At 30.6% G+C, this 41,376-nt stretch carries 35 protein-coding genes, 1 pseudogene and 2 riboswitches; of the genes and pseudogenes, 30 read left to right on the forward strand and 6 right to left on the reverse strand.

What is annotated here, in order from left to right:
• The first annotated feature begins 186 nt into the window (after positions 1 to 186).
• The 5 genes from lon (at position 187) to KIB46_RS13310 (ending at position 4,648) form a co-directional block, all read left to right on the forward strand.
• Complete coding sequence (gene lon, locus KIB46_RS13290; RefSeq protein WP_291672492.1) at positions 187 to 2,514, forward strand: endopeptidase La; 2,328 nt, start codon at positions 187 to 189, stop codon at positions 2,512 to 2,514.
• Positions 2,504 to 3,097, forward strand: coding sequence for a ribosome biogenesis GTP-binding protein YihA/YsxC (yihA, locus tag KIB46_RS13295; RefSeq protein WP_027096812.1), 594 nt, complete (start codon positions 2,504 to 2,506; stop codon positions 3,095 to 3,097). The genes lon and yihA overlap by 11 nt, the downstream gene beginning before the upstream one ends.
• A gap of 358 nt (positions 3,098 to 3,455) precedes the next feature.
• On the forward strand, positions 3,456 to 3,635 hold the full coding sequence (locus tag KIB46_RS13300; RefSeq protein WP_291672494.1) for a hypothetical protein: 180 nt from the start codon (positions 3,456 to 3,458) through the stop codon (positions 3,633 to 3,635).
• Positions 3,636 to 3,752: 117 nt separating this feature from the next.
• A complete protein-coding gene (locus KIB46_RS13305; RefSeq protein ID WP_291672496.1) occupies positions 3,753 to 4,028 on the forward strand; it encodes a hypothetical protein in 276 nt (91 codons plus the stop codon).
• Between the two features lie 113 nt (positions 4,029 to 4,141).
• Positions 4,142 to 4,648 carry a hypothetical protein gene (locus KIB46_RS13310; protein ID WP_291672498.1) on the forward strand — a complete coding sequence of 169 codons (507 nt, stop codon included), beginning with the start codon at positions 4,142 to 4,144 and terminating at the stop codon, positions 4,646 to 4,648.
• 142 nt (positions 4,649 to 4,790) lie between these two features.
• Here the strand turns inward: KIB46_RS13310 and KIB46_RS13315 are convergent, their stop codons facing one another.
• From KIB46_RS13315 to KIB46_RS13325, 3 genes are all read right to left on the reverse strand, one after another.
• Positions 4,791 to 5,711, reverse strand: a complete 921-nt coding sequence (locus KIB46_RS13315) for a hypothetical protein (RefSeq protein ID WP_291672500.1) — start codon at positions 5,709 to 5,711, stop codon at positions 4,791 to 4,793.
• A 79-nt stretch (positions 5,712 to 5,790) separates the two neighbouring features.
• Positions 5,791 to 6,201, reverse strand: a complete 411-nt coding sequence (locus tag KIB46_RS13320) for a Fur family transcriptional regulator (protein WP_049177101.1) — start codon at positions 6,199 to 6,201, stop codon at positions 5,791 to 5,793.
• A gap of 358 nt (positions 6,202 to 6,559) precedes the next feature.
• Complete coding sequence (locus KIB46_RS13325; RefSeq protein WP_291672503.1) at positions 6,560 to 7,849, reverse strand: IS110 family transposase; 1,290 nt, start codon at positions 7,847 to 7,849, stop codon at positions 6,560 to 6,562.
• 566 nt (positions 7,850 to 8,415) lie between these two features.
• Between KIB46_RS13325 and KIB46_RS13330 the strand changes: the two genes are divergently transcribed.
• From KIB46_RS13330 to KIB46_RS13340, 3 genes are all read left to right on the forward strand, one after another.
• Positions 8,416 to 8,739, forward strand: a complete 324-nt coding sequence (locus KIB46_RS13330) for a hypothetical protein (RefSeq protein WP_156560619.1) — start codon at positions 8,416 to 8,418, stop codon at positions 8,737 to 8,739.
• Positions 8,740 to 8,977: 238 nt separating this feature from the next.
• Positions 8,978 to 10,192: an HDOD domain-containing protein gene (locus tag KIB46_RS13335; protein WP_291672506.1), complete on the forward strand. Its 1,215-nt coding sequence runs from the start codon at positions 8,978 to 8,980 to the stop codon at positions 10,190 to 10,192.
• A 100-nt stretch (positions 10,193 to 10,292) separates the two neighbouring features.
• Complete coding sequence (locus tag KIB46_RS13340; protein ID WP_291672508.1) at positions 10,293 to 10,520, forward strand: hypothetical protein; 228 nt, start codon at positions 10,293 to 10,295, stop codon at positions 10,518 to 10,520.
• Between the two features lie 102 nt (positions 10,521 to 10,622).
• On the opposite strand, the gene KIB46_RS13345 is transcribed toward KIB46_RS13340, so the two are convergent.
• The gene (locus KIB46_RS13345; protein WP_156560612.1) at positions 10,623 to 12,098 is read right to left on the reverse strand and encodes a nicotinate phosphoribosyltransferase; all 1,476 of its coding nucleotides are present in this window, start codon (positions 12,096 to 12,098) and stop codon (positions 10,623 to 10,625) included.
• A 127-nt stretch (positions 12,099 to 12,225) separates the two neighbouring features.
• Here KIB46_RS13345 and KIB46_RS13350 point away from each other — a divergent pair, with 127 nt between their 5' ends.
• The 5 genes and pseudogenes from KIB46_RS13350 to KIB46_RS13370 all read left to right on the forward strand — a co-directional run bounded on the left by KIB46_RS13350 (position 12,226) and on the right by KIB46_RS13370 (position 20,175).
• Entirely contained in the window at positions 12,226 to 14,232 is a 2,007-nt protein-coding gene (locus tag KIB46_RS13350) for an ATP-dependent helicase (RefSeq protein WP_156560610.1), read from the forward strand.
• 115 nt (positions 14,233 to 14,347) lie between these two features.
• Positions 14,348 to 16,312 (forward strand): annotated as a pseudogene (locus tag KIB46_RS13355) (cell division protein FtsA).
• Positions 16,313 to 16,333: 21 nt separating this feature from the next.
• Entirely contained in the window at positions 16,334 to 17,518 is a 1,185-nt protein-coding gene (locus KIB46_RS13360; protein ID WP_156560606.1) for a M20 family metallopeptidase, read from the forward strand.
• Between the two features lie 64 nt (positions 17,519 to 17,582).
• Positions 17,583 to 18,551 carry an RluA family pseudouridine synthase gene (locus tag KIB46_RS13365; protein WP_156560604.1) on the forward strand — a complete coding sequence of 323 codons (969 nt, stop codon included), beginning with the start codon at positions 17,583 to 17,585 and terminating at the stop codon, positions 18,549 to 18,551.
• A gap of 10 nt (positions 18,552 to 18,561) precedes the next feature.
• Positions 18,562 to 20,175, forward strand: a complete 1,614-nt coding sequence (locus tag KIB46_RS13370) for a polysaccharide biosynthesis protein (RefSeq protein ID WP_156560602.1) — start codon at positions 18,562 to 18,564, stop codon at positions 20,173 to 20,175.
• Positions 20,176 to 20,688: 513 nt separating this feature from the next.
• Here KIB46_RS13370 and spoVB read toward each other — a convergent pair.
• Both spoVB and KIB46_RS13380 read right to left on the reverse strand, forming a co-directional pair.
• Positions 20,689 to 22,188 carry a stage V sporulation protein B gene (gene spoVB / locus KIB46_RS13375; protein WP_291672511.1) on the reverse strand — a complete coding sequence of 500 codons (1,500 nt, stop codon included), beginning with the start codon at positions 22,186 to 22,188 and terminating at the stop codon, positions 20,689 to 20,691.
• A 487-nt stretch (positions 22,189 to 22,675) separates the two neighbouring features.
• Positions 22,676 to 23,791, reverse strand: coding sequence for an aminopeptidase (locus KIB46_RS13380; protein ID WP_291672513.1), 1,116 nt, complete (start codon positions 23,789 to 23,791; stop codon positions 22,676 to 22,678).
• A gap of 125 nt (positions 23,792 to 23,916) precedes the next feature.
• Between KIB46_RS13380 and KIB46_RS13385 the strand changes: the two genes are divergently transcribed.
• The 17 genes from KIB46_RS13385 to KIB46_RS13465 all read left to right on the forward strand — a co-directional run bounded on the left by KIB46_RS13385 (position 23,917) and on the right by KIB46_RS13465 (position 41,037).
• Complete coding sequence (locus KIB46_RS13385) at positions 23,917 to 25,182, forward strand: hypothetical protein (protein WP_291672515.1); 1,266 nt, start codon at positions 23,917 to 23,919, stop codon at positions 25,180 to 25,182.
• Positions 25,183 to 25,313: 131 nt separating this feature from the next.
• Positions 25,314 to 25,817, forward strand: a complete 504-nt coding sequence (locus KIB46_RS13390; RefSeq protein WP_291672538.1) for a hypothetical protein — start codon at positions 25,314 to 25,316, stop codon at positions 25,815 to 25,817.
• Positions 25,818 to 25,834: 17 nt separating this feature from the next.
• Positions 25,835 to 27,490 carry a B12-binding domain-containing radical SAM protein gene (locus KIB46_RS13395; RefSeq protein WP_291672540.1) on the forward strand — a complete coding sequence of 552 codons (1,656 nt, stop codon included), beginning with the start codon at positions 25,835 to 25,837 and terminating at the stop codon, positions 27,488 to 27,490.
• A 221-nt stretch (positions 27,491 to 27,711) separates the two neighbouring features.
• Entirely contained in the window at positions 27,712 to 28,038 is a 327-nt protein-coding gene (locus KIB46_RS13400; RefSeq protein WP_156558684.1) for an ATPase, read from the forward strand.
• On the forward strand, positions 28,025 to 29,977 hold the full coding sequence (locus KIB46_RS13405) for a V-type ATP synthase subunit I (protein WP_291672542.1): 1,953 nt from the start codon (positions 28,025 to 28,027) through the stop codon (positions 29,975 to 29,977). Before KIB46_RS13400 ends, KIB46_RS13405 begins: the two co-directional genes overlap by 14 nt.
• 13 nt (positions 29,978 to 29,990) lie before the next feature.
• Positions 29,991 to 30,476 (forward strand): V-type ATP synthase subunit K, encoded by a 486-nt coding sequence (locus tag KIB46_RS13410; RefSeq protein ID WP_049177045.1) that lies wholly within the window; start codon positions 29,991 to 29,993, stop codon positions 30,474 to 30,476.
• 18 nt (positions 30,477 to 30,494) lie between these two features.
• Entirely contained in the window at positions 30,495 to 31,094 is a 600-nt protein-coding gene (locus KIB46_RS13415) for a V-type ATP synthase subunit E family protein (protein WP_291672545.1), read from the forward strand.
• A 12-nt stretch (positions 31,095 to 31,106) separates the two neighbouring features.
• Positions 31,107 to 32,108, forward strand: a complete 1,002-nt coding sequence (locus tag KIB46_RS13420; protein ID WP_156558681.1) for a V-type ATP synthase subunit C — start codon at positions 31,107 to 31,109, stop codon at positions 32,106 to 32,108.
• Positions 32,101 to 32,412: a V-type ATP synthase subunit F gene (locus tag KIB46_RS13425; RefSeq protein WP_156558680.1), complete on the forward strand. Its 312-nt coding sequence runs from the start codon at positions 32,101 to 32,103 to the stop codon at positions 32,410 to 32,412. Before KIB46_RS13420 ends, KIB46_RS13425 begins: the two co-directional genes overlap by 8 nt.
• Before the next feature lie 18 nt (positions 32,413 to 32,430).
• Positions 32,431 to 34,209, forward strand: a complete 1,779-nt coding sequence (locus tag KIB46_RS13430) for a V-type ATP synthase subunit A (RefSeq protein WP_156558679.1) — start codon at positions 32,431 to 32,433, stop codon at positions 34,207 to 34,209.
• On the forward strand, positions 34,202 to 35,581 hold the full coding sequence (locus KIB46_RS13435; protein ID WP_291672549.1) for a V-type ATP synthase subunit B: 1,380 nt from the start codon (positions 34,202 to 34,204) through the stop codon (positions 35,579 to 35,581). Before KIB46_RS13430 ends, KIB46_RS13435 begins: the two co-directional genes overlap by 8 nt.
• A gap of 3 nt (positions 35,582 to 35,584) precedes the next feature.
• Entirely contained in the window at positions 35,585 to 36,226 is a 642-nt protein-coding gene (locus tag KIB46_RS13440) for a V-type ATP synthase subunit D (RefSeq protein ID WP_027096784.1), read from the forward strand.
• Between the two features lie 202 nt (positions 36,227 to 36,428).
• On the forward strand, positions 36,429 to 37,403 hold the full coding sequence (locus KIB46_RS13445) for an MraY family glycosyltransferase (protein WP_156562963.1): 975 nt from the start codon (positions 36,429 to 36,431) through the stop codon (positions 37,401 to 37,403).
• Between the two features lie 114 nt (positions 37,404 to 37,517).
• Complete coding sequence (locus KIB46_RS13450) at positions 37,518 to 38,276, forward strand: TatD family hydrolase (RefSeq protein WP_291672554.1); 759 nt, start codon at positions 37,518 to 37,520, stop codon at positions 38,274 to 38,276.
• A gap of 55 nt (positions 38,277 to 38,331) precedes the next feature.
• Positions 38,332 to 38,436: riboswitch (TPP riboswitch) on the forward strand.
• 109 nt (positions 38,437 to 38,545) lie between these two features.
• Positions 38,546 to 39,322: an ABC transporter permease gene (locus KIB46_RS13455; protein ID WP_156562960.1), complete on the forward strand. Its 777-nt coding sequence runs from the start codon at positions 38,546 to 38,548 to the stop codon at positions 39,320 to 39,322.
• 1 nt (position 39,323) lies between these two features.
• On the forward strand, positions 39,324 to 40,328 hold the full coding sequence (locus KIB46_RS13460) for an ABC transporter substrate-binding protein (RefSeq protein WP_156562958.1): 1,005 nt from the start codon (positions 39,324 to 39,326) through the stop codon (positions 40,326 to 40,328).
• A complete protein-coding gene (locus KIB46_RS13465) occupies positions 40,309 to 41,037 on the forward strand; it encodes an ABC transporter ATP-binding protein (RefSeq protein ID WP_291672558.1) in 729 nt (242 codons plus the stop codon). The genes KIB46_RS13460 and KIB46_RS13465 overlap by 20 nt, the downstream gene beginning before the upstream one ends.
• Positions 41,038 to 41,106: 69 nt before the next feature.
• Positions 41,107 to 41,214, forward strand: a riboswitch (SAM riboswitch).
• The last annotated feature ends 162 nt before the right edge of the window (positions 41,215 to 41,376 follow it).

Raw genomic sequence — 41,376 nt, forward strand, 5'->3', positions numbered from 1 at the left:
ATTAAAAGTAGGTTTGGGTAGGGAAATTATAAAAGTCAACTGTAGAATAATGGATATAAAAATAAGTGAAATTATTGCCAACTTTTACTTGACTCAAACTTTAAAGTCTAATTATTGAAAAAAATATATATTATGTGTATACTAATTAAGTCTAAATAATTATAACATGGATGGAGGGAGAGTATTATGAAAGAGTATATTAGACTTCCTTTGATTCCTTTAAGGGGACTAACTATTTTTCCTAATATGGTATTACATTTTGATGTGGGACGTGAGAAATCAGTTGCTGCTATTGAAGAAGCAATGTTAAATGATGAAAATATATTTTTAGCATCACAAAGAGATCCAGAGATAGAAGAACCTACTTCTGAGAATATAAGTAAGATAGGAACTTTATGTAAAATAAAGCAAATAATAAAGATGCCTGGCGATACTATGAGAGTATTAGTAGAAGGTAAGGTAAGATGCGAAATAAAGGAATATTTTAATAACGAAAACTACTTTGAGGTTTCTATAAGTGAGATTAATGAAACATTAGAAGAAAGTCCGGAGATAGAGGCGTACTTTAATTCTTTAAAGAAAACTCTTGCAAAATTTTTAAAACAAGCAGGCGAAAATACTAGTGAATTTGCTAAAGAAATAAAACTTGTAGATAACGTACTAGAGTATGTGGATATGGTTTCTGGATATTTACCAATATCTGAGGAAAAGAAACAAGAAATACTTGAAACTTTAGATATAAAGAAGAGAATAGAAGCTATCATAGTATTTATAGAAAATGAGATAAAAGTTATTCAAGTGCAAAAAAAGCTTGCTAAAAAGATGAAGAAGAGTGTTGATGATTCTCAAAAAGAATTCTATTTAAGAGAGCAGCTTAAGTTTATTCAACAAGAATTAGGACAAGATGATGAAGAGTCTAAAATAATAAAAGAATATGAAGAAAAGCTTGAGACTATGAAACTTCCTAAGGAGGTTAAGGAGAAAGCTTCATATGAACTAAAAAAGCTAAAGGGAATGAATATCTCTTCATCTGAAGGAAATGCAATTCAAAGCTATTTAGATTGGGTGTTCGATTTACCATGGGGTAAAAATACAAAGGAACGATTAGATATAAATAGGGCTGAAGAAGTTTTAAATGAAGAGCATTATGGATTAGAGGATGTAAAAGAAAGAATATTAGAGTATCTTTCTGTTAAGAAGATGAGTGGAACTTTAAAAGGACCAATTTTATGTTTAGTAGGACCTCCAGGTGTTGGTAAAACATCTATTGCAAGATCTATTGCAAAGGCTATAAATAGAAAGTATGTAAGAATGTCTTTAGGTGGAATGAGAGATGAAGCTGAAATTAGGGGACATAGAAGAACTTATGTTGGAGCTATTCCAGGTAGAATAGTTTATTCCTTAAAAGAAGCTAAATCAATGAATCCTCTAATATTACTAGATGAAATTGATAAATTGAGCTCAGATTATAAGGGCAATCCAGGGGATGCTCTATTGGAGGTATTGGATAGCGAACAAAATAAAACATTTAGGGATAACTACATGGAGCTTCCAATAGATTTATCTAAGGTTTTATTTATTACAACTGCAAATAGCTTGGATACAATACCAAGACCATTGTTAGATAGAATGGAAGTTGTAGAAGTGTCGGGATATACTTATGAAGAAAAATTTAATATAGCAAGAAATCACCTAATTCCTAAAATATTTAAAGAATACAAATTAAATAATGAAGTTATTACTATAAATGATGAAGCTATTAGGTTTGTTATAGATGGTTATACTAGGGAATCTGGTGTAAGAAGCCTTGAAAGAGTTATTTCTTCTTTAATTAGAAAGTCAATGGCATCTATATTAAAGAAAAATTTAAAGTCTATGAATATAGATAAGGCTAAGGTAGAAGAGTTACTTGGAACTAAGAGATATAGCTTTGATGAAAAGATGAAGGAAGACAAGGTTGGTGTAGTTACAGGAATGGCTTGGACTGCATATGGTGGAGATACTTTACCAGTAGAAGCTATGGTTATGAGTGGTAGTGGTAAACTTCAGCTTACAGGACAGCTTGGTGATGTAATGCAAGAATCAGCAAAGGCAGCCTATACATATGTAAGGGCAAATACATCTAAGTACAATATAGAAGAAGACTTCTATAAGACTAAGGACATACATATTCATGTTCCAGAAGGAGCTGTTCCTAAGGATGGACCTTCTGCTGGTGTTACTATGGTAACTGCCCTTGTATCAGCGTTATCGTGTAATAAGGTTAAGTGTAATGTGGCTATGACAGGTGAAGTTACTTTAACAGGAAGAGTTTTAGCTATAGGTGGATTAAAGGAAAAATCTTTAGCTGCGTATAGAATGGGAATAGACACAATAATAATTCCAAAAGAAAATGAAAAAGATATAGAAAAGATACCTTCTTCAGTAAAGGAAAACCTTACTATTATAACAGTGGAGGAAGTTGGAGAGGTATTAAATAATGCTATAGTTGGAGATGAAGCCAATGAGAATTAAACAAAGTGAATTTATAATTTCAGCAGTAAAAAGAGATCAGTATCCTAAGGATGATAGGGTGGAGGTAGCTTTTGTTGGAAGATCAAACGTAGGTAAGAGTTCAATTATAAATGCTCTTACTAACAGAAGAAAGTTAGCTAAAGTAAGTGGTACTCCAGGAAAAACAAGGTTAATTAACTTCTTTCTTATAAATAATGATTTTTATTTAGTTGATTTACCTGGGTATGGATATGCAAAGGTATCAAAGAAAGAAAAGGAGAGCTGGGGGAAGACAATAGAAACTTACTTAAATGGAAGAGAAGAACTTAAGAGAGTTGTTCTTCTAGTGGATTCAAGACATAAGCCAACTGCTGATGATATAATGATGCATGAATGGATAAAGCATTATGGATATGATGTTATAGTAGTTGCAACAAAGAGTGATAAGTTATCTAATAATGAATTAGGTAAAAGTAAAAAGATAATAAAAGAAACTTTAAAGTTAAGTCCAGAGGATAAATTATATTACTTCTCATCCTTAAATAAAAAAGGAAAAGATGAGTTAATAGATAATTTATTTGGAGATTTAGCTTCAGAAGAGTAGTAAATAGAGCAATTTAGAGTTTTTTCTAAGTTGCTCTATTTCTTTTTTTGTAGTAAATAAGAAATTTTATATGAAAATTGTGTCAAATAATTCTTTATAGAATAAGATATACTATAAAAATTAAATATTAAATCCCAAGGAGGAAATGATATGGAAATCAATGACATTATTAATGGATTAAACTGCAATAATGGCGCAAACAACAATAATAATTGTGGAACTAACAATAATAATTGTGGTTGTGGTGGAAATTGTGGTGGAAATTGTGGATTTGGTAACTGCGGCGGATTCGGCGGCGGATTCGGCGGTTGGTGGATTTGGATAATCTTATTATTCTTCTTCTTCGGTTGGGGCGGAAATGGCTTTGGCGGAGGATTTGGTGGTAACAATAGTAGAAATAATTGTTGCTGCTGCTGCGAAAAGAAGAAAAGGAAAGATGATTGCTGCTGCTGCTGTGGAGGAAATAACTACAACAATGGATGCGGATGCGGAAACAATAATGGATTCTTTGGTGGATCTTGGTGGTTATTCTTACTAGTTCTATTATTTATATGCTCTGGTGATTGCGGTGGTTGTGGCAACTTCATAGGTGATGGTTGCGGTTGCGGATGCTAATAAAATAGCTATCTGACTAATCTAGAAGGGAGCGATAGTTATGTCAAAGAAGAAGCGTAGAAAAGATAATTACTGCTGTTGTGAATGTTGTGATCCATGTAATTGCTGTAATTGCTGTGATTGTTGCTATGATGATTGCTGCTGTGGAAGCAATAACAACAATGGAATGGGCTGTGGTATCCTAGAAGCTATTATATTCTGGTTAATAGCTTGCGGAGCAGGATTATTAAACACTAATTCAATCTTAATAATATTACTATTTTTACTTTATGGTTGGAGCTGTGGTAGCTGCGGATCCGACGGATTTAGTTGGTAGTAAAGTTAGGTGGAGGGCAGGAATGCCCTCCAAAAAATTTGCCTTAATTTATAACCAAAATATACATTGGTACATATAATATCATAAATAATACTCATTTTAGGAGGATCATTATGTCAAAACGTAGGCATAGGGATAGATCAAGAGAGAGTAATAATATGGGTAGGAATCAAGGCTTTGGTGCAAACTCAAATAATAGATTTCCATTTGGAATTAATCCACAACAGCTTTTTGGGATGTTAGGTGGAAACATTGATATGAATAGACTAGGAAGTATGTTAAATTCAATGAATATGGAAGGCTTTGATTTAAACTCAATGAATCAGCAGATGAATAACAATAATAACGGAAATACTAATATGAATGGTAACAATAATAATTTTAACTTTGAAAGTATGATGAATGCAATGAGTGGAATGAATATGATGGGGAATCATATGGACAATAAAGTAAATACCGAAAATATATCTAAATTCGATGAAAATTCATATCCTGAAGAAGTTGATGATGAAAACATACAGATATTATTATCCTTAAGAAAGATAGTTGATCCTAATAAAGTACAATTTGTAGATAAAATAATAGAACTATATAATAATGGTGCATTTAATGAAAAATAAAACTGTATAATTCCAATGAATATAGTCAATAATATTAATGTACCGGAGAAAGTATTCTCCTATAGCTACATGAAGTTATTCTTCATAAAGCTAAAACCCCCCATCCCCCTTTTAGGCCGCAGTTGATGCGGCCTTTTCATTTTTATTTCTTGTATATTGAGGATATTTTGTATGAATTATCCCCACTCTTTATTGTATTTACATAGAATGTAGTTTCAGTTTTTGATGAATCATCCTTTTCACGTATATATTTTTCAAAAGATAATATCCATTTCATTGATGTTATATTGCCTTCATTATCAACAGATTCATCATAAAAGAAAGCGTTTTGAAAGCTATATTGATTATGTTCTTTATCAAGGTTCCACAATAACCCTAGTTCGCTTTCTGAGATGTTTTCAGAGAATATATCTGGCACTTCATCTAATTCATAATCTTTTTGTAACAGGTCAATTAAAGATAGGATATTGCCAAGGTCCGGAATTTTAATGCTATCTGTAGTTATATTCATTGTAGCATTATCTATTATCATAAATGAATCTAAAGATGAGTTGCCAGAATATGAGTTTAATGAGTAACATTGTGGAGTTTTATTTCCGCTTGAATCTAATATACCAAAAATATTTTTATTAGATGTAAAAATTTTTTTAAAGTCGCCATCTATCCATTTGAATATATAAGAGATACTTTTATCTTGTGATGTTTGTACTATTATCTCTGGTGTTGAGCTTCTTGAAAGATTTTTTAGAAATACTTTTGTAGGCCAATGGGACTTTGTTTTTCCTAAGTTATTGTTGTCACATAATTTACTTAGGAGGTAGTTTTTATTTCCTATAGTAATTTTAATATCATCAAAGCCATCATTAGATATTATTTCAATAGCATCTTCTATATTGTCTCCATTTAAATCAATTGATGTTGATTTTCCATACTCTATTGGAGCTATAACATTAATATCAGTTTCCTTTTTAGGGATTCGTAACAAAATTAATGTAGAGATTATTAGTATTATAAAAAATGAGAATATTAAAATTTGTTTTTTCTTTATAATTAGTACATTCAATTTATTCACCTCATATACATTATATGAAGAGTTGAATAAGAATATAAATAAAAAAGATCACTTGATATAAAGTGATCCTTTATTTGTCGCAATCAGGACATATTCCATAGAAATATATTTGGTTTGATAAAATCTTGTACTTTGAAACCTTACTTGCTTCAGCATTTAAGTTATCTAAGCATAGAGAATCTAAATCTTCTACTTTACTACAATTTATACATTGAAGATGTGGATGTGGATAAGTAGTTCCATCATATCTGAAATTACCTTCACCAACATTTATTTCTTGTATTAACCCGACTTCAGCTAATGTTTTAAGTGCTTTATAAACCGTAGCTAAACTCATAGTAGGATATTCTGTTTGAATAGCCTTATAAATTGCTTCTGCAGATGGATGTTCCTTTGTGCTCATAAGATACTTATATACTGCAAGTCTTTGTGGAGTAAGCTTTAACTTCTTTTCTTTAAAAACAGCAGTTATATTTTCCATAAGAGTCATCCTTTCCAGTTTGTTAAAAATATTATAATAAATTATTAAATAAGTGTCAATGATTATTCGTAGAAGTTAGTGAGTATTTAATAATAATTATTGTTTATTTAAATAAAAAGGAGTTGCTTAACTTTTGAAAGTATGTTAAAATATAAACAAATATGTTAAATATTTAACATCAGTTCATGTTCAATTTCATTTTTAGGAGTATATAAATACTCCTATATTTTTTGTTCTTTTAGACCAGTTATAAAAAGTCAATACTTTTTTTAAAATAGAATTTATTTAAAAAAGGGTATAGTAAACACACCATAATTATAATAAGAATTATGGACAAGTAAATCTATACTATTGTTCGTTAAACAATGGCCTTTAAGTTACTATCGATGTAGAGTTTCTGGTGAGTTTCAGGTAACCTTAGTTCAAAAGGTTTCTGATCCCTAAGAATAGCAAAAAAATGATTGATTAATTTATGCATTACTGCACAAATAGAAACTTTTTTAGGTTTTTTCTCACACAATTTTTTATAATAACTTAATAAAACAGGATTGGCAGCAACTCCGTTACGGCGTGTTTTTATAGATGCTATTGCCAAATTAAAAAGTATCTTTCTGCAATAATTAGATCCCCGTTTACTTAATTTATTGTGAGTACTATTGAAGTTCCCAGATTGGCAAACGGTAGAATCAACGCCTACAAAAGCTACTAGCTTTTTAGCGTTTTTAAAGTTGTTTATATTGCCTATTTCTGCAAGTAATGATACAGCACTAATAAATCCAACTTCAGGGTGACTGCAAAGCAAATTAATATTATGCTCTAGTAAAGGGATCTCTTTACAAAATTCTTTAATGTGATTTAATAAAGATTCACTAGTTAATGAAAGGTTATCAATTATATTAACAAAACACAGTATTTCTATATTTAAAGCTGTAGAACTTATCTTAAGTTCTTTGCACTCTAAAGCAACTTGAAGAATTGCGTTGTACTTTGCTTCAGCCCATTCTTTAGAATGATTTACGGTAGATATAATTAAATTTACAATCTCTTGCTTAGACGTTGATAGGAAAATATCATATGATGGGCATCTTTTTAAAATAGCAAGAGGTATAGGACTAAAAGGGTCACTGAATAATGAACTGAAATTAGGAAATACTATATTTAATGATGAAATTAATTTCTTTTTATATTGAGCACGTTGAGATATGAGAGAGGAGTACTCTCTACATAATTTCTTTAATATGAAGAAATTTTCATCAAAAATAGAATCATTTATAAAAGTTGGGGATTGTGCTAATTGTGCAATCCTCAATGAATCTATCTTATCGTTTTTTACCTTTCGTATACTTTGCTTTGCAAAGTTCTTTGTTTTAATTGGATTAATTACAAAACATTCATATCCACACTTACTAAAATAATTAAAAAGAAGAATATGATATAATCCAGTTGATTCCATGAAAATCTTAGTTTTTATATTGTGCTCAGAGTATATTTTTACTAAAATATCATGCAATTTTTTAAAGCCAGATAAATTGTTAGTAATAGTTAGTTTTTTACCATAAATCTCACCATTAGGTGATAATATAGTTACAACTGAAGACTTTGAAGAAATATCAATTCCAGCAACAAAATAATTGGTATGGTTAATCATATAAATTCTCCTTTTGTTAGAATAGGACTTCCATTATATTTCAATGAATTATATCCTCGTTTGTTATTCGGGTAATTCTAAAAGATAGAAACCCAACCAGTTACTCATAAATATCATTGAATGGAATAACAGTCTATACGACGGGTAAGCGTAAGCACCCAGGAAATTAACGTCAATAACCTATTCATATATTATTTTCACTGATTAGACTGTACCTATAAAAGTAATAATATTCGTATTTACTTTTATGATTTTATTATACGAGGAAAATATAAAATTTTAATTAGCTATAAATTAAAGTTATTATTACAATTTTATATTAAAAATATAAAATCAAGGATAATAATTTTATATTTTCCTTACCTTTAGTAGGAGTGGGGGAGGGATATTTGTTTTGATGTGACTTGGAGATTGCAACGGAACGAGCAAAATAAATATACCCCGCCTTTTTGTAAAAGAACTTGTTTACAATATATTCATTATCTTTCTTATTATTGCAATAGAAAGTAATCAGTGATACACTAAGTTATGTTAGGAGATATTGGAATCTATAGGAGGTCTTAAATATGGCAAAATATAAAGTTGGAGACAAATTAATAATTGTAAATGATCCAAGTGAAGAGAAAGGAAAACTTCAAGAGTTAAGTAAGTTAACTGTAGAGGGTGATTATGCACAGTTTTCTTGGGGAGTTAAAATATTAAATGTTGAGTATGATAAACCTTATGTTACCCTAACATATAGAAATGTTAGAGGAGAAAAACATAAAGTTTTTGCTGAATGTAAGGATATAGAAAATTTTGATCAACAAAAGGTTTTAGAAAAAGCTTTATTAAAAGCATTCCAAAATGAGATCATAGATATATCAGTAGTTAAAAATTCGGGATTATAAGATTTAAAAGAGAAATTGCAAATGTAATTTCTCTTTTTTTTGCTGTTTCCAAACTATTAATTTTTATCTTAATTAACGGGATTAGGTTTTATATATACATGGCTTTATAAATGGGAAGATTACTGCGTTAGTAATAAAAAGTAAAAAGAGGACTAAGGTCATAAAATGTTAAAAAATATAGGAAAAATGTTATAAAATGTTATATAATGTTATTAACGAAGTAATAGAGGTGCTAGTTATGAATATTTATTTAGCAAGGCAAGCAATATATGATAGAAATTTTAAAGTACAAGCATATGAGTTATTATTTAGGAATTCTAAAGAAAATAGATTTGTAGGAAATATAGATGAGGATAGTGCTACTATAAAATTAATTTCTAATTGTGCAACAATCGGATTAAATGAACTGACAAATAATAAAAAAGCCTATATTAATTTTTCTCAAGGAGTATTATTAAATGATGTGGCAAGCCTTTTATCTAAAGAGAAGGTAGTAGTAGAAATTTTAGAAAATGTTATTCCCACAGAAGATGTAGTGAGTTATTTGAAGGAACTAAAATCAAAAGGATACGTATTAGCTCTAGATGACGTATCCTTTAGTACAAATTATAAAAATTTTGGGACAATGATAGATATATATAAGATAGACTTTAAAATTACATCGCCAAATCAACGAAAGTTTCTTGTAAATGTATTGAAGAATTATAATCCTGAAGCAAAGCTATTAGCAGAGAAGATAGAGACAGAAGAAGAGTATATAGAAGCTATGGACAGTGGTTATTCTTATTTTCAAGGATATTATTTTAGCAAGCCTATAATGATAGAAGAAAAAGATATACCAGTAAGAAATGTAACTTGCTTTAACTTAATGAGTGAATTGTTAAGAGATGATTTTGATGTAGATAAAATTGAATCAATAATAAAGACGGATGTTTCTATAAGTTATAAGTTAATGAAGTTTTTAAATTCTGCAGCATTTTCTTTTGTTCAAAAAATTTCATCTATAAGACAAGCGATAATGCTTTTAGGACGAAGGGAATTAAAAAAGTGGCTTGCTATGATTGTAATGAGTGAAATGAGAGGGGGGAATAGTGAAGAAGTTACCAATGGTACAATAATAAGAGGAAGATTTTGCGAGTTAGTTCAAGCGAGAATAGAAGAAAAAAATCAATCATTAGCATTTATGGTAGGCTTATTTTCAAATTTAGATAGTTATATGCAAAGAGATATGGCTGAAATTATACAGGAGTTACCTGTTAATGAAGAAATAAAAGATGCATTACTAGGAAAAGAGAATGATTTAAGAAAGGTGCTAGAGTTAGTTCTTTCTTATGAGAATATGAATATTAATAGAATGGAAGAATATTGTGAAATGCTAAATTTAGATAAAAAAATCCTTATTGATTTATATATGGAGTCAATAGAGTGGTCTAATAGGTTGGCAATTATATAAAAATATACTAAATTGTAAAAAAAACCTTTATTTTTGCTGGAAATTATAATATAATGTGGGCATATGGTGGATTCGTTTTCAGTAAAGGTGGGGGGAGAATATGAGTAAGTGTCCGTTTTGGTCAACTGGTAAAGACAGGGTTGAATGTAATATAGAATGCCCTATGAATACATTAAATTTAGAGGGTAATTGTCCTTTTAAAGAATATGTTTCAGATTCTAAATTGAAGTTTAAGGATATAGTTAATGAAGAATATGACTATGCTGAGGAAACATTTAATGGAGAGTTTTTGGGGATAAAAATAGAAAGAGAAATAAGTCAGTATTAAAGGAATAATTAATAAAGGGTAATTGTATTTAAAACTTTGCGAAAGCAAAGTTTTTTAAATTTAAATAAAAAGAGAAATTGCAAAGCAATTTCTCAAAAAATACTATTTGTAAATTGTACTGTATTTATGAAGCAGATTTTGTTTTAATGTCCATAAATCATAAGATAAATCTACATAGTAAGTATGAGGATTTTCAAATCTTAAAACTTCAGGCCATAACTTTTCTGTTTCCTTTTTAGCAAAATCTTTTATTTCCATTACTGTAGGACTAGTGTACACAAGTTTCCCTTTTTCAAATATAGGAACTTGTAAATCCTTAGTATAGAAGTTTGTTATTTTCTTTCTTTTCCATGTATGAACTGGATCAAATATTTCTAGTTCTTCATTTTCATCTATAACTTCATTATTAATAGTTAATAAGTCTGCTATAGCCATATGTGAATCCTTATCGAAAATTCTAACTAATTTCTTAAATCCTGGATTAGTTATTTTTTCATCATTTTCACTTATTTTTATTTTAGGAATAACTTCTCCATCCTTTTCAACAGCGGATAATTTATATACTCCTCCAAAGACAGGTTCAGATTTTGCAGTTATCAATCTTTCTCCAACACCAAATGAATCTATACAAGCCCCTTGTTCAAGAACATCTCTAATTATATATTCATCAAGAGAGTTAGAAATTACTATCTTACAATCTTCATAGCCTGCTGCATCAAGCATCTTTCTACACTTTTTAGTTAAGTAAGTTATATCACCAGAGTCGATTCTAACACCTGAAGGTCTCTTACCCATTGGCTTTAAAACTTCATCAAATACCTTTATAGCATTTGGAATACCTGATTTTATAACATTATAAGTATCTATTAATAAAGTACAGTTATCAGGGTATATTTCTGCCCAGCTCTTAAATGCTTCATATTCACTATCATATAGTTGAACCCAGCTATGTGCCATAGTTCCAACAGCAGGAATATTAAACATCTTATCTGAAATAGTACATGCAGTTGAGCTACATCCTCCAATAATAGAAGCTCTTGCTCCGTATATAGCTCCATCGTAACCTTGAGCTCTTCTTGAACCAAATTCCATTACAGGTCTACCATTTGCAGCTCTTGATATTCTGTTAGCTTTTGTAGCTATAAGAGTTTGATGGTTTATTGTAAGAAGTATCATAGTTTCAATAAATTGAGCTTGAATTACTGGTCCTCTAACTGTTACTAAAGGTTCATTTGGGAATACTGGGTTTCCTTCTGGAACAGCCCAAACATCACAAGAGAACTTAAAATTCTTTAGATAATTTAAAAATTCTTCTGAGAAAGTATGCTTACTTTTTAAGTATTCAATATCATCATCAGTAAATTTTAGGGTACTTAAATATTCAATTAATTGTTCTACACCAGCCATGATACAATATCCACCACCGTCTGGTACTCTTCTAAAGAACATGTCAAAGTAGGCAATTTTATCTTCTAATCCTTTATTGAAATATCCGTTACCCATTGTTAATTCATAAAAGTCTACAAGCATTGTTAAGTTTCTGTCATTTTTAACATCGAATGAATTAGTATTTGTCATCTTAATCTCCTCTTTTCATAAAAATGCCTTATTCCTATTGTACCCTTTCATTTTAATTATTACAATATAATGAAGACTCAAAATGATTTTTAAGGCATTTACAAGGTAATACTTAGTAGATGGGAGGATTAATATGCATTTAGATAAAAATCAATTAAAAGCAGTAAAGGCAAATGAAAGAAATGTATTAGTTGTAGCAGCGCCAGGTTCAGGTAAAACAACTGTTATTATAAATAGAATTAAATATTTAGTTGATGAAGTTTTTGTATATCCATCAAATATAATTGTTATAACTTTTACTAAAGCAGCAGCTCTGAATATGAAAAATAGATACATAAATACCTTTCATAAAGAAAGTTCTCCTTTTTTTGGTACTTTCCATGGCTTATTTTATAAAATTTTACTAAGAGAAGGAGCTAATATAAATATTATTGAAGGATATATAACCAATAAAATTATAGAGGGTGTTCTTAGAAAGTATTCAGATGAGGTTAATGAGGATAGGGTTAAGGAGGCTGTAAATAACATATCATTATTTAAAACATCAGGTGAAAATATAGAAGATTTTAAACCTTCTATAGCTAAAGATATTTTTATGGAATGTTATGATGCCTATGATAAATATAAGAAAGAAAATAATCTTTGGGATTTTGATGACTTAACTATTAAGGCTTTAGAATTATTTAAAAACAATAAAAGAATAAGAGAAGGGTATAAAAGAGTATTTAAATATATTCTTGTAGATGAATTTCAAGATTGCGATGATCTTCAAATAGAATTTTTAAAATTAATGACAGAGGGGGAGGAGAATTCTCTTTTTGCTGTTGGGGATGAGGATCAGTGTATTTATAGTTTTAGGGGGTCAAAACCTGAATACATGGTTTCTTTTGATAAAACCTTTAAAAGTGCAAAGAAATATTATTTACATATAAATTATAGAAGTAACAAAAACATAATAGAAAGTTCAAAAAAGGTTATTTCTTTTAATAAGGAAAGAAATAAAAAGGACATACAGTGGTATAAAGATAAGGATGGAATTATCCTATGTAAAGGAGTTTATGATGAGAGAATACAGGGAGATGAAATTTCTGAAAAAGTTAGAGCTTTCTATAATAAGTCCAGTTATAGGTATAAAGAAAACATAGTTCTTTATAGAACTAATATGGAGGCTATGAGTGTTATAGATTCTTTTATAAGAAATAAGATACCATTTACCCTGTTGGATAAAGAATATAACTTCTTTAATCATTTTATATGTAAGGATCTATTATCTTATTTATCTTTAGCAATGAATCCATATGATAGAGAAGCTTTTATAAATATAATTAATAAACCCTTTAGGTATGTTGGTAAAACTAGTATAGCTTATATTAGGGAATATAAGTATGAAAAAAATACTTTTGATATTCTTATAGAAAAAGATGATACTCCACCATTTCAAAGAAAGAAGCTTGATGAACTAAAAAGGGATTTTAATTATATAAAGAAGTCATCATTAAGCAGTGGTATACAATACATAGTAACTGATATGGGATATATAGATTACCTTAAAACATATACAGAAAGATTTGGAGGTAATATTGAAGATTTAGAAGAAATAGTTGAAGAATTCAAAATGTCAGCTTCATCATTTAAAACTATCTTTGAATTTTTTGAGCATGTAGATGAAGTGGGAAAGAAGATAGAAGAAAGTAAAAGAAATAAGACGGAAGACAGAGTTTTATTAAGCACTATCCATGGTGTAAAAGGAATGGAGTTTAAAAATGTATTCTTAATTAACTGTAATGAGGACACAATGCCACATTCATCTAGTAAAGAGGAAAATATAGAAGAGGAAAGAAGATTATTTTATGTTGGAATAACAAGAGCAATAGATAATTTGTTTCTTTTTGTACCTAAGATGAGAAAAGGAAAGTTTAGAGATGGGTCTAGATTTATTGAAGAAGGTGGATTTATGGAAATTGTTAAGGCATCCCATGGGTTAGTTAAGGATTCAGTAGTTACACATAAGACTTTTGGAACAGGAAAAGTTGTGGAAGTTAATGGGGATGAAGTTGGAATTCTATTCAATGATGGAATGAAAAGAAAGTTCTCTGCTAAGGTTCTTTTAGATAATGGATTAATATCTAAGTAAATATGATGAAATTTATCAAATATTGAATAAATATTGGTATTCATATATAATTTTAAATAGGCTTATATCTCATGATATAAGCCTTTAATTATAGTTTTGCTAGGAAGAGGTTATTATGGATAGAGGTGTATTTAATCCTAAAGATATAATATTTTCTCTTGACATTGGTACTAGGTCGATAATTGGTACAGTTGGAGTTGTAAGAGAAAAGAAGTTTGAAGTTTTATATGAGAAGTATAAAGAACATGAACAAAGAGCTATGGTAGATGGGCAAATTCACGATATAAACTTAGTTGCATCTGTAGTTAAGGATGTTAAAGAAGATATAGAAAGTGAATTAGGAATACAGTTAAAAGAAGTATCAATTGCAGCAGCAGGTAGATTTCTAAGAACTGTTAATGCAGTGGGTGAAATAGAGCTTAATGGCGATGAAGAAATAGATGAAGAAATAGTAAGAAGTGTAGAATTAAGTGCCGTTAAAAAGGCTGAAGAGGAAGTAATAAAAAATACTGAAAGTAAGCTATATTGTGTAGGTTATTCAGTAAAGGATTATTACCTAAATTCATATGTAATAACAAACCTAATAGGACATAAAGGGGAAAGAATTGGAACGGAGGTAATAGCAACCTTCCTACCTAGATCAGTTATTGATTCATTATATACTGTTATGAACAAGGTTAATTTAAAGGTGTCTAATTTAACACTAGAACCAATTGCAGCAATAGAGGCTGCTGTTCCTAAGAATTTAAGATTATTAAATATAGCCTTAGTTGATATTGGAGCAGGAACATCAGATATAGCTATAAGTTCAAAAGAAAGTATATGTGCCTATGGAATGGTACCTATGGCAGGAGATGAGATTACAGAAGTAATAGCTCAAGAGTGCTTAGTTGATTTTAATTCAGCTGAAAATATAAAAAGAAGTGTGACATTACAGGATGAAGTTACATATACAGATGTATTAGGACTAGAAAATACTATAGAATCTAGCTCTATTATAAAATCTATTGCTCCAACTGTAGAAAAGATTGCAACAGCCATTTCAAGTGAGATAATTTCTCTTAATGGAAATAAGCCACCAGCAGCTTTATTCTTAGTAGGGGGAGGAGCTCACACTCCAGGTCTTGTAGAAGAGATATCTAATCACATAGGATTACCTACTCAAAGAATAGCTATTAAGGATAGGACAAGCGTAATAGAATGTTTATCAAATAATGAATTAGGGTCTGCTGGAGTTACAGTTTTAGGAATAGCATTATCAGCTATTAAGAAGATGGGACATGACTTTATAGATGTAAACTTAAATGGTACACCAGTAAGTTTATTTAATTCTCATAAACATACTGTAATGGATGTTTTGCTTCAAGCAGGAGTTAATCCATCACTACTTATAGGAAAGAATGGTAAAAGTATAAGGTTCACTCTTAATGGTAAAAGAAGATTGGCATTTGGAGAGATGGGGAAAAATGCAAAGATAAGCATAAATAGAAAGAAGGCATCTATAGAATCAGAGGTGAATGCAGGAGATAATGTGAAAATTACTTATGCTCAAAATGGTAAGGATGCATCACCTAAAGTAATTGAAGTTATAGAAAATATTAATTCTATTGATATATACATAGATGATAAATTGGTTAGCTTAGAACCAGTTGTGCTTATAAATGGTAAAGAGAAAAAGATATCAAATCATATTAAGGATGGAGATTAAATTTTAGTATATATTCCATCGAAAATATTAGATATTAAGAATTACATATTGAAAAGAAAAATAGAATTATTTAAAGAAGGTATTTTATTAGAAGATGACTCTCTTATTGAAGAGGGAGATAGAATATATTCTGAAAAGTTAGCAGAAAAAGAAGTTACTAATGAAGTAAAAGAAGAAGGAATAAAAGTTAAGGTTAATAATAAGGATGTAATCTTAAGTGGAGAAGAACCTTTATTTATAGATATATTTAACCACATGGATATTGATATAACTAAAGTGACTGGAGATATTACACTAAAGATTAATGGGAAAGATGCATCTTATACAGATAAATTGAATAATGGTGATATAGTAGAGGTATTTTGGAGTTAATAATTCTTAGGGAGGACTTTAATGATTACTTTTCTTGAGGAAGCAAATAGGATAAAGGATGAATTAATAACAATAAGAAGAGATTTACATGAACATCCAGAATTGGGCTTTGAAGAAAAGAGAACCTCAGAAAAAATAAAAGAGTTTTTAACTAAAGAAGGAATTCCATATGTTGAAGTAGCTAAAACAGGGGTATGTGGAATTATAAAAGGTGAAAAAAAGGACAATAATAGAGTTATAGGGTTAAGAGCAGATATGGATGCTCTTCCAATACAAGATAAAAAGGTATGTAGCTATAGTTCTAAAGTTCCAGGAAAAATGCATGCTTGTGGACATGATGCACATACAACAATTCTACTAGGTGTGGCAAGAATATTAAATAAGAATAAACGCTTATTTGGTGGATGTGTAAAGTTATTCTTTGAGCCAGCAGAAGAAACTGTTGGTGGAGCTCCTTTTATGATAAAGGAAGGGGTTTTAGAGAACCCAACAGTAGATGCAATAGTGGGGCTTCATGTTACTGAGGATTTAGACTATGGGAAAATTAGAATAAAAAGTGATGTAGTAAATGCTGCATCAAATCCTTATAAAATAAAGATAAAAGGAAGAGGGGGCCATGGCGCAGCACCTCATACAACAATAGACCCTATTGTTATTGCCTCAAATGTTGTAATGGCACTTCAAACTATAGTTAGTAGGGAGATAGCTCCTGTAAATCCAAGTGTAATAACTGTTGGAAGTATTAATGGAGGAACAGCTCAAAATGTTATTCCAGAGGAAGTTGAGATTACAGGAATAATTAGAACTTTAACTAAAGAAGATAGAGAATACGTAGTAAGAAGATTTAAAGAATTAGTTACAGGAATTTGTAGAGGCATGAGGGGAGAGTGCGATATTTATATAGAAGAGGGATATCCTTGTCTATATAATAATGCTACAATGGTAGAGAGAGTAAAATATGTTGGAAAAGAGCTACTAGGTGTAGAAAATGTTGTAGAACAAAAGCATCCTAGTATGGGTGTAGAAAGTTTCGCTTTTTTTGCAATGGAAAGAACTTCTGCCTTTTATTATTTAGGTACAGGAAATAAAATAAAAGAGACAGATAAAGCTGCACATTCCAATTTATTCGACATAGATGAGGACGCTATCCCCCTAGGTGTTGCAATGCAATGTGGAATAGCATACGATTATTTGACAAGAATATAAATAAATATTACTCTAGTAGAATGGAGAATAGTAAACAAAAGCAAAGACTAGGAGTTGATTATATTTGAAAATTGAAATAGGATCTAATGAAGCAGGGCAAAGATTAGATAAATTTTTAAGAAAATTGTTAAAGGATGTTCCTTTAAGTGCAATTTTTAAGGCAATTAGAAAAGGTGACATAAGAGTAAACGGAAAGAAACAAAAGGAAAAATATTCATTACTTGAAGGTGATGAAGTTGAAATTAGATACATACAAAGTAAGAAGGAAAATAAAACTAACTTTATCCAAGTTGATTCATCAGGGTTGAAGGTTGTATATGAGGATGAAAATGTTTTAATAGTAGAAAAGTGGCCAGGAGTGTTAGTTCATCCAGATAGTAAGGGAAATGAAGCTACATTAACAGATTATGTACTTTCATACCTAAATGAAAAGGGTGACTATAGACCAGAAGAAGAAATAACTTTCACACCAGCATCTTGCAATAGATTAGATAGAAATACTTCAGGTGTAGTTATTTTTGGTAAGAACTTTGAAGCGTTAAAGACTTTAAACGAAGTAGTTAGAGAAGGTCAAGTTAAGAAATACTATTATACTTTGGTTAAAGGAAAGCTAAAGGATGGAGTTTATAAAGGGTACATATTAAAGAATGAAGAAGCTAATATTTCAAAAGTGTTTGACAAACAAGTTTCAAACTCTAAAGAAATATCTATGGAAGTTAAAACGGTTCAAACAAATGGGGCCTTCTCACTATTAGAAATTGATCTTATAACAGGAAGAAGCCATCAAATTAGAGCGCACTTAGCTCATTTAGGAAATCCAGTTATAGGAGATAGTAAATATGGAGATAAGGAGCTTAATTCATTCTTTAACAATAAGTTTGGATTAAATTATCAGTTCCTTTATGCATATAAGCTTATATTTAGAGAAGTTGGAGGCAAGTTATCTTACTTAAAGAACAAAACAATAGCAGCAGCGTTACCTCCAATATTTAAGAAGATAAAGAGTGATGTGTTTAAATTTTCTATAAGATAGGAGAATTGCTATGGGAGAGGAGCATTCAGCAGCAAAGGGGGTATTTATACTTTCTCTTGCTGGGATGGTGGCAAAGTTTATATCGGTATTTTATACTCCATTTTTAGTGGGAATATTAGGAGATGCTGGATATGGTATATATTCGAAAACTACAGAAATATTCGTATTTATATATGCAATTACCTGTATGGGGGCACAACCTGCAGTAGCAAAGGTTGTATCTGAACTTTCTGCCCTTGGAAATGAAGAGGGGGCAAAGAAAGCTTTAAGGATATCTAGAAAGTTCTATATAATGCTTGGTGGAGGACTTGGAATTTTAATGATGGTTCTAGCTATTCCTCTGTGTAATTTATTTGGAATTTCAGATGCAGCATATGGTGTAATGGCTTTAGGACCATGCGTTTTAATAACTTGTATTCTTTCTGCTTATAGAGGATATATGCAAGGAAAGGGACATATGACTCAAATTGCAGTATCTCAAGTTATAGAGCAGCTTATAAATGTAATATTAAGCCTATTATGTGCCTATATACTTGTTCAAGTATCTACAGTGTTAGGGAATGCAGGGGCTCAAGTTGGTACATCTGTAGGTGCTTTATTTGCAACTCTATATTTAATTTACAGTTTAGATAAGAAGTATAGCCAAGAGGAAGATGAGATAGAAAGCCTAACAAATGTAAGAAAAGTTAGTGAAAAGAAAATACTAAGAAAAGTTATAATGTACTCTATTCCAATAACCCTAAGCACTGGGATGCAAAATTTTGGTGGTTTAGTGGATATGGTAAATGTAAATAATAGATTATTAATTGCAGGTTTTGATAAAGATAGTGCAAATGCATTATATGGACAACTAGGAATGTATAAGACATTGTTAAGTGTACCGTTAGTTATTATAACGTCTATAGGAACTACTACCTTGCCAGCAATTGCGAAATCAATGGTTCTTAATGATAGAAAAGAAGTAAAGAGAAAAATTGCATATGCATTTAAGATGGCATTTTCAATAGCTATACCAGCTATAGTAGGACTTTCAATGTTAAGTGAGTTAATATACGTTACTTTATACAACCAAACTTATGGACATAAACTTATGATGATAGGTGCATTCTTGCTATTTCTTAGCACAATGACACAAATACAAGCTGTTATTATGCAAAGTATAAATAAATTATACTTTATACTTGGAACCTTCATGGCAGGTATAACTGTAAAAATTATAGTGAATTATATTTTTGTTGGTATACCAGGTATAAATATTTATGGTGTGTTAATTGGTAACTTATTCTGGCATCTAATACCTGCAATATTAAATCATAAAAAACTTTGTGAGATTATGAGAATGAGGTTATCCATTCCAAAGTTAGTAATAAAACCAGTGATAGCATCAGTTTTTATGGCAGGAGTCATATACTTATTAAAGTTACCATTAAAGTATGTGTTTGAGTTTATCTCTTTATCTAGACTTACAGCAGCTCCTATTACAATAGTAATTATTGCAATAGGTGGAATTGTTTATTTATACCTAATGATATTAATGGGTGGAATTAGAAAGAGTGATATACAAACTATATCACCAAAGTTAATAAGAATAATGCCACGATTTATGAGAAGAAAACTTAGATAAGATAGAAATAATATGTTTTTTTAAGAAACTGCCATTAGCAGTTTCTTTTGTTTTTACATAAAATCTAGTTGTTTGACTATTTCTTCTTTAATATATAGAAATTCTCTTAGAGGTTTTTCATCTACGAACTTCCAAACTTTAATTTTAGTTGGTGTAACCCTGTAGATAACTTGTCCATCTAACAAGCCATAGGCATTAAAGAAGAGAAAAGTGGAATATTAGAAAAACTGAATTTAGTAGGAGGCTATTTTTAAGACATAGATTAATTATAAAATATGAATTTTATGATTTTACTATCTTAAGTATGAGTGGAGTGGATATTTGTTTTTCTGTAACTTGAAACTTTTCTACGAAACAATCAAGATAAATATCCACTACACTTTTGTATTCTTTAGGAAATTATATCTATTATTAAATTGTGGATAACTTCAACAATTTAGCGATATATTAGTTCATTTCTTCCTAAAGAATAAAAAATAAAATAGTCGCCTTGTCGATTTTTTTATGAGTTTATTATTCTTCAAATTCTCCAAAGGTTCCCCAGAATACAAAGATTCCAAAGGTTAAAAGTATTATAAATATAGTACTTGCAAAATTTAGAGGTAATAAGAATTTCCTAATTAGTGAATGTAAAACTAAAAATGTTAAAACTGAAAGTAATGTAAATATTATTACATTAGCTAATGATAACTTTAATTCAATATGTTTTTTAACCTCATAAAGATTTATCACTAAGCTTACTAGAGAAGTAAAGAATAAAGTAATTACATATCCATAAATATTTATACTAGGAATGGATGTAAATACATATAAGCCTACTAATTCTAATGCTGCTACTATAAGTGAATTTCTTAGAATTATTCCTTGTTTATTTATGCCATTTAATATACCGAACATCGTAGTAGATGTAAAAAATACTGGAGCTGTTAATCCAGCATATAAGATATATTTGCCAAGATCATCTCTCTGATAGAATAGTTCACCTAATGAATTGGGAATTAGACAGCATATAGTTGTGGTAGCAAGCCCTAGTATAAATGCTATTTTTATTACTTTTCTAATTCTTACAGCTGCATCATAATAATTTCCCTTAACAAGAGTTTGTGATAAATCTGGTATAAGTAATGTGTTTATGGAGCTTACAACAATCAAAGGGATTCCAATAATCATCATAGCCATACCTGAGAACTTTCCAATCATAGCAAGGGCTTCCGTATGGTTAAAACCTGCTGTAATTAGACACCTAGGTACAACTAGGGTTGATAGTGTATTAAAGATATTACTTAAGAATCCATTTAGGGTTAGTGGTAAGCAAATTATAAGTACATTGAACAGTAATTGAGATCTTCTTTCTGTTTTTTCATAAGTCTTTGGTAGTTTTTTAGCACACTGCCTATAATAAAAATAAAGTAGAACCAAACTTTGTAGCTCTCCTAAACACAGCGCAACGTAGCATAAAGTTACTAAAGTTGTAAGTTCTTTTGCAGAGAAAAGAAAAATTAGTATTGCAACTGTTAAAATTCTTAATGCTTTTTCAAATATGTCTATTATTGCAGGCATTGTGATTTTCGATGTTCCCCAAAAATATCCCTTTAGAATATTAGACAATGCTATAAATATCATAGCTGGACAAGTAACTCTAATTGCATCAATGGCCCTTACATCATTTATGCCATACCTACCTATAAAAGGTGCAAATATAAATACTAAAATTCCAATAACTATTGCCCATACTATATTGAATACAGCAATTGTATTTATAGTCTTAATTAGATTTCCATTTTCTTGTTTCTCAGCATATACAGCAGAGATCTTTGATATGGATGCAGATATTCCTGCTGACATCATACAAATAAAGAGATTATATATTGGCATTACCAAATTATATAATCCCATTCCTTCAGGACCTAACACATGTGATAGGTATATTGAAAATATGAATCCTAATATTCCAGTGGTGATATTTGAGGCTGTAAGTAAAAATGAGTTCTTAAAAAAATTGTCTTTCTCCAAAGCTATTCACTCCTTTAGATTACAATAAATCATATTCAGTTAAGGAGGGAAATATAACAAAAAGAGTACGAGTAATAGGGATAAGAGAGATAAGAAGAGCAAGAGGAATAAAAAAGATAAAAAGAAATAGGATTGATAATAAATATAAGAGAGCTGGTTAATGTGATTGAGTTTTTTATTTGTTATTCAGAATGTGATTGAGGAGTTGGTAAGATCTTTTCGTGTCAATGATTCATTAATAGTGTTGGATAATATAAATAATAAAAATAATATTATTTATATTACTTATATATCTTTTAAAAGAATTTTTCTAAGATAAATTCTTTTGTGGCAAAAAAATAAGAAATTATAAATATAACAATATATAAATATATCATTATTTAAATGGGGATTGGCTAATTAAGATATCTAGATATGAATATTAGTTTGTGAGTTGTAAAATTGAATAGATTAAAATAAAAAGCTCTGCAAAAGCAGAGCCATTTATTTAGATAAGATTTTCTGGATTTAAACATTTTAATTCTTCTATTACAAATAATCCATCTTTTCTTATTAAAACATCATCAAAGTAAATTTCTCCTCCACCGTATTCAGGTCTTTGTATAAGAACTAGATCCCAGTGAAGAGCAGATTTATTTCCATTAAAGGCATCATCATAGGAAGCACCTGGTGTAAAGTGAATAGAACCAGTTATCTTTTCATCGAATAAAGTATCCTTCATTGGTTCTAGGATGTAAGGATTTACACCTATAGCAAACTCACCAACATATCTTGCTCCTTCATCAATGTCAAATACCTTGTTGATTCTTTCAGTATCATTAGCTGTAGCTTCAACAATCTTTCCGTCTTTGAAAGTAAGTTTTACATTTTCATATGTAAATCCTTCTCTAAGTGATGGAGTGTTATATGTTATTGTACCATTAACAGAGTTCTTAACAGGAGCTGTATAAACTTCACCATCAGGAATGTTAGCTTCTCCGGCACATTTAATTGCAGGAATATCCTTTATTGAGAAAGTTAAATCTGTACCTTCAGCTGTTAACCTAACTTTATCAGTTCTCTCCATTAAAGCTACTAACTTATCCATAGCTTTAGACATTTTTGAGTAGTCTAAGTTACAAACATTAAAGTAATAATCCTCAAAAGCTTCTGTACTCATATTTGCAGCTTGAGCCATTGAGTAGTTAGGGTATCTTAAAACAACCCATCTAGTTTTAGGGACTCTAATTTCTCCATGAACTGGGTTAGCAAAATATTTACTATATAAAGAAAGTTTTTCTGATGGAACATCTGATGTTTCAGCAGAGTTTTGTCCTGCTCTTATTCCTATGTAAGCATCCATATCTGACATTCTAGCAGCTTCATATTTAGCCATTAATTCTAACTGTTCTTTAGAAGCTCCCATTAAAATTTCTCTATCTACTTCTTTATTTTTTAAGGTAACTAGAGGTATAGCTTTTGCTTTATAAGCTTCTTTAACTAATTCTTTAACTAATGCTTCGCAATCACCTATACCTTCTATTAAAACTTTTTCTCCCTCTTTAAGCCTACAGGAATAATTTATTAAGTTGTGGGCTAGTTTAGTAAATCGTGGGTCTTTCATAAATTTTCCTCCTTTATTAATGATTATCTTCTAGTATAGCATTAAGAATATAATTTTCAATAATAGGGTTATATTTTGGGGTTAAAAAAATATAAATTTATAGAGTGATAATGAGGGGGATAGTTATGAAGAAATTTCTTAAGTTTTGTTTGATGTCTATAATTATAGTTACGTTAGCTTTTATTACTTATAAAGTGTCAGATAAATATAATTTGGATATTCTTAAGGATGATATAGATTGTACTATAATAACAAAAGGAGTAGAAAACTCTAGAGCTATAGCCTTAGATGAGAATGGTATTATGTACATAGCCTTTGATGATTCTATTAAACAAATTGATAACGATGGTAAGGAAAAGCTTATTTATAAGGATAAGAACCTAAAAATTGAAGATTTAGCCTATAAGGATGGAGCTTTATACTTTATTTCTGATAGTAGATTAAATAAATTTTTGTTAAGTGATAGTACGGTACAAGTATTAGTTGATAATATTCCTCTGGGGGGAAATGGAATAGATAGAAAACTATTAATTACAGATAAGGAATCATATATAACAATAGGATCAGTAACTAACTCTGGAATATCAGAGGGAGATGATTTTGATAGAACTCCAATAGATTTAACTTTAAATGGAATAAATATTGATGGTACAGGAGCTTTTAAAGGTAATGGAATAAAATCTGAACAGGGGGAGGGGATTAAAAGTTCTCCTATAGGTAATGGAACTGTTTATAAGATTTCATTAGAAAGTGGATCATTAGAGCTTTATGCCTGTGGAATTAGAGGAATATCTGGCATTGATATTAATTCGGAAAATAATATTATGGCTATTTTTAGTGGAATGAAGGATGAGGGAATAAGACCTGTAAAAAGGGACAAGGACTATATATATGAGCTGAAAAAGAATGAATGGTATGGATTCCCTGATTTTAGTGGAGGAGATAATATTTCATCTCCTAGATTTAAAGGTGATGAAATTATAAAGCCATTACTAAAAACATATCCAAAGAAGTCACCTCTTGGACCAATTTATCAACATACATCAGTTGATGCTTTAAAAGAGTTAGCTATAGATAAAAATGGGTTGGTTTTTGGTAAGGACACAATGGTCTTTTGGGATAAGAGTGAAAATGTTATAGGAGCCTTAGATAAGAATAATGTATATAAAAAAGTTCTTAAGGTAAGCAATGAGAGTTTTGTGGAGGATATTATTTTTAATGGCAATGAATTTTTAATTTTAGATAGTGGAATTGGGTGCGTTTATAATATAAAAGCTAAGGAAGGTATCCTTGGATTTACATTACCTGTTGTAGTATGGGTATTTGTATTTTTATTGGCTTTTGCAATATTAATGATAGTTGTGTATAAAATGAGTAAAAAAAAGGAATAAAGTAATTAATAAGGGACCTGGCTGCTGCTTTGGTTCCTTTATTTGTTAGTTTGTAAAAAAAGAAACCATTAGAGTTATATTAGTTTTACATTATGTAAAATTATGGTAATATAATTTTGAGAGGTGATTTTATGGGAAAAACATTGGTTATAAATATGAAAGATATAGTTATTGAAGGAGATATATTAGATGTTGCTGGAGACATAACAGGAATAATATATAACATTTCAAAAGAGATAGATGATGAAATATCTGTAGATTATGTAGATGGAGAGAATAAGAGTTTATTAAAGCATAGGAAGTATGGAGCTTGCACATTTTTCTTTAATTTAAATAAAGTGTGGGGAAGCAGAAAAAAGGAGAGAATAATAAAAGAGATATCTCAATATTTAAACAAGAATGGAGAGATATATGTATGGGACATTAATAAGGAAAGAGGAAAAATAGTAGATAATAAAGTTAAGGTTATTCTTCCAAATGAAAAGGTAAAGGAAATAGAATTTAAAAATTATAATCCTTTATTAACATGTTCTTTTGAGGAAGTTAAAAAAATCCTTGAAAAATATTGCAAAATAGAAGAAACTAAAGTTTGGGAAGATATTTTCTTTATTAAAGCAAAGAAAATAATTGATTAACTTTAGGAGGAATAAGAATGAAAATTTTACTTACAGCTTTAAATTCGAAGTTTGTTCACAGTAACTTAGCTGTTAGATATTTAAAAGCATTTACAAAGGATATGCCATATGAGTGTGCAATAAGGGAGTTTTCAATAAATGATAGAGAAGAAAATATCCTTAAAGAGATAATAAGAGAAAAAGCAGATGTAGTGGCATTTTCAACTTACATATGGAATGTGGAAATGGTTGAAAGGATTTCTAATCTTATAAAGCTTGTAGATCCTAATATTGAGGTGCTTTATGGAGGACCTGAAGTTTCTTATGATAGTAGGGTTTTTCTTAGTGAGTTTGAGGGTGACTATGTAATTGAAGGAGAAGGTGAAAAAACTTATAGAGAGTTTGTAGAATATAAGCTTGGATTAAGAGAAATAGAGGATATAAGAGGATTACATTATAAAGTAAATAATAAGGTTCTATCGAATGTAAGTAGACCACTAATGTCTATGGATGAGATTGTATTTCCTTATGAGGAAGATGAGGATTTAAGCAATAAAATAGTTTATTATGAAGGAAGCAGAGGCTGTCCTTTTAATTGTAAATATTGTTTATCATCAACTACTCATGGAGTTAGATTTCATTCTATAGAGAGAGTTTTATCAGAACTTCAGTTCTTTATTGATAAAGGCGTTAGGTTGGTTAAGTTTGTAGATAGAACCTTTAATTGTAACCATAAATATTCAATGGCTATTTGGGATTTTTTAATTAATCAAGATACAAAAACCCAGTTCCATTTTGAAATATCAGCGGACATTTTAAAGAAAGAAGAAATTGAGCTTTTGAGAAATGCACCAGAAGGAAGATTCCAATTTGAAGTAGGAGTACAGACTACTAATGATGATGTTTTAAGAAATATAAATAGATTTGTTAATTTTAGTGATATAAAGGAGAAGGTTGTTGAGCTTCTTTCTATTAGAAATATAAAGCAACATTTAGATTTAATTGCAGGTCTTCCAGGGGAGGATTATGAATCCTTTAGAAGATCTTTTAATGATGTTCATAGTATAAGACCAGAGGAAATACAATTAGGATTTTTAAAGTTATTAAAAGGTTCTTCTATGAGGGAAGAAGCAGAAAAATATGGAATGGTTTATTCTCCCTATCCTCCTTATGAAATAATAAAAACAGATAAAGTCTCATATAAAGAAATGATTAGGCTAAAAAAAGTAGAAGAAATGGTCGATAAATATTATAACAGTCAAAAATTTAACAATACATTGAAATTTTTCTATGAAAAGTATGAAACACCCTTTGATTTCTTTTATGATTTAGGGGATTATTTTGAGTCAAAAGGATATTTTAATAGAAATATAGGAAATACAGAATATTATAAGGTATTTTTAGATTTTAATATGGAAATATTAAATGGTGATGAAAGCTATCTTAAGGATATTATTAAATATGATTATCTATCTTTTAATAAAAGAAGAGGAATGCCTGATTTTATTAAATCGAATATAGATAAACAATTGGAACTTCAAATAAAGGATAAACTTAGAGAAAGATATTCATTTAAAGATTACCAAATTGAAAAGTTTGATATAGATATAAATGAGTATTTAAATACAGGGAAAATTATAAAAAAAGAATGCTTTTATTTAATTGGTAACAATTGTGAAATTATAAAAATTTAATTCATATATCCAAATTTAAGATGGTAGAGTTTTCAATGTTGATATTGTTTACATATATCGAAAAATGTAAAAAAATATGAACAATTAAATGATAAAGGTGTTGAAAAACTCTTAAAACAGTGTATAATAGAATTGGTAAAAAGTAATTAATACTATATAAAGTACTAATTCATATTTTATTCATATTTTATTACATGGTGTGCATAAAGGTGGTGATATTTTTGGCATTAGAAGCAATAAATGAGATTAAAAGTGCAGAAGCAAAAGCTGATGAAATGATTAAAGAAGCAACATTAAAATCTAAAGAAATTGTTCAAAAAGCTTCAGAAGAAGCAGAACAAAAATACAATGAGGTAATTAGTGCTGCAAAGGAAGAATGTAATAGAGTCATGGAAAATGCTTTAGCAGAAGGTAATAAGGTAGCTGAGCCTATTTTAGAAAAAGGAAAGCAAGAGTCTGAGAATATTTATAATATCTCTGATGATAAAAAGAATAATGCTGTTAAATTAGTAGTTGAGAGGATTGTGAAAGCAAATGGCAATTGTTAAGATGAATAAGTTCACTTTGCTTGCCTTTGAATCACAAAAAACGAGAATTCTAGAAAGATTACAGGGATTTGCAGAAACTGAATTTGTAAATCTTCAAGATGCTTCTTTTTTAGAAGAAAATGAAGTGTTTAGTGACCTTTCAAAGGATAAGGATGATTCAGAGTTTGCAGGGTGTGAAGAAAAGTTATCTATGACTAAATTTGCCCTTGAATTTCTAAAAGATTATATTCCTCAAAAGTCAGTGATAAAGGCTATGAAGGAAGGAAAGAGACAATTAACTTTAAAAGAACTTGAAACAGAAGTTATGAGCAATAACTGGGAAGAAGTTTATAAAAAAGTTAAAGAAAAGGAAGAGGTAATAGCAAGTTTAGAAGGCGAAAAAACTAAACTACAATCTATTGTTGAATCCTTAAAACCATGGGAAGGCTTAGATGTTTCTTTTGAAGAATTGTCTTCAATTAAAACTCCTTATTTCATAGGAAGTGTACCAAAGCAGTATGAAGACACTTTAGTTGCTGAAATGAATGATTATTATCTAGAAATTATATCTAGAAACAATCAGGATATGTTTTTCTTAGTAATATGCGGAGAAGAGCATAAAGAGGAAGTAAGTGATAAGTTAAGAGGGTTTGGCTTTAGTCAATTTAAGACAGATGTAAAAGAAACGCCAATTAAAGTCATGCATGATAATATGGATACAATAGCTAAACTAGATTCAAAGAAGTTCTTTGTTCAAGAAGAATTGTCTGGTTTTGAAGTAGGCTATCATAAGCTAGAAGCTGCTAATGAATATTATACAAACCTTGTAGATAGAAAAAATGCTATAGGTAATTTCTTGAGAACAGAAAATATTACTGTCCTTCAAGGTTGGTTAGCAGTTGAGGATAATGAAAAATTAAAAGCTATCATAAAAGAAGCTTTAGGAGAAGATTATTATTTAACATTTGAAGATGTTAAAGATGAGGAAATAGATAAGGTTCCAGTAAAACTTAAGAATAATGAATTAAATAGTTCCTTTGAAAATATTACTGAGATGTATGCTACTCCTAGATATGATGAAATAGACCCAACTCCGTTTGTTACACCATTCTACTTATTATTCTTTGGTATGATGGTAGCAGATATAGGGTATGGATTAATTCAGTTAATAGTAACTTTAGTGGCGCTTAAGGCCTTTAATTTAGATGAAGGAACAAGAAAGTTTGCTAAGTTCTTCTATTACTTAAGTTACCCTATTATTGGATTTGGAATACTTTATGGTTCATTCTTTGGAGGTATTATAGAAATGCCTTGGAAATTAGTGGATCCTAATAAGGATGTTACAACCATATTAATTGTTTCAGTAATATTTGGAGCAGTTCAAATATTCTTTGGTTTAGGAATTAAAGCATACATGTTACTTAAGGCAGGAAAACCTAAGGATGCCTTCTATGATGTAGGGGCTTGGGTAATTACTTTAGTATCAGTAGCTTTAGTTTTAGGTTCGGGTATGTTAGGTTTATCACCATTAGTTAAAAATATAGCAATCGGATTTATGATTTTTGGTATGGTTGTAATTGTATTAACAGGTGGTAGAGAAGAAAAAACAAGAGGAGCTCAATTAGGTCAAGGTGCATATGCACTTTATGGTATTACAGGTTATGTTGGAGACTTAGTTTCATATACAAGACTTATGGCACTTGGTCTTGCAGGTGGATCGCTTGCAGGAGCATTTAACATGATAATGGGTATGATTCCTGGAGTTGCAGGAATTTTATTTGCACCAGTAATATTCGTATTTGGTCATATATTTAACCTTGCACTAGGTTTACTTGGAGCATATGTTCATACATGTAGATTACAGTATGTTGAGTACTTTGGAAAATTCTATGAAGGTGGAGGAAAAGCATTCTCTCCATTTAAGACACAAAATAAATACATTAATGTAAAGAAAGATTAGGAGGATTTTTATAATGGAAATGACTTGGATTCAATATTTATCAGAAAATTTTGGTGGCTTCGTTTTAGGAGGCTTAGGTGTTGCATTAGCAGTAGGTTTATCAGGTATAGGTTCAGCTAAGGGTGTTGGTATAGCAGGTCAAGCGGTTTCTGGATTACTTACAGAACAACCAGAAAAGTTTGGTAAGGCTTTAATTCTTGAATTATTACCAGGTACACAAGGTCTTTATGGTTTCGTTGTTGGGTTAATGGTATTATTCCAATTAAGCACTACTACTACATTAGCACAAGGTATGTACTTATTATGCGCATGTTTACCAGTTGGTATAGCAGGTTTATTCTCAGGTATAGCTCAAGGTAAAGCGGCAGCTTCTGCAGTTCAAATCTTAGCTAAAAAGCCAGAACATAACACAAAGGGTATCGTTTTAACAGCAATGGTTGAAACATATGCACTATTAGGATTCGTTATATCAATCATGTTAGTAGTTCAATTATTCTAGGATTGGGGAAGTGAAGCTATGTCAAATATAAGTAATCTGACTTCTAAAATCCTTAAGGATGCAGAAGAAAGAAAGGACAGTATTTTAGCTAAGGCTGAAAGTGAAAAAGCTTCTATAATTGAAAAAAGAAATAAGGAAGCTAAGGCACTAGAAGCTGAGATGATAGAGAAGGCAAAAAGCGAAGCTCAAACAAGAAAAGAAAGAGCTATTTCTGGAGCTGAATTAAAGGCTAGAAATGAAAAGCTTAAGGCTAAGCAAGCTATCATTGAAGAAGTATTTAATAAAAGTGTTGATGAATTATGTAAGTTAAGCGATGCGGAATATAAAACTTTTATTAAAGAAAGTATTCTTACACTTGGGATAGCTGGAGATGAAAAGCTAATTCTAAATGAAAAAGGTAAGAGTTTAGTTGATAACACATTATTAGATGATATAAATAAAGAACTTACTTCAAAAGGTAAAAAAGGTTTATTAACTATAAGTACAGAAGTAGGTAACTTTAAGGGTGGATTTATCCTTGAAAAAGGTGGAATAGAAATAAATAATACTTTTGAAGCTTTAGTAAGCTCATTAAAGGATGAATTAGAGTTTGAAGTGGCAAATGAATTATTTAATTAAGGAGGATAAGTAATGGATATAATGCAATTTACTCAAGTTATACCAAGACTTAGAGTATTAGAAACCAGACTCCTTGATAAAGCCAAGTTAGATAGAATGATAGATTCTAAATCTGCTGATGAAGCATTAAGGGTACTTGGAGAAACTGAGTATTCAAATGTTATGAGTGGTGCAAAAAGAGCAGAAGATTATGAGGCTGTACTAAGTGATGAACTTAAGAGAGTATATCATGAGATGTATGACATGACTCCTTGTAAAGAGTTAGTTGATATCATGAGTATGAAGTATGACTATCATAATATAAAAGTAATTCTTAAAGGAATGTTTCTTCAAAAAGATTTTTCTAATATGTTAATACATGTTGGATCAATAGAAGCATCAAAGCTAAAGGTAATTATAGAAACAAATAGCTTTGGCGATTTAAATCCAATTATGAGAGAAGCAGTGGAAGAAGCTATAAATGATTTTAACTCTAAGAAGGACCCTCAAAGAATTGATGTTATTTTAGATAAATATATGTTTGAAGAAATGAAGCATGTTGCTAAAGAATTGAATGATACCTTTACAGAAAAATATGTTAAAGCTCAAATAGATTTAACTAATGTAAAAACTCTTTTAAGAGTAAAGAAACAAAATAAAGGTAGAGAATTCTTATTATCTGTATTAATTGATGGTGGAAAGATTGATAAGGATGTATTAGTATCACTGCTTAATGATGCTAATGAAAATATTTTTAGTAAGTTAAGCCATACTGATTATGCAGATGTACTTAAGAATGGTGTTGAAGACTATACAAAGAGTGGGTCAGCTGGAGTTTTAGAAAAGTTAGTAGATAACTATATCATGAATATGATGAAGGAAGCTAAGATGATTCCATTTGGAGGAGAGCCTTTACTAGCATATATTTATGCTAAAGAGACAGAAATTAAAGTAGTTAGAATTATAATGGTTGGCAAGCTTAATAATATTGCTGAGGAAGTAATAAGGGAAAGGCTGCGTGATATTTATGTTTAAGAAAATTGGAGTTGTTGGAGATAAAGATTCAGTTTTAGCTTTCAAAGCTCTAGGAATTGATGTTTTCCCAGTAGTTGAAGCTGATGAAGCAAGAAAAACTATTGATAGATTAGCAATGAATAATTATGCAGTAATATTTGTGACTGAACAAGTTGCAAAGGATATAGAAGAAACTATTGAGAGATACAATAGAGAGGTACTTCCTGCTGTAATATTAATTCCAAGCAATCAAGGATCATTAAATATAGGTATGCAAAGAATTAGCGATAACGTTGAAAAAGCTGTAGGCGTTAATATTTTATAGGAAGGTAGGTTGGTAAGTTTGAAGACCGGAAAGATAATTAAAGTTTCTGGACCTTTGGTAGTTGCTGAAGGAATGGATGAAGCTAATATATATGACGTATGTAAGGTTGGACATAAGGGCCTTGTTGGAGAAATTATCGAAATGAGAGGGGATAAAGCATCTATCCAGGTATATGAAGAAACATCTGGTATAGGTCCTGGAGACCCAGTTGTAACAACTGGAGAACCACTTTCAGTTGAACTTGGACCTGGTCTAATAGAATCAATGTTTGATGGTATACAAAGACCACTAGATGCATTTATGGAAGCAGCTCAGTCTAGTTTCTTAACAAAAGGTATATCTGTTCCATCATTAAATAGAGATAAAAAATGGGCATTTACACCTACAGTTAAAGTAGGGGATGAAGTCTCTGCTGGTGACATAATAGGTACAGTTCAAGAAACTACAGTTGTACTTCATAAGATAATGGTTCCTTATGGAATTTCAGGTAAAGTAAAGAGCATAAATGAAGGTGAATTTACAGTTGAAGAAACAGTTTGCGTAGTAGAAACTGAAACTGGTGATAGAGAAGTTTCATTAATGCAAAAATGGCCTGTAAGAAAAGGTAGACCATATGCATCAAAACTTAATCCAGTAGCTCCAATGGTTACAGGACAAAGAGTTATAGATACATTCTTCCCAGTTGCTAAGGGTGGTGCAGCAGCCGTACCAGGACCATTCGGAGCTGGTAAAACAGTTGTTCAACACCAAGTTGCTAAATGGGGAGATACTGAAATAGTTGTTTATGTTGGTTGTGGTGAACGTGGTAATGAAATGACAGACGTTATTAATGAGTTCCCAGAACTAAAGGACCCAAGAACTGGAGAAAGCTTAATGAAGAGAACAGTTCTTATAGCAAATACTTCTAACATGCCAGTTGCAGCTAGAGAAGCTTCAATCTATACAGGTATAACAATAGCAGAGTATTTCAGAGATATGGGTTACTCAGTATCAATTATGGCTGACTCAACTTCAAGATGGGCAGAAGCTTTAAGAGAAATGTCTGGTAGACTTGAAGAAATGCCTGGTGATGAAGGTTACCCAGCTTACCTTGGATCAAGACTTGCTGACTATTATGAAAGAGCTGGTAAGGTTATTTGCTTAGGTAAAGATGGTAGAGAAGGAGCTATTACTGCTATCGGTGCGGTATCACCTCCAGGAGGAGACATTTCTGAACCAGTTACACAATCTACACTTAGAATAGTTAAGGTATTCTGGGGACTAGATGCACAACTAGCTTATCAAAGACACTTCCCATCAATTAACTGGTTAACATCATACTCATTATATGGAGATAAGATTGATGCTTGGATGAATGAAAATGTATCAGATGACTGGTCAAGATTAAGAGGAGAAGCTATGTCACTTCTACAAGAGGAAGCTAACCTTCAAGAAATCGTAAGACTTGTTGGTATAGATGCATTATCAGAAAAGGATAGATTAAAGTTAGAAGTTGCTAAGTCAATCAGAGAAGATTACTTACAACAAAATGCTTTCCATGAAGTTGATACTTATGCTTCATTAGATAAGCAATATAAGATGTTAAATCTTATATTATCATTCAAGGTTGAAGCAGAAAGAGCTTTAGAAGCAGGTGTTTACTTAAATAAGATTTTAGCTCTTGATGAAGTAAGAGATAGAATTGCAAGAAGTAAGTACATCCATGAAGAAGAACTAAACAAGATAGATCAAATCAGCATTGACCTAAAAGCTGAGATCGATAAGTTAATCAGCGAAGGAGGGGTTCTAGATGCTTAAGGAATATAAAACAGTTACTGAAGTAGTTGGACCTTTAATGGTTGTTGAAGGTGTTGAAGGAGTTAAATTCGATGAATTAGTTGAAATTAAACTTCACACTGGGGAAATGAGAAGAGGTAAAGTTCTTGAAGTTAATGGTTCAAGAGCAATGGTACAGATTTTCGAAGGTTCTACAGGAATTAACTTAAAGGAAACTAAGGTTAAATTCTTAGGTAGACCGCTTGAACTTGGTGTGTCAGAAGATATGCTAGGAAGAGTCTTTGATGGAATGGGTAGACCAAATGATGACGGTCCAAACATAATTCCTGAAAAGAGAGTAGATATAAATGGTGAAGCTATAAACCCGATGGCTAGAGATTATCCATCAGAATTTATTCAAACTGGTATCTCTGCTATTGATGGATTAAATACACTAGTTAGAGGACAAAAGTTACCAGTGTTCTCTGCATCAGGGCTACCTCATGCACAACTAGCTGCACAAATCGCAAGACAAGCAAAAGTTTTAAACTCTGATTCTAAGTTTGCTGTTGTATTTGCAGCTATAGGTATAACATTCGAAGAAGCTCAATTCTTCGTAGATGAATTTAAGGCAACAGGTGCTATCGATAGATCAGTTCTATTCATGAACCTTGCATCTGACCCAGCTATCGAAAGAATAGCTACTCCAAGAATGGCATTAACTGCAGCTGAATATTTAGCTTATGAAAAAGGAATGCACGTTCTTGTAATTATGACAGATATAACAAACTATGCAGAAGCTCTAAGAGAAATCTCTGCAGCTAGAAAGGAAGTTCCAGGTAGAAGAGGTTACCCAGGTTATCTTTATACTGACCTTTCAACATTATATGAAAGAGCAGGAAGACTTAGAGGTAAAGAAGGTTCCATTACACAAATTCCAATACTTACAATGCCTGAAGATGATAAGACTCACCCAATTCCAGACTTAACTGGATACATCACTGAGGGGCAAATAATTCTTTCAAGAGAATTATATAAGAAAGGTGTAACACCACCAATCGATGTTTTACCTTCATTATCAAGACTTAAGGATAAGGGTATTGGTAAAGGAAAGACAAGAGAAGACCATGCAGATACTATGAACCAATTATTCGCAGCATATTCTCAAGGTAAGCAAGCAAAAGAATTATCAGCAATCTTAGGAGAATCAGCATTATCTGATACAGATAAGAAGCTTGCTAAGTTTGCAGAAGCTTTTGAAAGTGAGTATGTTTCACAAGGATTTGAAACAAACAGAACTATCGAAGAGACATTAAATTTAGGATGGAAGTTATTAAAGATGCTTCCTAGAACTGAACTTAAGAGAATTAGAGATGAATACCTTGAAAAATATATGCCAAGAGAGGAAGAATAGTCTATGGCAAAATTAAATGTCAATCCTACTAGAATGGAGCTTACTAGACTTAAGAAAAAGTTAGCAACATCTACAAGAAGTCATAAGCTTCTTAAGGATAAGCAAGATGAGTTAATGAGACAATTTATTAACCTTGTTAAATACAACAACACTCTAAGAGCAGAAGTTGAAGGACAATTAGAAGGTTCTTTAAAAGACTTTGTTATGGCAAGAGCTGTAATGAGTTCAGAATTCTTAGAGGAAGCAGTTGCATATCCTAAAGAGCATATTTCAGTTGAAGTAGGGGAAAAGAACATTATGAGTGTAAATGTACCTGTAATGAACTTCAAGAGGCAACTTGAGGGGGATGAGGGAAGCATTTATCCTTATGGTTTTGCAAATACTTCTTCAGAACTAGATGATGCAATAGCTAAGCTTTATGGAATACTTCCTAAATTACTAGAACTTGCAGAAGTAGAAAAGTCATGCCAACTTATGGCAGATGAAATAGAAAAGACTAGAAGAAGAGTTAATGCTCTTGAATATATGACAATTCCTCAATTACAAGAAACTATTAAATACATTAGAATGAAGCTTGATGAAAATGAAAGATCAGCTACAACAAGACTAATGAAAGTTAAAAGTATGCTTGAACAAAGAGGATAGAAGAAAGAGACACGAAAGTGTCTCTTTTTATTATTTAATAGTGTGATATATTCTATTATTTAGGTGAAAAGGTATGTAATATTAATTTTTTTGTAATTGATTAAAAAACTACATAATAGTATAATTCTTATGTAAGTATACGGCGAAGTGTATTGTGACCTTAAAGTATAATGACAGAAAACGTTAAGGAGAAGAGTTTATAATGCAATTTAATATACAACATTATATAATAGCATTACTGGCAACTTTTTTAATTGTGTATTTAGTTATACCTCAATTAATGAAAATTGCGTTAAAAGTTGGATTTACAGATAAGCCTACAGAAAGAAAGAAGCACAGAGGAGAGATACCTCTTTGTGGTGGGGTAGGAATTTACCTAGGGTTCTTTATTGTCAGCTTTATTATGTTTAGGTGGCTTGGAATAAAGAATAGTGAATATATATGGGTATTTGTATCTACCACTTTAATTTTAGGAATTGGATTAGTAGATGATTATTATAAATCTAGGGGAAAGGAATTTCCTATATATCCAAGATTAATAGTACAGATATTTGCAGCTATTTTAGTTTATAAGTCAGGTGTAGTTTTTTTAGGGTTTACTAATCCTTTAACTGGAATATATGTATCTTTACCTGAGTGGGTTCAATTTATCTTAACTATAACTTGGATATTTGGTGTTACTACGGTTATAAATTGGTCTGATGGAATGGATGGACTAGCGGGAGGAATATCTTTAATATCCTCAATGACCTTCTTTGTTGCAGCAATTGTGTTAAAACAAGGTGATTCTGGAATATTATCAATTATACTTGGAGGGGCAATTTTAGGATTTTTAAAATATAACAGGTATCCAGCTAAGGTTTTCATGGGAGATTCAGGAGCTAATGTGATTGGATTTCTATTAAGTATAATAGCTATTGATGGTGCATTTAAACAAGCTACAATAATGAGCTTATTTATACCAATATTAGCTTTGGCAGTTCCTATTTTTGATAACCTATTTGTTATATTTAAAAGATTCACTGAAGGGAAGCCAGTTTATCAAGCAGATAGAAGTCAAATGCACTATAGACTTGAAGAAAAAGGATTAACAGTTCAACAAAGTGTAAATTACATAATGATTATTAGTTTAGGATGTAGTATTATTTCAATAATACTATTACTTTTAAAATATTAACTTTACTAAATAAAGATAATAAGAATTTTCAAGAGAAATTGCTTTGCGATTTCTCTTTATTCACATCTAGAGAATTAAAAAACATTATAAATATAGAGATTTGGGGGGAATAATTTGAAAATAAAAGGAGATTTCAAATATATAGATGGTCATACACATTTAGATTTTTTTAAGGAGGACATAGATAAGGCTATTGAAGATATTAATAAAAATAAAATACTTACTTTAGCTAATAGTATGGATATAGATAGTTATCTTTTAAATAAGGAGTATGGAAAGAGAAGTGAGTATATAATTCCTTGTTTTGGTATTCATCCATGGAGAGCTGGAAGTTTTTCTGGAGAGTTAGAGGAACTGATTCCCTACATAGAAGAAAGTAAATTCATTGGTGAAATTGGATTAGATTATGTCTGGGTGGAAGATAAGAATACTTTTCCTAAGCAAAGGGAAATATTTAAGTTTATACTAGAAGAGAGTATAAAGAGAGATAAGATAGTATCACTTCATACCAAGGGAGCAGAGGAAGAAATTTATAATATTTTAAGTGATAATAACTATAATAAAGTTATTATTCATTGGTACAGTGGAGATTTAGACATATTAGATAAATTTATAAAGCTTGGGTGTTATTTTACTATAAGTGTTGATATAGGATATTCTAAGGTTACAGAGGAGGTATTAAAGCGTATTCCTTTAGATAAACTCCTTTCTGAAACAGATGGGCCAACAGCATTAGAGTGGGTTAATGGAGTTTATGGATATCCAAGTGAAGTTAAGAGAGTTGTAAATGATATTTCTAAGCTTTTGAAAAGGGATGATATTAAGTCGATAATAATGGAAAATTGGAGAAAACTAATGGACAATGATTATTAATTATTGACTAATAAAGCAATAAGGGTTAATATGGAATAGTAAAATTAAACAAGAAAAGATTTATCTGGGGAGGCTTAAGAGGTAGCCTGAGAGGAATAAGTTATTCGACCCATGACCTGATTTGGATAATGCCAACGTAGGAAGATAAAACATGTATAATAAATAGTTATCTAACGCATAGTATTTTCAGATTAGGAAGTACTATGCTTTTTTTACTTTTCAGAAAAGTATAGTATGGATAAATATACTAAAGAGAAGGAGGGGGAGTTTTGGATAAAATAAAAAGAATTAGTAACAAGTTAGTACCATTGGTTTTCCTGTTAGTTTTCTTAGCTATATGGGAAGGTGTAATAGAGTTAGGTAGAGTTGAAAAGTATATAATGCCAGCACCTACAGACATTGTTAAAGCAATAGTTAAAGATTTTAATACCCTGCTTCCACATATTATAGCTACACTGTATGAGAGTTTAGTAGGTTTTATTATCGCTATAGTATTAGCACTTATTTTAGCAATAATAATGGATTTGGTACCATTTATAAAGAAGGGGTTATACCCACTGCTTGTAGTATCTCAAACAGTGCCAGTTATAGCTTTAGCACCTTTATTTATAATATGGTTTGGTTTTGGAGCATTACCTAAAATTATAGTAGTTGTAATAGTGTGTTTCTTCCCAATTGTAATTAGCATTTCAGATGGGTTAGAAAATGTAGATAAGGATTTTATTAATCATTTTAAACTTATGGGTGCATCTAAGTTTAAAATATTTACTCATTTAAAGCTACCATATGGGATAATTAATTTCTTTTCTGGTGTTAGAATTGCTGCAACCTACAGTATAATGGGGGCAGTGATTGGAGAATGGCTGGGAGGAGATAAGGGACTAGGTGTATATATGACCAGGGCAAGGAGTGCTTATGCACTAGATAAGATGTTTGGGGCCATTGTAATAATAGTTATATTAAGTATGGCTATTTTCTTTATGATAGGCTTAGTAGAAAGATTAGTTACACCATGGAACAAAAAGATAAAGGATGGAGGAGAATAATATGAAAAAAAGAAGAATGGTATCAATAATATCAATGGCATTAGCTTCAATAATGATGTTGTCAGGATGTGGAGCATCAAAGAAAAGTGAGGGAGAAGAGGGGTTAGAAAAGGTTAAGGTTATTTTAGACTGGACGCCTAATACTAACCACACAGGTATATATGTAGCAAAAGAAAAGGGATATTTTAAAGAGTTAGGGCTAGATGTAGAAATAATACAACCCTCAGAAGGATCATCGCTTCAACTTGTTGCAGCTGGGAAAGGTGATTTTGCAATAACATATCAAGAGGATTTAACTTATGCAAGAACATCTGATTCACCAATGCCTGTTAAGGCTATTGCAACAATAATACAACATAATACATCAGGTTTTGCATCTCCTAAGGAGAAGAATATAGAAACAGTAAAAGACTTTGAAGGAAAGGTTTATGGAGGCTTTGGAGGCCCTAGTGAAAAGGCTATTCTTCAAGCTGTTATGGAAAAGGCAGGAGCAGATTTTTCAAAACTAACTACAGTTGATGTAGGAACTGAAGATTTCTTTATTGCAACTAAGAATAACTTAGATTTTGAATGGACTTTTGAAGGGTGGACTAATATATCTGCAAAGCTTAGAAACTTTGATATTAATTATATTCCATTAAGAGAATTGGATGAAAGATTAGATTACTATACTCCAATTATTGCTTCATCAGAAAGCACTTTAAATGAAAAGAGTGACATGGTTAAGAAGTTTATGGAGGCAACTTCAAAAGGATATGAATTTGCAATTAATAACCCTGAAGAATCAGCTGAAATTTTAGTTAAGGAAGTACCTGAAATAGATAAGGATTTAGCTGTAGAAAGTCAAAAGTTCTTAGCTAAAGAATATAAATCAGATGCAAATAGATGGGGAGAAATGAAGGATAGTGTATGGGATAATTATACTCAATTTATGTTGGAGTACAAATTAATAAACAAAGATATGAAAGCAAGCGAGGCTTATACAAATGAGTTCTTACCAGAATAAAATACTGCTTAGAGGAATATCAAAATCTTTTGATAACATGGTAATTTTAAAGGATATTAATATAGAGGTTAATGAAGGGGAATTGGTATCTATAGTTGGTCCTTCAGGAAGTGGAAAGAGTACTATTTTTAATATTATAACTAATTTAATTAAGTTTGACTCAGGAGAAAAGAGAGTTAATGGGGATGTAAGTTATATGTACCAAAAGGACATGATGGTACCATGGAAAAAGGTTGTTGATAATATAGCTACTCCTCTTGTATTTAAGGGAATGGATAAGAAGAATGCAAGAAAAGAAGTTGAAAAGTATATAGGTACCTTTGGATTAAATGGTTTCCAAAATAAATATCCCAATAAGCTTTCAGGGGGAATGAAACAAAGAGCAAATTTCCTTCAAACTTATCTAACTTCAAATGATATTATGCTTTTAGATGAACCTTTTGGTGCATTAGATTCTATAACAAGAAGTAATATGCAACAATGGCTTTTAGATATAAAAAAGAATATGAACTCTACAATACTTTTAATAACTCATGATGTAGATGAAGCAGTATTACTTTCAGATAGGGTTTATGTTATTTCTGAAAAACCAGCAGTTATAAAAGGGGAAGTTAAGGTTAACCTTCCAAAAGAAAGAGGAGAAGAAACTAAATTAACTGAAGAGTTCTTATTAATAAAACGAGAAGTAACAGATATAATGAAAAAGTAGAAAGTTTATCTGTGTAAATTTATTTACAAAATGTATTAATTAGGATATAATTGATAAAAATGAATATTTCTCTTATCAAGAGAGGTGGAGGGACTGGCCCGATGAAACCCAGCAACCGATATGAATCATAAGCATATGTGGTGCTAATTCCTGCAGCGTAAAGCTGAAAGATAAGGTTATTTTGTAGTGTATTTATTTATGCCTAGAGGATTACCTTTAGGCATTTTTTTACTGTCTAGGAAATTTAAATTAGCTATAAATCAAAGGTATTATTATATTTTCATATTAAAAAATATAAAATAAAGGATAGTAATTTTATAATTTCCTTACCTTTAGTAC

This window comes from Clostridium sp., assembly GCF_018372875.1.
Taxonomy (GTDB): Bacteria; Bacillota; Clostridia; order Clostridiales; family Clostridiaceae; genus Clostridium.

Bases quoted from the DNA above. Each gene is read 5' to 3' on its own strand.
- KIB46_RS13300 (WP_291672494.1), top strand. From the start codon at position 3,456: ATGGCTTTGGCGGAGGATTTGGTGGTAACAATAGTAGAAATAATTGTT.
- KIB46_RS13385 (WP_291672515.1), top strand. From the start codon at position 23,917: ATGAAGAAATTTCTTAAGTTTTGTTTGATGTCTATAATTATAGTTACG.
- yihA (WP_027096812.1), top strand. From the start codon at position 2,504: ATGAGAATTAAACAAAGTGAATTTATAATTTCAGCAGTAAAAAGAGAT.
- KIB46_RS13405 (WP_291672542.1), top strand. From the start codon at position 28,025: ATGGCAATTGTTAAGATGAATAAGTTCACTTTGCTTGCCTTTGAATCA.
- KIB46_RS13360 (WP_156560606.1), top strand. From the start codon at position 16,334: ATGATTACTTTTCTTGAGGAAGCAAATAGGATAAAGGATGAATTAATA.
- KIB46_RS13340 (WP_291672508.1), top strand. From the start codon at position 10,293: ATGAGTAAGTGTCCGTTTTGGTCAACTGGTAAAGACAGGGTTGAATGT.
- KIB46_RS13380 (WP_291672513.1), bottom strand. From the start codon at position 23,791: ATGAAAGACCCACGATTTACTAAACTAGCCCACAACTTAATAAATTAT.
- lon (WP_291672492.1), top strand. From the start codon at position 187: ATGAAAGAGTATATTAGACTTCCTTTGATTCCTTTAAGGGGACTAACT.
- KIB46_RS13330 (WP_156560619.1), top strand. From the start codon at position 8,416: ATGGCAAAATATAAAGTTGGAGACAAATTAATAATTGTAAATGATCCA.
- KIB46_RS13320 (WP_049177101.1), bottom strand. From the start codon at position 6,201: ATGGAAAATATAACTGCTGTTTTTAAAGAAAAGAAGTTAAAGCTTACT.
- KIB46_RS13465 (WP_291672558.1), top strand. From the start codon at position 40,309: ATGAGTTCTTACCAGAATAAAATACTGCTTAGAGGAATATCAAAATCT.
- KIB46_RS13440 (WP_027096784.1), top strand. From the start codon at position 35,585: ATGGCAAAATTAAATGTCAATCCTACTAGAATGGAGCTTACTAGACTT.
- KIB46_RS13415 (WP_291672545.1), top strand. From the start codon at position 30,495: ATGTCAAATATAAGTAATCTGACTTCTAAAATCCTTAAGGATGCAGAA.
- KIB46_RS13410 (WP_049177045.1), top strand. From the start codon at position 29,991: ATGGAAATGACTTGGATTCAATATTTATCAGAAAATTTTGGTGGCTTC.
- KIB46_RS13345 (WP_156560612.1), bottom strand. From the start codon at position 12,098: ATGACAAATACTAATTCATTCGATGTTAAAAATGACAGAAACTTAACA.
- KIB46_RS13460 (WP_156562958.1), top strand. From the start codon at position 39,324: ATGAAAAAAAGAAGAATGGTATCAATAATATCAATGGCATTAGCTTCA.
- KIB46_RS13310 (WP_291672498.1), top strand. From the start codon at position 4,142: ATGTCAAAACGTAGGCATAGGGATAGATCAAGAGAGAGTAATAATATG.
- KIB46_RS13395 (WP_291672540.1), top strand. From the start codon at position 25,835: ATGAAAATTTTACTTACAGCTTTAAATTCGAAGTTTGTTCACAGTAAC.
- KIB46_RS13445 (WP_156562963.1), top strand. From the start codon at position 36,429: ATGCAATTTAATATACAACATTATATAATAGCATTACTGGCAACTTTT.
- KIB46_RS13435 (WP_291672549.1), top strand. From the start codon at position 34,202: ATGCTTAAGGAATATAAAACAGTTACTGAAGTAGTTGGACCTTTAATG.
- KIB46_RS13325 (WP_291672503.1), bottom strand. From the start codon at position 7,849: ATGATTAACCATACCAATTATTTTGTTGCTGGAATTGATATTTCTTCA.
- KIB46_RS13390 (WP_291672538.1), top strand. From the start codon at position 25,314: ATGGGAAAAACATTGGTTATAAATATGAAAGATATAGTTATTGAAGGA.
- KIB46_RS13335 (WP_291672506.1), top strand. From the start codon at position 8,978: ATGAATATTTATTTAGCAAGGCAAGCAATATATGATAGAAATTTTAAA.
- KIB46_RS13305 (WP_291672496.1), top strand. From the start codon at position 3,753: ATGTCAAAGAAGAAGCGTAGAAAAGATAATTACTGCTGTTGTGAATGT.
- KIB46_RS13370 (WP_156560602.1), top strand. From the start codon at position 18,562: ATGGGAGAGGAGCATTCAGCAGCAAAGGGGGTATTTATACTTTCTCTT.
- KIB46_RS13420 (WP_156558681.1), top strand. From the start codon at position 31,107: ATGGATATAATGCAATTTACTCAAGTTATACCAAGACTTAGAGTATTA.
- KIB46_RS13425 (WP_156558680.1), top strand. From the start codon at position 32,101: ATGTTTAAGAAAATTGGAGTTGTTGGAGATAAAGATTCAGTTTTAGCT.